At 61.4% G+C, this 57,536-nt stretch carries 51 protein-coding genes (2 of these 51 only partly in view); 34 read left to right on the top strand and 17 right to left on the bottom strand.

Going from position 1 to position 57,536, the window contains the following annotated elements; translation table 11 throughout:
• From ACXAG8_RS06315 to ACXAG8_RS06295, 5 genes are all read left to right on the top strand, one after another.
• Positions 1–1,092, top strand: partial view of a UDP-N-acetylmuramoyl-L-alanyl-D-glutamate--2,6-diaminopimelate ligase gene (locus ACXAG8_RS06315; RefSeq protein ID WP_475222916.1) — the 3' portion only. It extends 390 nt beyond the left edge of the window; the window shows 1,092 of its 1,482 coding nt (coding positions 391–1,482); the start codon falls outside the window, past its left edge; it ends in the stop codon at positions 1,090–1,092.
• Entirely contained in the window at positions 1,089–2,483 is a 1,395-nt protein-coding gene (locus tag ACXAG8_RS06310) for a UDP-N-acetylmuramoyl-tripeptide--D-alanyl-D-alanine ligase (RefSeq protein ID WP_475222915.1), read from the top strand. Before ACXAG8_RS06315 ends, ACXAG8_RS06310 begins: the two co-directional genes overlap by 4 nt.
• Positions 2,484–2,517: 34 nt before the next feature.
• Entirely contained in the window at positions 2,518–3,600 is a 1,083-nt protein-coding gene (mraY, locus tag ACXAG8_RS06305) for a phospho-N-acetylmuramoyl-pentapeptide-transferase (protein WP_475222914.1), read from the top strand.
• Positions 3,601–3,750: 150 nt separating this feature from the next.
• On the top strand, positions 3,751–5,145 hold the full coding sequence (gene murD, locus ACXAG8_RS06300) for a UDP-N-acetylmuramoyl-L-alanine--D-glutamate ligase (protein ID WP_475222913.1): 1,395 nt from the start codon (positions 3,751–3,753) through the stop codon (positions 5,143–5,145).
• A gap of 111 nt (positions 5,146–5,256) precedes the next feature.
• On the top strand, positions 5,257–5,631 hold the full coding sequence (locus ACXAG8_RS06295) for a glycine zipper family protein (RefSeq protein WP_475222912.1): 375 nt from the start codon (positions 5,257–5,259) through the stop codon (positions 5,629–5,631).
• Between the two features lie 23 nt (positions 5,632–5,654).
• On the opposite strand, the gene ACXAG8_RS06290 is transcribed toward ACXAG8_RS06295, so the two are convergent.
• Positions 5,655–6,836, bottom strand: a complete 1,182-nt coding sequence (locus ACXAG8_RS06290; protein ID WP_475222911.1) for a BaiN/RdsA family NAD(P)/FAD-dependent oxidoreductase — start codon at positions 6,834–6,836, stop codon at positions 5,655–5,657.
• 129 nt (positions 6,837–6,965) lie between these two features.
• On the opposite strand from ACXAG8_RS06290, the gene ftsW reads away from it, so the two are divergent.
• From ftsW to ACXAG8_RS06215, 15 genes are all read left to right on the top strand, one after another.
• The gene (gene ftsW / locus ACXAG8_RS06285; RefSeq protein ID WP_475222910.1) at positions 6,966–8,129 is read left to right on the top strand and encodes a putative lipid II flippase FtsW; all 1,164 of its coding nucleotides are present in this window, start codon (positions 6,966–6,968) and stop codon (positions 8,127–8,129) included.
• Entirely contained in the window at positions 8,129–9,226 is a 1,098-nt protein-coding gene (locus ACXAG8_RS06280) for a UDP-N-acetylglucosamine--N-acetylmuramyl-(pentapeptide) pyrophosphoryl-undecaprenol N-acetylglucosamine transferase (RefSeq protein WP_475222909.1), read from the top strand. The genes ftsW and ACXAG8_RS06280 overlap by 1 nt, the downstream gene beginning before the upstream one ends.
• A complete protein-coding gene (gene murC, locus ACXAG8_RS06275) occupies positions 9,223–10,632 on the top strand; it encodes a UDP-N-acetylmuramate--L-alanine ligase (RefSeq protein WP_475222908.1) in 1,410 nt (469 codons plus the stop codon). The genes ACXAG8_RS06280 and murC overlap by 4 nt, the downstream gene beginning before the upstream one ends.
• A gap of 76 nt (positions 10,633–10,708) precedes the next feature.
• A complete protein-coding gene (locus tag ACXAG8_RS06270) occupies positions 10,709–10,957 on the top strand; it encodes a DUF2484 family protein (RefSeq protein WP_475222907.1) in 249 nt (82 codons plus the stop codon).
• A complete protein-coding gene (locus ACXAG8_RS06265; RefSeq protein WP_475222905.1) occupies positions 10,954–11,208 on the top strand; it encodes a DUF2484 family protein in 255 nt (84 codons plus the stop codon). Before ACXAG8_RS06270 ends, ACXAG8_RS06265 begins: the two co-directional genes overlap by 4 nt.
• A 45-nt stretch (positions 11,209–11,253) precedes the next feature.
• The gene (murB, locus tag ACXAG8_RS06260) at positions 11,254–12,180 is read left to right on the top strand and encodes a UDP-N-acetylmuramate dehydrogenase (protein ID WP_475222904.1); all 927 of its coding nucleotides are present in this window, start codon (positions 11,254–11,256) and stop codon (positions 12,178–12,180) included.
• A 106-nt stretch (positions 12,181–12,286) separates the two neighbouring features.
• Positions 12,287–13,207, top strand: coding sequence for a D-alanine--D-alanine ligase (locus tag ACXAG8_RS06255; protein ID WP_475222903.1), 921 nt, complete (start codon positions 12,287–12,289; stop codon positions 13,205–13,207).
• Positions 13,195–14,202 carry a cell division protein FtsQ/DivIB gene (locus ACXAG8_RS06250; protein ID WP_475222902.1) on the top strand — a complete coding sequence of 336 codons (1,008 nt, stop codon included), beginning with the start codon at positions 13,195–13,197 and terminating at the stop codon, positions 14,200–14,202. Before ACXAG8_RS06255 ends, ACXAG8_RS06250 begins: the two co-directional genes overlap by 13 nt.
• Before the next feature lie 7 nt (positions 14,203–14,209).
• Positions 14,210–15,544 carry a cell division protein FtsA gene (gene ftsA / locus ACXAG8_RS06245; protein WP_475223116.1) on the top strand — a complete coding sequence of 445 codons (1,335 nt, stop codon included), beginning with the start codon at positions 14,210–14,212 and terminating at the stop codon, positions 15,542–15,544.
• Positions 15,531–15,956: a hypothetical protein gene (locus ACXAG8_RS06240; protein ID WP_475222901.1), complete on the top strand. Its 426-nt coding sequence runs from the start codon at positions 15,531–15,533 to the stop codon at positions 15,954–15,956. The genes ftsA and ACXAG8_RS06240 overlap by 14 nt, the downstream gene beginning before the upstream one ends.
• A gap of 348 nt (positions 15,957–16,304) precedes the next feature.
• Entirely contained in the window at positions 16,305–17,921 is a 1,617-nt protein-coding gene (gene ftsZ / locus ACXAG8_RS06235) for a cell division protein FtsZ (protein WP_475222900.1), read from the top strand.
• A gap of 214 nt (positions 17,922–18,135) precedes the next feature.
• The gene (gene lpxC / locus ACXAG8_RS06230) at positions 18,136–19,056 is read left to right on the top strand and encodes a UDP-3-O-acyl-N-acetylglucosamine deacetylase (protein WP_475222899.1); all 921 of its coding nucleotides are present in this window, start codon (positions 18,136–18,138) and stop codon (positions 19,054–19,056) included.
• Between the two features lie 126 nt (positions 19,057–19,182).
• On the top strand, positions 19,183–20,046 hold the full coding sequence (locus tag ACXAG8_RS06225; protein ID WP_475222898.1) for an outer membrane protein assembly factor BamD: 864 nt from the start codon (positions 19,183–19,185) through the stop codon (positions 20,044–20,046).
• A gap of 36 nt (positions 20,047–20,082) precedes the next feature.
• Positions 20,083–21,732 carry a DNA repair protein RecN gene (gene recN / locus ACXAG8_RS06220; protein WP_475222897.1) on the top strand — a complete coding sequence of 550 codons (1,650 nt, stop codon included), beginning with the start codon at positions 20,083–20,085 and terminating at the stop codon, positions 21,730–21,732.
• Positions 21,733–21,925: 193 nt separating this feature from the next.
• Positions 21,926–23,611 carry a chloride channel protein gene (locus tag ACXAG8_RS06215; protein WP_475222896.1) on the top strand — a complete coding sequence of 562 codons (1,686 nt, stop codon included), beginning with the start codon at positions 21,926–21,928 and terminating at the stop codon, positions 23,609–23,611.
• A 39-nt stretch (positions 23,612–23,650) separates the two neighbouring features.
• Here the strand turns inward: ACXAG8_RS06215 and ACXAG8_RS06210 are convergent, their stop codons facing one another.
• The 5 genes from ACXAG8_RS06210 to ACXAG8_RS06190 form a co-directional block, all read right to left on the bottom strand.
• Positions 23,651–24,709 (bottom strand): Hint domain-containing protein, encoded by a 1,059-nt coding sequence (locus ACXAG8_RS06210; RefSeq protein ID WP_475222895.1) that lies wholly within the window; start codon positions 24,707–24,709, stop codon positions 23,651–23,653.
• A gap of 226 nt (positions 24,710–24,935) precedes the next feature.
• Positions 24,936–25,280 carry a DUF427 domain-containing protein gene (locus ACXAG8_RS06205; protein ID WP_475222894.1) on the bottom strand — a complete coding sequence of 115 codons (345 nt, stop codon included), beginning with the start codon at positions 25,278–25,280 and terminating at the stop codon, positions 24,936–24,938.
• A 64-nt stretch (positions 25,281–25,344) separates the two neighbouring features.
• Positions 25,345–27,135: an aminopeptidase P family protein gene (locus ACXAG8_RS06200; protein ID WP_475223115.1), complete on the bottom strand. Its 1,791-nt coding sequence runs from the start codon at positions 27,133–27,135 to the stop codon at positions 25,345–25,347.
• Between the two features lie 85 nt (positions 27,136–27,220).
• On the bottom strand, positions 27,221–29,098 hold the full coding sequence (gene cobT, locus ACXAG8_RS06195; RefSeq protein ID WP_475222893.1) for a cobaltochelatase subunit CobT: 1,878 nt from the start codon (positions 29,096–29,098) through the stop codon (positions 27,221–27,223).
• 99 nt (positions 29,099–29,197) lie between these two features.
• Positions 29,198–29,602 carry a hypothetical protein gene (locus tag ACXAG8_RS06190; RefSeq protein ID WP_475222892.1) on the bottom strand — a complete coding sequence of 135 codons (405 nt, stop codon included), beginning with the start codon at positions 29,600–29,602 and terminating at the stop codon, positions 29,198–29,200.
• A gap of 320 nt (positions 29,603–29,922) precedes the next feature.
• Here ACXAG8_RS06190 and ACXAG8_RS06185 point away from each other — a divergent pair, with 320 nt between their 5' ends.
• Entirely contained in the window at positions 29,923–30,951 is a 1,029-nt protein-coding gene (locus ACXAG8_RS06185; protein WP_475222891.1) for a hypothetical protein, read from the top strand.
• A gap of 86 nt (positions 30,952–31,037) precedes the next feature.
• Here the strand turns inward: ACXAG8_RS06185 and ACXAG8_RS06180 are convergent, their stop codons facing one another.
• Together ACXAG8_RS06180 and cobS are read right to left on the bottom strand one after the other, a co-directional pair.
• Positions 31,038–32,528: a glycosyltransferase family 25 protein gene (locus ACXAG8_RS06180; RefSeq protein WP_475222890.1), complete on the bottom strand. Its 1,491-nt coding sequence runs from the start codon at positions 32,526–32,528 to the stop codon at positions 31,038–31,040.
• Between the two features lie 6 nt (positions 32,529–32,534).
• On the bottom strand, positions 32,535–33,521 hold the full coding sequence (cobS, locus tag ACXAG8_RS06175) for a cobaltochelatase subunit CobS (protein ID WP_475222889.1): 987 nt from the start codon (positions 33,519–33,521) through the stop codon (positions 32,535–32,537).
• A 398-nt stretch (positions 33,522–33,919) separates the two neighbouring features.
• Between cobS and ACXAG8_RS06170 the strand changes: the two genes are divergently transcribed.
• Positions 33,920–34,624, top strand: coding sequence for a ceramidase domain-containing protein (locus tag ACXAG8_RS06170; protein WP_475222888.1), 705 nt, complete (start codon positions 33,920–33,922; stop codon positions 34,622–34,624).
• A gap of 179 nt (positions 34,625–34,803) precedes the next feature.
• Here the strand turns inward: ACXAG8_RS06170 and ACXAG8_RS06165 are convergent, their stop codons facing one another.
• Positions 34,804–35,430, bottom strand: coding sequence for a J domain-containing protein (locus tag ACXAG8_RS06165; protein ID WP_475222887.1), 627 nt, complete (start codon positions 35,428–35,430; stop codon positions 34,804–34,806).
• Between the two features lie 107 nt (positions 35,431–35,537).
• On the opposite strand from ACXAG8_RS06165, the gene ACXAG8_RS06160 reads away from it, so the two are divergent.
• Positions 35,538–35,792, top strand: coding sequence for a BolA family protein (locus ACXAG8_RS06160; protein ID WP_475222885.1), 255 nt, complete (start codon positions 35,538–35,540; stop codon positions 35,790–35,792).
• Positions 35,793–35,804: 12 nt separating this feature from the next.
• Here ACXAG8_RS06160 and ACXAG8_RS06155 read toward each other — a convergent pair whose 3' ends face one another.
• Positions 35,805–36,251: a DUF4177 domain-containing protein gene (locus ACXAG8_RS06155; RefSeq protein WP_475222884.1), complete on the bottom strand. Its 447-nt coding sequence runs from the start codon at positions 36,249–36,251 to the stop codon at positions 35,805–35,807.
• 276 nt (positions 36,252–36,527) lie between these two features.
• On the opposite strand from ACXAG8_RS06155, the gene ACXAG8_RS06150 reads away from it, so the two are divergent.
• Entirely contained in the window at positions 36,528–37,355 is an 828-nt protein-coding gene (locus ACXAG8_RS06150) for a sulfotransferase family protein (protein ID WP_475222883.1), read from the top strand.
• 20 nt (positions 37,356–37,375) lie between these two features.
• Here ACXAG8_RS06150 and gatB read toward each other — a convergent pair whose 3' ends face one another.
• The gene (gene gatB, locus ACXAG8_RS06145; RefSeq protein ID WP_475222881.1) at positions 37,376–38,887 is read right to left on the bottom strand and encodes an Asp-tRNA(Asn)/Glu-tRNA(Gln) amidotransferase subunit GatB; all 1,512 of its coding nucleotides are present in this window, start codon (positions 38,885–38,887) and stop codon (positions 37,376–37,378) included.
• 148 nt (positions 38,888–39,035) lie between these two features.
• Between gatB and ACXAG8_RS06140 the strand changes: the two genes are divergently transcribed.
• A complete protein-coding gene (locus tag ACXAG8_RS06140; RefSeq protein ID WP_475222879.1) occupies positions 39,036–39,917 on the top strand; it encodes an NAD-dependent epimerase/dehydratase family protein in 882 nt (293 codons plus the stop codon).
• Here ACXAG8_RS06140 and ACXAG8_RS06135 read toward each other — a convergent pair.
• From ACXAG8_RS06135 to pepN, 3 genes are all read right to left on the bottom strand, one after another.
• Positions 39,904–41,103 carry a hypothetical protein gene (locus ACXAG8_RS06135; RefSeq protein ID WP_475222878.1) on the bottom strand — a complete coding sequence of 400 codons (1,200 nt, stop codon included), beginning with the start codon at positions 41,101–41,103 and terminating at the stop codon, positions 39,904–39,906. The two genes, ACXAG8_RS06140 and ACXAG8_RS06135, sit on opposite strands and share 14 nt — an antisense overlap.
• 177 nt (positions 41,104–41,280) lie before the next feature.
• The gene (locus ACXAG8_RS06130) at positions 41,281–41,724 is read right to left on the bottom strand and encodes a hypothetical protein (protein ID WP_475222877.1); all 444 of its coding nucleotides are present in this window, start codon (positions 41,722–41,724) and stop codon (positions 41,281–41,283) included.
• Between the two features lie 30 nt (positions 41,725–41,754).
• Entirely contained in the window at positions 41,755–44,307 is a 2,553-nt protein-coding gene (pepN, locus tag ACXAG8_RS06125) for an aminopeptidase N (RefSeq protein WP_475222875.1), read from the bottom strand.
• Between the two features lie 207 nt (positions 44,308–44,514).
• Between pepN and ACXAG8_RS06120 the strand changes: the two genes are divergently transcribed.
• The 3 genes from ACXAG8_RS06120 (at position 44,515) to ACXAG8_RS06110 (ending at position 48,099) form a co-directional block, all read left to right on the top strand.
• Complete coding sequence (locus tag ACXAG8_RS06120; protein ID WP_475222874.1) at positions 44,515–46,647, top strand: malate synthase G; 2,133 nt, start codon at positions 44,515–44,517, stop codon at positions 46,645–46,647.
• A gap of 28 nt (positions 46,648–46,675) precedes the next feature.
• Complete coding sequence (locus ACXAG8_RS06115) at positions 46,676–47,101, top strand: GlcG/HbpS family heme-binding protein (protein WP_475222873.1); 426 nt, start codon at positions 46,676–46,678, stop codon at positions 47,099–47,101.
• Positions 47,102–47,316: 215 nt separating this feature from the next.
• Positions 47,317–48,099 (top strand): gamma-glutamyl-gamma-aminobutyrate hydrolase family protein, encoded by a 783-nt coding sequence (locus tag ACXAG8_RS06110; protein ID WP_475222872.1) that lies wholly within the window; start codon positions 47,317–47,319, stop codon positions 48,097–48,099.
• Positions 48,100–48,162: 63 nt separating this feature from the next.
• Here ACXAG8_RS06110 and ACXAG8_RS06105 read toward each other — a convergent pair whose 3' ends face one another.
• Together ACXAG8_RS06105 and ACXAG8_RS06100 are read right to left on the bottom strand one after the other, a co-directional pair.
• Positions 48,163–50,403 (bottom strand): xanthine dehydrogenase family protein molybdopterin-binding subunit, encoded by a 2,241-nt coding sequence (locus tag ACXAG8_RS06105; RefSeq protein WP_475222871.1) that lies wholly within the window; start codon positions 50,401–50,403, stop codon positions 48,163–48,165.
• A 2-nt stretch (positions 50,404–50,405) separates the two neighbouring features.
• A complete protein-coding gene (locus ACXAG8_RS06100) occupies positions 50,406–50,870 on the bottom strand; it encodes a (2Fe-2S)-binding protein (RefSeq protein ID WP_475222870.1) in 465 nt (154 codons plus the stop codon).
• A gap of 98 nt (positions 50,871–50,968) precedes the next feature.
• Here ACXAG8_RS06100 and ACXAG8_RS06095 point away from each other — a divergent pair, with 98 nt between their 5' ends.
• Positions 50,969–51,547 carry a TetR/AcrR family transcriptional regulator gene (locus ACXAG8_RS06095; protein WP_475222868.1) on the top strand — a complete coding sequence of 193 codons (579 nt, stop codon included), beginning with the start codon at positions 50,969–50,971 and terminating at the stop codon, positions 51,545–51,547.
• On the opposite strand, the gene kynU is transcribed toward ACXAG8_RS06095, so the two are convergent.
• Positions 51,540–52,733 carry a kynureninase gene (gene kynU, locus ACXAG8_RS06090; RefSeq protein ID WP_475222866.1) on the bottom strand — a complete coding sequence of 398 codons (1,194 nt, stop codon included), beginning with the start codon at positions 52,731–52,733 and terminating at the stop codon, positions 51,540–51,542. The two genes, ACXAG8_RS06095 and kynU, sit on opposite strands and share 8 nt — an antisense overlap.
• A gap of 259 nt (positions 52,734–52,992) precedes the next feature.
• Here kynU and ACXAG8_RS06085 point away from each other — a divergent pair, with 259 nt between their 5' ends.
• The 5 genes from ACXAG8_RS06085 to ACXAG8_RS06065 all read left to right on the top strand — a co-directional run.
• Positions 52,993–53,442, top strand: a complete 450-nt coding sequence (locus ACXAG8_RS06085) for a methyltransferase family protein (RefSeq protein WP_475222865.1) — start codon at positions 52,993–52,995, stop codon at positions 53,440–53,442.
• A 130-nt stretch (positions 53,443–53,572) separates the two neighbouring features.
• On the top strand, positions 53,573–55,144 hold the full coding sequence (locus ACXAG8_RS06080) for a Re/Si-specific NAD(P)(+) transhydrogenase subunit alpha (protein ID WP_475223114.1): 1,572 nt from the start codon (positions 53,573–53,575) through the stop codon (positions 55,142–55,144).
• A gap of 13 nt (positions 55,145–55,157) precedes the next feature.
• Positions 55,158–56,609 (top strand): NAD(P)(+) transhydrogenase (Re/Si-specific) subunit beta, encoded by a 1,452-nt coding sequence (locus tag ACXAG8_RS06075; protein ID WP_475222864.1) that lies wholly within the window; start codon positions 55,158–55,160, stop codon positions 56,607–56,609.
• A gap of 160 nt (positions 56,610–56,769) precedes the next feature.
• On the top strand, positions 56,770–57,126 hold the full coding sequence (locus ACXAG8_RS06070) for a VOC family protein (protein ID WP_475222863.1): 357 nt from the start codon (positions 56,770–56,772) through the stop codon (positions 57,124–57,126).
• A gap of 108 nt (positions 57,127–57,234) precedes the next feature.
• Positions 57,235–57,536 carry the beginning of a DUF3422 family protein gene (locus ACXAG8_RS06065; protein ID WP_475222862.1) on the top strand. The gene runs 988 nt beyond the window's last position, so only the first 302 of its 1,290 coding nucleotides appear in the window; the start codon lies at positions 57,235–57,237; its stop codon lies off the right edge, out of view.

Raw genomic sequence — 57,536 nt, 5'->3', positions numbered from 1 at the left:
ACAGAGCTGGGTCACGAGGCCGTCAATCTTGGCACCACCGGCGTCGAAGGCGCGTGGACCGCGCCGCTGGCGCACACAACGCCCGAACCCATCACCCTGCACCGGTGCCTGTCTCAGGCCGCTGAGCATGGTATCACCCATGCCGCGATGGAGGCCTCGTCGCACGGGTTGGAGCAGCGCCGCCTTGACGGAGTGCATCTGGCCGCTGCGGGGTTTTCCAATTTCACCCAGGACCACCTGGATTATCACGAAACCTTCGAGGCGTATTTCGCCGCCAAGGCCGGTCTGTTCGACCGCGTTCTGCCGCAGGATGGCACCGCGGTGATCAACCTGAGCGACCCAAAGGGCGCGCGCATCCGTCGGATCGCCGAAGATCGCGGCCAGGCGGTTCTGTCGGTTGGTCTTGGCGGGGCGGATCTGTGCCTGATGAACCAGCGGTTTGATGCGACCGGGCAGGATTTGCGTTTCTCGTGGATGGGCAAGACCCATATGGCCCGCCTGAACCTGATCGGCGGTTTCCAGGCCGAGAATGTTCTGTTGGCCTGCGGGCTGGTCATCGCGGCTGGCGACGACCCGGATCGCGTGTTTGAAACACTGCCGCATCTGACAACCGTGCGGGGCCGGATGCAACTGGCCGCAACCCGCGAGAACGGTGCCGCGGTCTTCGTCGATTACGCTCATACACCGGATGCGGTTGCGACGGCGCTCAAGGCGATGCGTCCGCATGTCATGGGGCGGCTGATTGCCATCGTGGGCGCTGGCGGTGACCGCGACGCGACCAAGCGGCCGCTGATGGGCAAGGCCGCCGCAGATCATGCCGATGTGGTTTTTGTAACCGATGACAACCCCCGCAGCGAAGACCCGGCCACCATCCGATCAGCAGTGCTGCTGGGCGCGCCCGAGGCAACCGAGGTCGGCGACCGGGCCGAGGCGATCCTGCGCGGCATTGACGCGCTGCAACCGGGCGACGCCTTGCTGATCGCCGGGAAAGGGCACGAAACCGGTCAGATCGTAGGTGATCAGGTCCTGCCATTCGACGACGTGGAACAGGCCAGCATCTCGGTCGCCGCGCTGGACGGGAGGGTCGCATGACGCTGTGGACGGCTGCCGACGCCGCCGAGGCGACGGGTGGGCGCGCGACGACCGACTGGGTTGCAAACGGCATTTCGATCGACACCCGCACCTTGCAGCCCGGCGACCTGTTTGTCGCGCTCAAGGCCGCGCGCGACGGCCATGACTTTGTGGCGCAGGCGTTGGCGAACGGCGCGGGCGCGGCGCTGGTTTCGCATATCCCCAATGATGTGCCCGACGGCGCACCACTTTTGCTTGTCGATGACGTGCAGGTCGCGCTTGAGGCGCTGGGGCAGGCGGCGCGCGCCAGAACGGCGGCGCGCGTGGTAGGCGTGACCGGTAGCGTCGGCAAGACCTCGACTAAGGAAATGCTGGTCAGCATTTTGGAAACACAAGGCAAAACGCATGCCAGTGTTGCAAGTTACAACAATCATTGGGGGGTGCCGCTGACATTGGCGCGCATGCCACGCGATACCGAATTTGCGGTGATCGAGATCGGCATGAACCATCCCGGTGAAATTGCTCCGCTGGCCCGGCAGGCGCAACCGCATGTGGCGCTGGTCACAACGGTGGCCGCCGTCCATCTTGAAGCCTTTGATTCGGTGGCGGGTATTGCGCGCGAAAAAGCCGCCATTTTCCAAGGCCTGTCCGAGGGCGGCGTCGCGGTCATCAACGCCGATATCGAACATGCCGATATCCTGCGCGACTGCGCGCGGGCGACGGGCGCAAGGGTGCTGGAGTTCGGCCGCACTGCGCAGGATTATGTACTGAACGACGTCACTCACCAGGGTGACGCGGTGCAGGCGCAGGCCTCGGTCGGGGGAAATGCGCTTGTGTTTTCGGTCGCATCCGCGGGCACCCATTTCGCGATGAACGCGCTGGGCGCGCTGGCAGCCTGTGCCCAGATGGGGGTTAATCTGGACCGGGCCGTGGCGGGCCTGCGCCGCTGGTCTCCGGTCACGGGGCGGGGCGCGCGCGAATTCATCGCCTTGCCGGGTGACGGCCGGATCGAACTGCTGGATGACAGCTATAACGCCAACCCAACCTCGGTCGAGGCCGCGCTGGATGTTCTGGCCAATGCGCAGGGGCAGCGAAAGATCGCCTTTCTGGGCGACATGAAGGAACTGGGCGATCAGGAAACGGAAATGCATGCGGGCATGGCGCTGGTCGCGGCGATGGCCGGTGTGGACCAGGTTCATTGCATCGGCCCGCTGATGCAGGCGTTGCACGAGGCGCTGCCCGATGGCAAGCGCGGGCTATGGGCCGAAAGCAGCGCCCAGATGGCCACGCACCTTCCTGAACTGATCCGCAATGGCGATACTGTTCTGGCCAAAGGGTCGCTGAGCATGGATCTGGCCCGGATTGTTGACGGTCTGCGGAAAATGGGGCAAGGGGGCGCGCTTGAGCCATGAGCACCCCTAACGCCGCTGTGAGAAAGGTTTTGAAATGCTGTATTGGTTGACCGCGCTGTCGGATGGCGGGGATTTCTGGAACCTTTTTCGCTATATCACTTTTCGCGCGGGCGGTGCCTTTCTGACGGCGCTGATATTCGGCTTTCTCTTTGGCAAGCCGCTGATCAACGTTTTGCGCCGGAAACAGGGCAAAGGTCAGCCCATCCGTGATGACGGGCCCGAGGGGCATCTGTCCAAGGCGGGCACACCGACCATGGGCGGGTTGCTTATCGTCGGTGCGCTGGTCACTTCGACGCTGATCTGGGCCCGCTGGGACAATCCGTTTGTCTGGATGGTTCTGTTTGTGACGCTGGGATATGCCGCCATCGGGTTTGCGGATGATTATGCCAAGGTGTCAAAGCAGAATACCAAGGGCGTGTCCGGCAAGATGCGTCTGGCGCTGGGGATCATCATTGCCGTGCTGGCCGCGCTTTGGGCGACACTGCATCATCCCGAAGGGCTGCAAAACCAATTGGCTATGCCTGTCTTCAAGGACACCTTGATCAATCTGGGCCTGTTTTATATTCCGTTTGCCATGGTGGTCATCGTCGGCGCGGCGAATGCGGTAAACCTGACTGATGGCCTGGATGGTCTGGCCATCATGCCGGCAATGATCGCGGCCTCGACCCTTGGTGTGATTGCCTATGCGGTCGGGCGGGTCGACTTTACAGAATACCTCGACGTGCATTACGTGCCCGGAACCGGTGAGATATTCATCTTTACGTCGGCCCTGTTCGGCGCGGGTCTCGGGTTCTTGTGGTACAATGCGCCTCCGGCTGCGGTGTTCATGGGCGATACGGGCTCGCTTGCTTTGGGCGGGGCGTTGGGCGCGATTGCGGTTGCCACCAAGCACGAGCTGGTTCTTGCCATTGTCGGCGGCCTGTTCGTGGTCGAGGCGCTGAGCGTGATCATCCAGGTGCTGTATTTCAAGCGCACCGGCAAAAGGGTGTTCCTGATGGCGCCGATCCACCACCACTATGAGAAAAAGGGCTGGGCGGAACCCACAATTGTTATCCGGTTCTGGATCATTTCGCTGATCCTGGCCATGATCGGCCTGGCGACGCTGAAAGTCCGGTAGTCCGCTTGCCGGGGTCGGCTGACCTGCGGCGCGCCTGCCGCCTGTTCGGTCCGGTCTGCGCTGCGGCGCGGGCCTGATACTGCCCTTGCCATCGGGAAAATCTTCGGTGCAGTGTGGCGGCCAGTTCGAAGTCAAAGGAAGGTGGGCGCGATGATCCCGGTCAAAGGGTTTACGGGTCAGAAGGTTGCGGTTCTGGGGCTGGGCCGGTCCGGGCTGGCGACGGCGCGCGCGCTGCGTGCAGGCGGGGCGCTGCCGGTGTGCTGGGATGACAACCCATCGGCCCGCAAAAAGGCCGAGGCCGAAGGCTTTGCCTGTACCGATCTGGGTCGTCCGGACGCGCTCACCGATATCGCTGTCCTGATCGTGTCGCCGGGTATTCCGCATCTGTATCCCGACCCCAACCCGGTTGTGGCCGCCGCGCTGGATGCGGGCGTGCCGGTGGACAATGATATCGGCCTGTTCTTCCGGTCCTTTGCGGGCGGCGAATGGGAAAAATTCGACATCGCGCCGCGCGTGGTCGCCGTGACTGGATCGAATGGCAAATCGACCACCGCAGCGCTGATCGACCATATCCTGGCCGAAGCGGGGCGCTCGGTTCAACTGGCGGGCAATATCGGGCGCGGCGTGCTGGACATCAACCCGGCCGAGGACGGATCGGTCGTCGTGCTTGAGCTGTCAAGCTATCAGACGGAACTGGCCCGCGCGCTGACGCCGGATGTGGCGGTATTCACCAACCTGTCACCCGATCACCTTGACCGCCACGGCGGGATGGGCGGCTATTTCGCAGCCAAACGCCGGCTGTTTTCCGAAGGCGGCCCGGACCGGGCAATCGTGGGCGTGGACGAGGCCGAGGGCATATTTCTAGCTGGACAGCTGACCGAAGGGCCATCTGATGACCGCGTGATCCGGGTGTCTGTCGGGCGTAAACTGACCGGACCGGGTTGGCAGGTTTTCGCGCGCAAAGGGTTTTTGTCCGAATATCGCAAGGGGCGACAGGCCGCGTCGATCGACCTGCGCGGCATTCGCGGGCTTCCGGGGGCGCATAACCATCAAAACGCCTGCGCGGCCTATGCCGCCTGCCGGTCACTGGGGTTGGCGCCACGGGTGATCGAGGCCGCATTGCACAGCTATCCGGGCTTGCCGCATCGCAGCCAGATCATCGCCGAGGCCGGTGGCGTTACTTATGTCAACGACTCCAAGGCGACCAATGTCGACAGCGCCCTCAAGGCGCTGAGCGCGTTTTCAAATGTGCGCTGGATTTGCGGCGGATTGGAAAAGGAAGGCGGAATTGCCGCCCTGAACGCCGCCGCGGACAAGGTGCGATGCGCCTATGTCATCGGGCGCGAGGCCGCCGGGTTTGCCATGCAGCTCAGTGCGGAAACCCGCGTGTGCACGACGATGGAACAGGCGGTTGAGCAGGCGATGCAGGACGCAGAACCCGGAGATACCGTGTTGCTTGCCCCGGCGGCGGCCAGCTTTGATCAATATGACAATTTCGAACAGCGCGGTGACGATTTCGTGGCCCAGGTCACCAAGCGGCTGTAGTCACCCGCAGTTGCAATAGATTGCCGGTTGCGCCAAGCTGGGGTGCTATCAGCTTGACGCGCCATGTTTTTTGATTTTGCTTCCGATGGAATTCAACACGAGGTTAAGACCATGCCGAACCGCAAACTCTCTTTGATCCTGCCTGCCATTCTGGCGGTCGGGGCCTGTACGAATGTTGGGGCGAATTACCAGCCAATCATTGATGGCCCGATTGGCCCGAACTACCAGTCTGATCTGGCCAATTGCCAGGCATTGGCCCGGTCGCGGCCGACTGTTGATGGCAACACCGCAGGTGCCGCCGCAATCGGTGCCGCCGGGGCTGCGGGCACCAAGGCCATCATCGATGACAGCGCCAGCGACCTGGGTCGCGCGGCCGTTGCCGGTGCGCTGGTCGGAGCGGGTGCAAGTGCCATCCAGAACACCCAGAACCAGGAAGTTATCGTGCGCAACTGCATGCGTGGCCGCGGTTACAACGTCGTCGGCTAAGGCCGCGCCGCTTAAAAGGCGGGTCAGGGTCGCGCCGCGATTGCGGAACCAGCCGCATGGCCCGAGGACCATGCCCACTGGAAATTGTACCCGCCAAGCCAGCCGGTGACATCAACCGCTTCGCCAATGACGTAGAGGCCGGGGACATCCCTGGCCTCCATCGTTTTGGATGACAGGGTATCGGTATCAATCCCGCCCAGGGTCACTTCGGCGGTCCGATACCCTTCGGTGCCCGTGGGGCGCAGGTGCCAATCCGAAAGCGCCGCAACCAGGTTGGAAAGCGCTGTATCCGATTGGTCGGCCAGATTGCCCGCCATCGGGATCGTCCGGTTCAGGAATTCCACCAGCCGCGCGGGCAGGTGCCGTGCCAGTTCGGTGGTCAGCGCCTTGCGCCCGCCAGCTTGCCTTTGGTCGCGCAGCACATCGAACAAGGGCAGGTCGGGGATCAGGTTTACCCGGATCGCCTCGCCTTCGCGCCAATAGGACGACAGTTGCAACACTGACGGGCCGCTCAGGCCGCGATGCGTGAACAGCAACGCCTCGTCAAAGCTGATGCGCGCGTTCGACAGGCGAACGGGCAGGGACACGCCTGACAGGTCCCGGAATTCGCCGTTGGAGAAAGTGAACGGTACCAGCGCCGCCCGCGTTTCCGTCACCCCCAGGCCGAATTGGCGGGCAATGTCATAGGCCAGCCCCGTCGCGCCCATCTTGGGGATCGACTTGCCGCCCGTCGCCAACACCAGGTTGGCGCATGTCAGGCTGAGGCGCTGCCCCTCGCGGTCAACATCCACCGCGAAACCGTCTTCGGTCTTGCGCAGGTCCTTCAGTTCGGTCCGAACCCATAAGTCGGCCCCCGCGCGTTGCATTTCGGCCAGCAACATCTGGATGATCTGTTTCGATGATCCGTCGCAGAACAACTGCCCCAATGTCTTTTCATGCCACGCGATGCCGTGGCGACCGACAAGGTCGATGAAATCCCACTGCGTATAGCGCGCCAACGCCGATTTGCAGAAATGCGGGTTGCCTGACAGAAAGTTCGACGGCCCTGCATCGAGGTTGGTAAAGTTGCAGCGTCCGCCGCCTGAAATACGGATTTTTTCGCCCGGGGCCTTGGCGTGGTCGATCACCAGCACACGCCCGCCGCACTGGGCGGCGCACATCATGCCGGCGGCACCGGCGCCTAGGATGATCGTGTCGAAACGCATGCCTCGCGCATGGCGCGGATTGGGGCCGATGACAAGAGGAAGAGGCTAGCCCAAACTGCAAAATCCCTGTAGAGTCTCAATCAGACCCCGAAAACGGGGCGTTAACGAGGCAGTAAGTGGCGGTATCTCATGACTGAGATGGTGTATGGCGCGGTCCAGGACCAGCGCGGTGAACCGATTCTTCCCAAGTGGTGGCGGACGATTGATCGCTGGACGATGTCCTGCGTTCTGATCCTGTTTGTCATCGGGCTTTTGCTGGGGCTGGCCTCATCGCCGCCGCTGGCGGGGCGCAACGGGTTCGACCCATTTCACTATGTCGAGCGGCAGGCAGTGTTCGGCGGCTTGGCTTTGCTGGCGATGATGCTGACGTCGATGATGTCGCCGACACTGGTTCGGCGATTGGCCGTGCTTGGATTTCTGGCCGCATTCGTGGCGTTGGTCTTTCTTCCCGTTTTCGGGACGGATTTCGGCAAGGGCGCGGTGCGCTGGTATTCGCTGGGCTTTGCCTCGATGCAACCGTCCGAGTTTCTCAAGCCGGGTTTCGTCGTCGTTGCCGCCTGGCTGCTGGCCTCGGCGCAAGAGATCAACGGCCCGCCGGGGCGGCTGTGGTCGTTTGCCCTGTGCATGGCGATTGTCGGTATGCTGGTGATGCAGCCCGATTTCGGGCAGGCCTGCCTGATCCTGTTTGGCTGGGGCGTGATGTATTTCGTGGCGGGCGCGCCGATGCTGCTGCTGGTCGGGATGGCCGGGTTCGTCGTGTTGGGCGGCATGTTGGCCTATTCCAATTCCGAACATTTCGCGCGGCGTATTGACGGGTTCCTGAACCAAGAGGTCGATCCGACCACCCAGCTTGGCTATGCCACCAATGCCATCCGCGAGGGCGGGCTGTTTGGTGTAGGCGTCGGTGAGGGGCAGGTGAAATGGTCGCTGCCCGATGCGCATACGGATTTCATCATCGCGGTCGCGGCCGAGGAATACGGGCTGGTCCTGGTGCTGATCGTCATCGCGCTTTACTCGATCATCGTGGTGCGGTCCTTGCTGCGCTTGATGCGTGAACGGGACATGTTCATCCGGCTGGCAGGAACAGGGCTTGCCTGCATGTTCGGGGTGCAGGCGATGATCAACATGGGCGTGGCCGTGCGTCTGCTGCCCGCCAAGGGGATGACGTTGCCCTTTGTCAGCTATGGCGGCTCGTCGCTGATTGCGGGTGGTATCGCCGTTGGCATGCTGCTGGCCTTTACACGAACCCGCCCACAGGGCGAACTTGGCGATATTTTGCGCGGACGAGGCTAATGGGCGTACCCTATCTGTTGATCGCGGCCGGAGGCACCGGCGGGCATATGTTCCCGGCACAGGCCCTGGCCGAGGCGATGCTGAACAAGGGCTGGCGCGTGCGCCTGTCCACTGACGCCCGCGGTGCGCGCTATACCGGCGGGTTTCCCCATACGACCGAGATCGTACAGGCCTCGTCGGCGACATTTGCGCGTGGCGGGTTGGCGGCCAAGGCAATGGCCGGGCCCAAGATCGCCGGGGGTGTCGCCGGTATGGCCTTTCAGATGCTGCGGGACCGGCCCGATGTCGTCGTGGGTTTTGGCGGTTATCCGTCGATCCCGGCGCTGGGTGCTGCGACCATGCTGGGTTTGCCGCGGATGATCCACGAACAAAACGGCGTGCTGGGCCGCGTGAACCAGGTGTTCGCCACGCGCGTCGCGCGGGTCGCCTGCGGCGTGTGGCCGACGGACCTGCCCGAAGGCGCAAACGGCATCCATACCGGCAATCCTGTGCGGGCCGCGGTGCTGGACCGCGCGGCGGCGGGCTATATCCCGCCCGGCGATTACCCGATGTCGGTTCTTGTCATGGGCGGATCGCAGGGCGCGCGCGTTCTCAGCGATGTCGTGCCCGGTGCAATCGCGGCCCTGCCCGCCGATCTGCGCCGCCATATCCGCGTGGCACACCAGGCGCGCGACGAAGACAATGACCGGGTAACCGCGTTTTACGAACAGCACGGTATCCTGGCGGATGTGCAGCCATTCTTTCAGGACGTCCCGCGCCGCATGTCCGAGGCGCAGCTGGTCATCTCGCGCTCGGGCGCGTCCAGCGTGGCCGACATATCGGTCATAGGCCGGCCTTCGATCCTGGTTCCCTTTGCCGCCGCAGCGGGCGACCACCAGACCGCCAATGCCCGTGGGCTGGTACAGGCGGGGGCCGCGATCATGATCCCTGAAAACGCGCTTGACGTTTCCGCGCTGACCGCGCAAATCACCGCCGTTCTGACCAACCCGGAAGCCGCGCAGAAAATGGCCCATGCCGCCCTTTCGGTCGGGGCCCCCGACGCCACCGAGCGCCTGACGGCCCTGGTCGAAGAACTGGCGCAGAAGGAGACCACATGACCCCAGCAACCAAACTGCCGCAGGACGTGGGCCCGATTCACTTTGTCGGGATCGGCGGGATCGGGATGTCCGGCATTGCCGAGGTGCTGTTGAACCTGGGCTACCGGGTGCAGGGGTCCGACCTGAAATCGTCAAAGATCACCGAGCGCCTGGCGGGGCTGGGGGCCGAGATTTTTGTTGGTCAAAAGGCGGAAAACCTTGAAGGCGCCGCAGTCGTTGTCGTTTCGACCGCGATCAAACCGGGCAACCCGGAACTGGACGAGGCGCGCGCGCGCGGGCTGCCCGTGGTGCGCCGCGCCGACATGCTGGCGGAACTGATGCGCCTGAAATCCAACATCGCCATTGCGGGAACCCACGGCAAGACCACCACGACCACCATGATGGCCGAGCTGATGGTGGCCGGTGATTTCGACCCGACCGTGATCAATGGCGGCATCATTCACGCCTATGGCAGCAACGCGCGGATGGGGCAGGGCGAATGGATGGTGGTCGAAGCGGATGAAAGCGACGGCTCGTTCAACCGTCTGCCCGCGACTATTGCCATCGTCACCAATATCGACCCCGAGCATATGGAACACTGGGGCGATTTCGATACGCTGCGCGATGGGTTCCACGAATTCCTGTCGAACCTTCCCTTTTATGGTCTGGCCGTATGCTGCACTGACCATGCCGAGGTTCAGGCGCTGGTGGGCCGCATCACCGACCGTCGCGTCCGTACCTATGGGTTCAATACACAAGCCGATGTCCGGGCCGTGAACCTGACCTATAAGGCGGGCGTCGCGCATTTCGACATCCATCTGCAATACGAAGACAAGGTCATCGAAGGCTGCACCCTGCCGATGCCGGGCGACCATAACGTGTCAAACGCGCTCAGCGCCGTGGCGGTGGCGCGCCACCTTGGGATGAAGGCTGCGGAAATCCGCGACGCGCTGGCCAATTTCGGCGGCGTCAACCGTCGCTTTACCAAGGTTGGCGAGGTCGATGGCGTCACCATCATCGACGATTACGGCCATCACCCGGTGGAAATTGCCGCCGTTCTGAAAGCGGCCCGGCAGGCAACCGAGGGACGTGTTATCGCCGTCCACCAACCGCACCGGTATTCGCGCCTGTCCAACCTGTTTGATGATTTCTGCACCTGTTTCAACGACGCCGACGTCGTGGCAATTGCCGAGATTTTCGCCGCTGGTGAAGACCCCATTCCGGGTGCCAGCCGGGATGATCTGGTCGAAGGGCTGATCCGCCACGGCCATCGCCACGCGCGTGCCCTGCTGAACGAGGACGACCTGGAGCGTCTGGTGCGCGAACAGGCCGGGCCAGGGGACATGGTCGTTTGCCTTGGGGCGGGTACGATCAGCACCTGGGCCAACGGTCTTCCGCAGAGATTGCAGCAAAAACAGTCTGTTTGACGGCGGTGCTCAATTGGCGCACAACCTGAAAGTGTGATAAACTAAAGGTCAGTACCGCGTTTCCTCGGAGGGGCGAATGGAGTTATCAGTGGTTTTTGCCGCGCTCTGGGTCATCAGCGCCACCATCGTCGCGCTGCTGCCGATGCGAATGCAATTCCCACCGGGTGTGGTGCTGCTGATTTGCGCGCCGGTTCTGGTTATCTGGCTGGGGCAGGATTTCGGATTGATCATTGCGACGCTGGCGATTGCCGCCTTTGTGTCCATGTTCCGAAAGCCGCTGCGCTTTTATTGGTGCAAATGGGTTGCGCGCGAGGTGGGCGAGTGAACTGGTCTATTGCTCTTGCCGGTCTCTGGGGGGTGGCCGCGAATGTGCTGGCGATGATCCCAAGCAAGGACAACCACTGGACCCGAGCCTATGTCCTGATAGCGGTCGGCATACCGATCCTTGGGTTTGTCACCTATCAGAATGGCCCCTGGGTCGGGCTGCTGGTCCTGGCGGCGGGCATGTCGGTCTTGCGCTGGCCGGTGATCTATCTTGGCCGGTGGATGCGCCGGATGTTCCGGTCGGCATCCTGACGGTTCCGGGTTGCTTTGACGGGGCAATTCCGCGATCTAGCATACATGACAACTCTTCCCACTCCTCGCGGCAGGCTTTCTGAAAACCGTGCCCTGAACGACCTGACCTGGCTGCGCGTCGGCGGTCCGGCGGACTATTTGTTTCAACCTGCCGACGTTAAGGATCTTCGGGATTTTCTGCGAGACCTGCCCCCAGAAATACCCGTCTTTCCGATGGGTGTCGGGTCCAACCTGATTGTGCGCGATGGCGGGCTGCGGGCCGTGGTGATCCGGCTTGGGCGCGGTTTCAACACGATTTCAACCGATGGCGGCATCGTGACCGCGGGTGCTGCGGCGCTGGATGCGCATGTTGCACGCCAGGCTGCGGATGCAGGGATCGACCTGACCTTTCTGCGCACCATTCCCGGCTCGGTCGGGGGGGCGGTGCGGATGAATGCGGGTTGCTATGGCAGCTACACCGCTGATGTGCTGCGCAAAGCCACCATTGTCACGCGCGCCGGAGACCTGGTGGAGCTTGCCCCCGATGATCTCAACTTCCGATACCGCCAAACCGACCTGCCCGAAGGCGCGGTCCTGATCTCGGCCACGTTCGATGGGCCGTCGGGCGACCCGGCCGAGCTGCACGCGCGCATGGAGGCCCAGCTGAAAAAGCGTGACGAGACGCAACCGACCAGGGACCGCAGTGCCGGTTCGACCTTTCGCAACCCTGCAGGGTTCTCGTCGACCGGGCGTGCTGATGACGTTCACGACCTGAAGGCGTGGAAGGTGATAGACGATGCAGGTATGCGCGGTGCCCGCCGGGGCGGTGCGCAAATGAGCGAAAAGCACTCGAATTTCCTGATCAATACCGGGGATGCCACCGCCGAAGACCTCGAATCGCTGGGCGAGCAGGTGCGAAAAAAGGTTTACGAAACAAGCGGTATCACGCTAGAGTGGGAAATCATGCGGGTCGGTGACCCGGTGAAAGATTAAAGCCCCATCCGTCAGACCAAAAACAGGCAAATTCAGGCGGCGGATCAAAGGCATAAACGCAGTACGGACCACGACATAAGGTCCGGGGACATTGAGGCGCACGAACGTGGGTAGGTCGAGCAGGACAAACCCCAAAGTGGCGGTATTGATGGGCGGCCCCTCGGCGGAACGCGAGGTGTCTCTCAGCTCTGGGCGCGAATGCGCAGCCGCCCTACGGGGAGAAGGCTTTGAAGTGGTCGAACTGGACGCAGGTCCCGACCTTTATGCACGCCTGCAGGACATCAAGCCCGATGTGATCTTTAACGCCCTGCACGGCCGCTGGGGCGAGGATGGCTGTGTGCAGGGCATTCTGGAATGGATGCGCATTCCCTACACCCATTCCGGTGTTCTGGCCTCGGCCCTGGCCATGGACAAACAGCGCAGCAAACAGGCGTTCCGCGTTGCCGGGTTGCCCGTCGCAGACAGCGTGATCGTGCCCAAGGCCGATGTCATGGCCAAACACGTCATGGAACCGCCTTACGTGGTCAAGCCAAACAATGAAGGGTCCAGCGTCGGTATCTATCTGGTCCACGAGGCGGCCAACGGCCCACCGCAGCTGTCCGACGACATGCCCGCGCAGGTCATGGTCGAACAATACGTGGCGGGGCGCGAACTGACCGTGACCGTAATGGGCGACCGCGCCCTGACCGTCACCGAGATCATGACGGACGGGTGGTATGACTATGACGCCAAGTACAAGCCGGGCGGGTCCTGGCATGTTCTTCCGGCGGAAATCCCGTCGGATATCGCCAAACTCTGCCTGGATCATGCGTTGCGCGCGCATCAGGTTCTGGGATGCCGGGGCGTCAGCCGGACGGATTTTCGCTGGGACGAAGCCCAGGGGGCGGATGGCCTGTTTCTGCTGGAAACCAATACCCAGCCCGGAATGACGCCGACATCGCTTGTTCCCGAACAGGCCGAGTATCGGGGGCAGACCTTTGGTCAGTTATGCGCCTGGATGGTGGAGGATGCCTCATGCGATCGATAGGTGCAGCCCGGGCTTTGGTCATTCATCGCAGCAAACTGCCTGGCGGCCCGGATGCCGGTTTTGAAGATGTGCAGCCAGAGGGTCTGGAGGTTCAGCCAAAAATGCGGCTGAGGGGCGCGCGGTTGTTTGGCCGGTCAGCGCGACCGTCGGACCCGGCACCGTCGCGGCTGAGCTATCGGTATCAGCGGTGGATGCTGACGCCGGGTATTCGGCTGGGTGTGCGGCTTGGCTTGCCTTTGGTTGTCCTGGCCGGTGTGCTGGGGATGTATTTTGCCGCCGAAGACCGCCGCGAGGCGGTTTCGGCCTATGTCGCGGATCTGCGCAGGTCTATTCAGGAACGCCCCGAATTCATGGTCAACCTCATGGCCATTGACGGCGCGGGAACCGGGCTGGCCCAGGATATCCGCGAGGTCGTGCCGCTGGATTTCCCGCTTAGTTCCTGGGACCTGGATGTCGAGCAGATCCGGGATCTGATCGCGGGGCTTGATCCGGTGAAATCGGCCACGGTGCGCATTCGTCCGGGCGGGATCTTGCAGGTCGACGTGGTCGAGCGTCAGCCGATCATCGTCTGGCGAACCCGAAATGGCATTGAACTGCTGGACGAAACGGGCGCGCATGTGGACACGATTGCCGCCCGGTCGGACCATGCGGACCTGCCCCTGATTGCAGGCGCAGGCGCCGACGCTCATGTCGGTGAGGCGCTTGAAATTCTGAAAACCTCTCGCAGCCTTGGCGAACGCGTGCGCGGTTTGGTCCGCATTGGCGAGCGGCGCTGGGACCTGGTCCTGGACCGGGGTCAGCGCATCATGCTGCCGGTGGACCGGCCAGTGCGCGCGCTGGAACGGGTGTTGGCCGTCAACGAGGTGCAGGACCTGTTGGAACGCGATGTCTCGGTCGTGGACATGCGCCTGGGCCAGCGTCCGACAATCAGGATGACCAAAGCCGCCAGCGAAGACTGGTGGAATACAAAAGTGACAGTGGGTAACGGGCAATAGTACAATGATGACCGATCTTTATCAGTCCCAGCGGGCGATGCGGCAAATGCGCAGGCAGGCGATGCAACGCGGTGTTGTTGCCATTCTTGACGTGGGCAGTTCCAAGATTGCCTGCCTTGTTTTGCGTTTTGATGGCACTGGGCGGCTTAGCGAAGATAACTCGATTGGGTCCATGGCCGGGCAGACCGGTTTCCGCGTCATTGGCGCGGCCACGACGCGGTCGCGCGGAGTTCAGTTCGGCGAGGTCACCGCCATGCAGGAAACCGAGCGGGCCATCCGCACGGCACTGCAGGCGGCGCAAAAGATGGCCGATATCCGTGTCGATCATGTCATCGCGTGTTTTTCCGGGGCGAACCCGCGGTCCTATGGTCTGGATGCGCAGGTGGACCTGGAGGGGCAACTGGTGACCGAGGCCGAAGTCGGCCGGGTCCTGAGCGCCTGCGATGTGCCCGACTACGGGGCAGGGCGCGAGGTCCTGCACGCACAGCCCGTGAACTTTGCCCTGGACAACCGGTCCGGCCTGATCGACCCGCGTGGGCAATTGGGTCAGTCTCTGGCGGTCGATATGCACATGCTGACCGTTGACGCCGTGGCGATCCAGAACATCGTGCGCTGTATCAAGCGCTGTGACCTGGAACTGGCCGGGATTGCGAACTCGGCCTATGTCTCCGGCGTGTCTGCCCTGGTCGAGGATGAACAGGAACTGGGTGCGGCCTGTATCGACATGGGCGGTGGAACGACCAGCGTGTCCATCTTTATGAAAAAGCACATGATCTATGCCGATTGCGTGCGCATGGGCGGCGATCATGTGACCAGCGACATTTCCATGGGGCTGGGGGTTCCGGCCTCGGTCGCGGAACGCATCAAGACATTCAACGGCGGCGTGCATGCCACCGGTGCCGATGATCGCGACATGATCGATATCGGTGGCGATACCGGCGATTGGGAACATGACCGGCGCACCGTCAGCAGGGCCGAGCTGATTGGCATCATGCGTCCGCGCGTCGAAGAAATCCTTGAAGAGGTCCGGTCGCGGCTGGATGCGGCCGGGTTCGAACATATGCCCAGCCAGCAGATTGTCCTGACCGGCGGAGGCAGCCAGATCATGGGGTTGGACGGTCTCGCCAGCCGTATCCTCGGACAAAGGGTCCGTCTTGGCCGCCCGCTTCGCGTGCACGGCCTGCCGCAATCGGCGACCGGACCGGGGTTTTCCTCGGCCGTTGGTCTCAGCTTGTTTGCCGCCCATCCGCAGGATGAGTGGTGGGATTTCGAAATTCCGGTCGACACCTACGCCGCGCGCCCCTTCAAGCGGGCGGTCCGGTGGTTCCGTGACAATTGGTAGGCCGTCCAGCCTTGCGCTTGCCGGTCTTGCCGCGCTCGGTTGGGGCGGTGGGGCCAGGGCGCAGACTGCCATAACGCCCGACGCCTTTCTGGATGCGGCAGCCGGAAATACGTTGACCTTTTATGAAATCCGAACCGGCGCCCTGGTCGGAACCGAGCAATTCCTCAGCCGAACGGTCTCGGTTTGGAAGGAAGAAGGCGAGGGGTGCGTATATGGCCAGATAACTACGCCCAACGGGCAGGTGTGTTTCCTGTATGACAACGATCCGGACGGCGTCCCGGTCTGTTGGTGGCCCTTCGAACACCAAGGCCGTCTGATGGTGCGTCTGGCCACAATTTTTGACGGCGAGATACAAGAGGTGCGCAGCATCACGGACAGGGATCTGAACTGCCCCGGCGCTCCGATCAGCTGAAGAAACCGGTTGCGGCGCGGCGATTTATCCCTAAAGATATCCACAAGGGCCACCAAGGCCCAGCGGCAGGACCTGAGCAGTTTTCCGCAAGTGAGTTAATGGTTGCACGGTTTGGTGCGCGCTGCAGGAACAGCCGCGTCGGCTTGGTGTGCCTAGTGGCCACATCGCACGGTTCCGCAATATCTGGCGGGGTGTGCGAAATGCCGCTGATATTCGCCATATTTCCTCCATATTTTGTGGTTTTCCGCGATTTTTGACGTGACGTTTGACGTCGAGAGCGGTAGAATCACAGGCGGATAGGTAAGAAAAACACCGCTTTGCGGGAACATAAATACAGGCGGACAGAGCATGACATTGAATCTTTCGATGCCCGGGCACGACGAACTTAAGCCTCGGATTACGGTATTTGGCGTTGGCGGCGCTGGCGGCAATGCCGTGAACAACATGATTGAAAAGCAGTTGGACGGTGTGGACTTCGTCGTGGCCAACACCGATGCGCAGGCGCTGCAGCAAAGCCATTCCTCGGCGCGGGTGCAACTGGGCGTCAAGGTCACCGAAGGGCTGGGCGCGGGCGCGCGTCCGTCGGTTGGGGCCTCTGCCGCCGAAGAAAGCATCGAACAGATCGTTGACCACCTTGCTGGTGCGCATATGTGCTTTATCACTGCAGGCATGGGCGGCGGCACCGGTACGGGCGCGGCTCCGATCATTGCGCAGGCGGCGCGTGAACTTGGCGTTTTGACCGTTGGTGTCGTGACCAAGCCGTTCCAGTTCGAAGGTGCCAAGCGCATGCGGCAGGCCGAAGACGGCGTTGAGGCGCTGCAAAAGGTTGTCGATACGCTGATCATCATCCCCAACCAGAACCTGTTCCGGCTGGCCAACGAAAAGACCACCTTTACCGAAGCGTTTTCGATGGCGGATGACGTTCTGCACCAGGGCGTCAAAGGCGTGACCGACCTGATGGTGCGTCCGGGTCTGATCAACCTCGATTTTGCCGACGTTCGCGCCGTGATGGACGAGATGGGTAAGGCGATGATGGGCACCGGCGAAGCGACTGGCGAAGATCGCGCCATTCAGGCCGCCGAAAAGGCGATTGCCAATCCCCTGCTGGACGAAATCAGCCTCAAGGGCGCCAAGGGCGTTCTGATCAACATCACCGGGTCGCATGACCTGACCCTGTTCGAACTGGACGAGGCGGCCAACCGCATCCGCGAGGAGGTCGACCCCGAGGCGAACATCATCGTGGGGTCTACGCTTGATACCGAAATGGAAGGCGCCATGCGCGTTTCCGTTGTCGCAACGGGTATCGATGCCAGCGACGTTCAGGCCGACGCGCCGATCGCTCGCCGCCCGATGGCGGCACCGCTGTCCCGCCCGGTCCCGACCGAAGAGCCGGTCCAGGAAGAGATGATCGCCGCTGACGAGGCTCCGGCCCCGAGCGAGCCGGTTCGCGAACCTTCGCTGTTCGAAGCGGCCGAAGAACAGGTGGCAGAGCCTGCGCCGCGGTATGAGCCGCATCAGGCACAGGTTCAGGATGACGACGGCCTGCCGCCGCCAGCCTATCAGCCGCGCGTGGCCGAGTTCGAGCCGCAGCCCGATCTGACAGAGGTTGCACCCGAGCAATATGCCGCCCCCGCAGAAGCAACGCCTGGAACCCCGTCGCCCGAAGCCCTGCAGCGCTTGCAGGCGGCCGTTCAGAACGTTCCGTCATCCAAGCAGCGGCTGACCGCATCACGCCCGCAAGAGCCGGTCGCCCAACCGCAGCCAGAAGCGGAAGACCGGCCACGTTTTGGCTTCAACCGCCTGATCGACCGGATGACCGGCCACGCGGCGGATACACCGGCTCAGCCGGTGCGACAGCAGCCGGAAATGCGCCAAACTGACGTTACGGCACCTGCCCATGAAGAGGCAGACCCGGACCACGACCGGATTGAAATCCCCGCCTTCCTGCGGCGCCAGGCCAACTGATCGCGGTAACAAAATCATCACAAAGAGCCGCCGTCTGGCGGCTCTTTTTTGTTTTTTTTCAATTATGTAAGCTTAGGTAAGCAGGGTTTTGCCGATCTGTCGCAGAACTGTTTCATTCAGTTACAAAGAGTGAGTTGAGCCTTTGCCTCGCCTCGCTTACCTCAGGGTGCAACACAGCCCGGAACAGGCTGGACACCACTCACTGAGGTTCGTTTTGCAACATACGCTCAATTCTCCGGTCACGTTCACAGGGTTCGGCCTGCACAGCGGCAAGCCTGCGAAAATGGTCCTGAGACCGGCGGCGGCTGGCCATGGTATCTGGTTCAAACGTACAGATATCGAGGTTGGCGACACGATGGTGCCTGCGGCCTATGACATGACCGAGCATGTTCCTTTGTGCACGCGTCTGGTCAACACCAGCGGCGTGTCGGTTTCGACCGTCGAACATATCATGGCGGCTTTGGCTGGCTGTGGCGTCCACAACGTTCTGATTGAAATCGACGGCCCCGAAGTGCCGGTGATGGATGGCTCGTCCGTATCGTTCGTCCGTACCATCATGGCAGCCGGTCTGCGTCGGCAGGCGGCCCCGGTTCTGGCCTTTGAGATACTCAAGCCGGTCAGCATCAGCCACAATGGCGGCACGGCCAGCCTGATCCCGTCGGAAAATTTCGAAATCGAATTCACGATTGATTTCGAGGACAAGATCATCGGCCGCCAGACCTATTGCCTGAATATGTCGAACGGGTCTTTTGCGCGCGAACTGAGTGATAGCCGCACTTTCTGCCGCAAGGCCGATGTGGATGCGATGCGCGAAAACGGTCTTGCCCAGGGCGGCACGCTGGACAACGCGGTGGTTGTCGACGGTGAAACTGTTTTGACACCGGGCGGTCTGCGCCACCAGAACGAGGCGGTCCGCCACAAGATGCTGGACGCGTTTGGCGATCTTTACCTGGCCGGTGGCCCGATTCTGGGCCGGTATGTGGGCGAACGTTCGGGGCACACCGCAACCAACAAGCTGCTGCGCAAGCTGTTTGAAACACCGGGGGCCGTGCGCCCGATCCTGTGTACGCCCGAACAGGCTGCCCGCTTGCCGGGGCAGGGGCTTGTCATGGATGAAATCCCGCAAGTCGCCTGATCGGAACACCGTTGGCAGACAATCGCATCTGCGCGCGGATAAGACGTTTTGCACCGGAATTTTATGTGCTAGACCAAAGCCCAATCCGGGGTTACCCCAAGAGACAATACGACTAGGATGGGCGGTATGGTTGGCAGCAAAGCGGCAGTCAGGCTTGCGGGTGCATTTCTTCTGGCAGCCACTCTGACGGCATGCGGTAACGCGGGTGGGCTGTTCGGCAACAAGGGTGCTGACCGCAGCCAGAACCTTGAAGGCTATACTCCGGAACAGATCTATACGCGCGGCGAATATGAGCTGGCGCAGAACCGGTCCGACGATGCCGCATGGTATTTTTCCGAGGTCGAACGGCTGTACCCTTATTCCGACTGGGCGAAACGGTCGCTGATCATGCAGGCGTTTTCCTTTCATGCCGACAAGAATTACGAGGAAAGCCGCGCCGCCGCGCAGCGTTATATCGATTTCTACCCAACCGACGAAGATGCGGCATATGCCCAGTATCTTTTGGCGCTCAGCTATTATGACCAAATCGACGAAGTTGGTCGCGACCAGGGCCTGACATTCCAGGCGCTGCAATCCCTGCGCACGGTGATCGAAGTCTATCCTGACAGCGAATATGCCACCTCGGCTGTGCTGAAGTTTGACCTGGCCTTTGATCACCTGGCAGGCAAAGAGATGGAAATCGGGCGCTATTACCTGCGTCAGGATCACTATACCGCTGCGATCAACCGGTTCCGCGTTGTTGTCGAAGATTTCCAGACCACATCCCATACAGCCGAGGCGCTGTATCGTCTGGTCGAAGCATATCTGTCGCTGGGTCTGGTGAACGAGGCACAGTCCGCCGGTGCGATTCTGGGTTACAACTATCAATCCTCGGAATGGTATGACAGCGCCTACAAGCTGTTGACCTCGCGTGGTCTGGACCTCAAGAGCCGGGGCGACAACTGGCTCAGCACGATCTACCGGCAGACCATCAAGGGTGAGTGGTTGTAATCGTCATGGCTGTTGGCTTGGGACGCTGGTAACCCGATGCTGCGCGCCCTCGATATCCGCGACATGCTGATCATCGACCGGCTGGACCTTGTGTTCCAGCCGGGCCTGAACGCTTTGACCGGCGAAACCGGGGCAGGCAAGTCGATCTTGCTGGATTCCCTTGGCTTTGTGCTGGGTTGGCGCGGGCGTGCGGAATTGGTGCGCCAGGGGGCCGCGCAGGGCGAGGTCGTGGCCGAGTTCGAGTTGGCCGACGACCACCCGGCCCATGCGGTTCTGGCCGAGGCGGGGCTGCCGGGTGGATCGGAACTGATCCTGCGCAGGATCAACACGGCCGAGGGGCGCAAGACCGCCTGGGTCAATGACCGCAGATGCTCGGGCGAGGTATTGCGCGCCTTGTCTGATACCCTGATCGAACTGCACGGCCAGCATGACGACCGCGGTCTTCTGAACCCGCGGGGGCATCGTGCGATGCTTGATGCCTATGCCGGAACAGCAGAGCAGATTGCAGCCGTGCGCGCCGCATGGGCCGAAATGGCCCGCGCGCGCAAGGCGCTTGAGGCAACCGAGGCCGCGTTGCAGGCGATGCAGGCCGAGGAAGAGTTCCTGCGCCATTCGGTTGCCGAACTCGACCAGCTTGACCCGCAACCCGGCGAGGATGCGGAACTTGATGCGCGCCGCCGCATGATGCAGGGCGCCGAACGTATTCGCGACGATGTCGCCCGCGCCTTTGCCCTGTTGGGCGGTGACGGTGCCGAAGGCGCGATGGCCGATGCGCTGCGATGGCTGGAAGGGGTGTCCGACAATGCCGGGGGCCAGTTGGAAGAGCCCATCACCGCCCTGGGCCGCGCGCTGATCGAGTTGGGCGAAGCGCAGGATGGCGTCAACGCCTGCCTGCAGGCGCTGGACGTCAACCCGGCAGAATTGGAGCAGGCCGAGGAGCGCCTTTTTGCAATTCGGGCCCTGGCCCGCAAGCACGACGTGACGCCTGATGAACTGGGCACGTTCGCCGAAACTCTGCGGGAACGGTTGCACCGCCTGGATGCGGGCGATGCCGATCTTTCCGACCGCCGCGCGGCCTTGTCCTCGGCACAGGGCGCATATGATAAGGCCGCCGAGGCCCTGAGCGTCATGCGCCACAAGGCGGCCGGACAGCTGGATGCCGCCGTCATGACCGAACTTGCGCCGCTCAAGATGGAGCGCGCTGTGTTTTGCACAGAAATCACCCCGGCCGAGGCTGGCCCCGAAGGGACCGACGCGGTTGCATTCACGGTTGCAACAAACCCCGGCGCACCGTCCGGGCCTTTGAACAAGATCGCCTCCGGCGGTGAACTGAGCCGGTTTCTTCTGGCTCTCAAGGTTTGTCTGACGGGCGAACGCAGCGCCCGCACGATGATCTTCGACGAAATCGACCGCGGTGTCGGCGGGGCCACGGCCGATGCGGTCGGACGGCGCCTGTCTGCGCTTGCGCAGGGCGGGCAGGTACTGGTTGTCACGCATTCTCCGCAGGTGGCGGCGCGTGCACAGCATCACTGGCGGGTGCAGAAACAGGTGGCGGATGGGCAGACCTTGTCATCGGTCGTCCCGCTGTCCGCAGATGACCGGGTTGACGAGATTGCCCGGATGGTCGCGGGAGACACCATAACCGACGAGGCACGCGCGGCCGCACGGGCGCTGTTGCATCCGTGATGCAATCTTGCCGCGCCTGGCCCCTTGCTGGGGTGCCATGCGGCTTTTCTATGGATCGAAGGTCATTTAGTAAGAACATTAAGACGTTCATGAACGCTGGATTCTCCGGTTCCGCGCAGTGGCTCGCCGCTGGCTGTGTGTTTTGTTCGGGGGCAGGCCGATCTGAACGGTAAAGGATGACCCGAGGGGGCAAATGACCCAGTCGACAGGCACCGTTCTTCGGAACCAGCTGAATCAGGCCATATCTGCCATCAAGGATGCCTGGCGTGTCATGCGCCGCAGGGGCCCCAGCCAGATCCAGTTTTGGTTCATCGCGCTGGCGATCGGTATTGCCGCGGGGTTCATGGCGCTTGGCTTTCGCAAGGCCATTCAGGCGTTGCAAGCCTATATCTACGATACCGAAGACATCCTGATGCTGCACAGCCATGTCGAGAAATTGCCGTGGCTGCTGATCCTGATCACGCCCATCATCGGCGGCCTGATCGTGGGGGTGATCCTGCACAGGTTCACAGATGACGGCCGGGTGCGGTCGGTTGCGGATGTGATCGAAGGGGCGGCCGTGACGGACGGTCGGGTGGAAACCAAGGCGGGGTTCGCGTCGCTTCTGGCATCCTTGATCACGCTCAGTTCTGGCGGGTCGACAGGCCGCGAAGGGCCGGTCGTCCATATGGCAGGGGTCATTTCAACCTGGGTCAGTGACCGGATACATGCAGATGGGATCACGGGCCGGGATCTTTTGGGATGTGCCGTTGCCGCCGCAGTCTCGGCCAGCTTCAATGCCCCGATTGCCGGGGCCTTGTTCGCGCTCGAGGTCGTCCTGCGCCACTTTGCCGTGCACGCCTTTGCGCCGATTGTCATTGCCTCGGTCGCGGGAACCGTCATCAACCGCCTGGCATATGGCGACGTTACCGAGTTTGCGCTGAACACGCCCGGGTCCTTGCAGTTCTACGTGGAACTTCCCGCATTCCTGATGCTGGGGCTGATCTGCGGGCTGGTATCCCTGTTGTTGATGCGGTCGATCTTTTTTGCCGAAGATATCGGAAACCATATCCAAAGCCGCCTGTCTTTGCCGGGGTGGTTGCGACCGGGTATTTCGGGGGCCATGCTGGGGCTTCTGGCGATTTGGTTCCCCCATATCATCGGGGTCGGCTATGAGACCACGATGCGCGCCCTGAGCGGGGACCTGGTCCTGACCACCGCCATCCTGTTCGCGGTGATCAAGACGATCGCGGTGGCCATTACCATGGGTGGCCGCATGGGCGGGGGGGTGTTTTCCCCATCCCTGATGATTGGCGCATTGACCGGGCTGGCATTCGGGCTGATCGCCACAGGCTTGTTGCCGCATGTGTCGGGCACGCATACCCTTTACGCCTTTGCCGGGATGGGGGCCGTTGCCGCGGCGGTGCTGGGTGCGCCAATTTCAACCACGCTGATCGTGTTCGAACTGACCGGAGACTGGCAAATCGGCCTGGCGGTGATGGTGTCGGTTTCCATGTCCACGGCGCTGGCGTCGCGGCTGGTGGACCGGTCCTTTTTCCTGACACAGCTGGAACGCCGGAACGTGCACCTGGCCGCAGGGCCGCAGGCCTATTTGCTGGCCATGTTGCGGGCGGGTTCGGTCATGCGCCCCCTTGAGGCCGACGGATCGCTTACCGCAGCCGAGGCACAGGCGCTGGTGGAACAGGGACTGTGTGTCCGGGCAAGCGACACCCTCGAAGCGGCCATGCCGTATTTTGACCGGGGCGACATTGCCAGCATTCCTGTTGTCGTTACGGACGACGATGGGCGTGAATGCCCCGTCGGGGCGTTGCTGCATGTCGATGCGCTAAAAGCTTATAACCGGGCGCTGGCAGCGACCGCCGCAGAAGAACATTCCTGATCCGGGACCGGGATTGCTCAAACCTTCTGTCGGCCAGTGCTATGGCTGGATATCACTAAGCAATGGTTTGCGATTCTTGACATGCCGGGCCACCAGGGCGCGCATTTGCTTGCCCGTGGGGGGCGTGGCACGGGCCAATGGCGGCGCATAGGATTGCGACTGGATTTCAGGGAACAACTCGGCAATTTCCGCCCGCGCCTCGGCGCCGACGCCTGCAAGGGCACCGGGTCCGGTAAACAGGCTTTCGCTGGGGGCGCTTTCTGCAAACACGACCTCATGCTGATCGAACAGCAAATGAAAATACGTAACAGAATGGACGTTTTCTTCGACTGTGATACCTGGAATCCCGACCAGTTTGTTGGCCGGCACCAGAACCTCTTCCGAAGAGAACATCCGTGCCGCGATCGGTGATCGAACCAGCATTCGGTGCTGCGGCGAAACGACAAGATCGCTTTCGGGCAGCCCATCCCCAAGCGCGCCCCTGGATATTCTGATCGGGCGCAGCTTTGGCTTTCTCGCCAGGTCGATCCGATCCAATGCGCGCGACCCGATCCAACGCACGGTTTGCGGTCCATGATCCAGCGTCATCACCGCATCACCGACCTGCAACATTTCAATCGGCCGCGGACCTTCAGGGGTGGCGATGCGGGTGCCAGCGGCAAAGCACGGGACCGTCGTGTCAATGTCGATGCTCGGGCCGTTGTCGACAATTCCATTGATCGTCAATGGTGTGTTCAATGGCGGCACGGCCCCGCCGAGAAAGGCCATGAAATAGCCATCCTCGCTGTCGATCCCGATCGAGTGGCCGTTGCCGTTTATGTCATAGTCAAACAGACCGATCTGATAGACGTTTGTGCCGTCTGTTACTTCGATCGTATAATCCCAGTAGATTATCTCGCCATTATAGGTCTGGGTCGGGTCGTTTGCGGTCTCGTTCGAGGCGCTGTCACCACTGAATACGGTACCGTCGGCGCCCTCTTCGATGGTGATCTGACTATAGGCGGAGATCTGAAACGTCGTTCCGGTCGCGTCGGTCGCGGCGCCTGTGTCGGACAACGTGGAATCGGTGCGAAATGCACCATAGATGGTAGTCGGCATGAAACCCGGCCCTTACTGGTAAACTATGCGTAACAAGACGCGTATAACGCCTGTTCCTGCGGCTCTACCAGTGAAATTCGACATTTATTGGGCGTGGTCAGGGTATCTTGCCCCACGCCCCGGCACATTGCCCCAAAGAGTGACCGAGCAAGCCGCCGGGTCAACAACCCGGCCCGCGCGGGGCGGGCGCCATACATCGCCCGTGACCGAACCGGCCCAACAAGGGTCAGATCTGTTCAACCTTGACGCTGTCGCTTGGGTAAAACGCCAGGTAGCCCTTGATCTCGGCAACCCCTGCAATCGGGTCCTCATAGCTCCAGGCGGCGTTTTCCGTGGTCGACGACTTGTTGACGATCGAAAAATGCATCGCATCCCCTTTGTGAGGGCAATGGGTCACCTTGTCCGTCCGGTCCAGAAACGCCATCGCGATATCTGAGCGGGGGAAATAGATCACAGGCGCCAGGTCGCCTTCGGCAAGCTCCAGCGCATTTGTCGTTTCGCCCAGAATTGCGCCACCTGACCGCACGCTCCATTTGCCGCTTGCTTTGCGGATCGTGATGAGTTCTGTCATCCCCGTTTCCTTCCCATTCTCATTCAGGGCCTCTCCTGTGCCCGGTCATTGTAACACTCCGGTGTCACACCGGAGCAGTTGCGGCATCCAGCCACAGTTGGGCATCTGCGCCCAGCCGGTGCCGCGTTTTCTCGGACACGGCGCGGTGATAAGCGTTCAGCCAGTCCCGCTCGGCCTGGCCAAGCAGGTTCACATCAATCAACCGCCGGTCGATCGGCACATAGGTCAGCGTGCGCCAATGCAGCATCGCGCGTTCGGCATCGCCGCCTGGCAGGGCCGGGGCCTCTTCGACGACCAACAGGTTTTCCAGCCGTATACCAAAGGCACCCTCGCGGTAATAGCCCGGCTCGTTCGAAAGGATCATACCCGGTTCCAGCGGCACATGGCTGACGCGCGACAGACGTTGCGGGCCTTCATGCACGCTCAGATACGCACCGACGCCGTGCCCAACCCCATGGTTGAAATCCAGCCCCGCCTGCCACAGGGGCACACGCGCCACGCATTCGATATCGCGCCCCGCCAGCCCGACAGGCCACCGCAGCATGGACATGACGATCATCCCCTTCAACACCCTGGTAAAACACGCCTTTTCGTCTGCCTGGGGGGTGCCAATCGCAATTGTACGCGTGATGTCCGTCGTGCCGTCCAGATATTGCCCGCCGCTGTCCAGAACCAGCAAGTGCCCGTCTTCCAACCTGCTGTCGGTCTCTTCGGTCACCCGGTAATGCATGATGGCCCCGTTGGGGCCGGTCCCTGCAATGGTATCGAACGAGATATCCTGCAGCGCGTTGTCCCTGCGCCGGGATATTTCAAGCTGGCTGACGACCTGCGTTTCGGTCACGCTGCCCGGCGGTTGCGCATCCAGCCAGCACAACAGCTCGATCACAGCCGCGGCATCGCGCAAATGCGCCTCGGCGCTGCCTTCGATCTCGGCCGCATTCTTCCTGGCCTTCGGCAGGGCGCAAGGATCCCCGCCATCCACGGCCCTGTCGCCCAGCACATCCACAACCGCCTGAGGAACCGTGCCCATGTCCACCTGAACCGCGCCGTCCAGCGCATCCAGGGCCTGCTCAAACTCTTGCGGCGCCCGCACAGCGACCTGCGGACCGATTGGTTCGTCCAAACCCTCAAGCTTTCGCGCGTCGATGAACAGATCGACACGTGCATCCGCATGCAAAACGGCAAATCCGTGGGCCACCGGGTTATAGGCGATATCCGATCCACGAATATTCAGCAGCCACATGATCGAATCCGGCAGGGTAATCACCGCCGCTGAACGTCCGGCCTTTCCCAGCGCTGCCGACAAACGCTCGATCTTGCTCTGCGCCGTTTCACCGGCAAACCTGATCGGGTGACGCTTGACCGGGCTTTTCGGCGGCTCTGGCTGATCCGGCCAGATCCGGTCCACCAGGTTTGCGCAGCGGACCAATTCAACCCCGCTGCCCTCCAGGTCCTGCGCGGCCTTGGCGATCTGGCCTGCCGCGTGCAACCACGGATCAAACCCCACCTTTCCGCCCTCTGGCAGGTTTTCCCTAAGCCATGCGCTCAGGCTGACCTCGGGCCAGGGAACCGGCGTGAAATCCGCCGCCACCTGGGCCTTGACCTGAGTGCGATACCGACCGTCGATGAAGACGCCCGCGATATCTTGCAACGCAACACAAAAACCCGCCGACCCGGTGAACCCGGTCAGCCAAGATAACCGTTCGTCCCTTGGTGCAACGTATTCGCCCTGATGCGCATCAGCCCGCGGAACCAGGAACCCATCCAGCCCGTCACGTTTCAATTCCTCGCGCAACGCGGCCAGCCTTGGCGGGCCCTGCTCGGGACGCGCGGTTACGTCAAAGGATTGAAACATCTCATACCTCATGCGCTCGGGCCTCTTGCAAGGGCAGTTCCCTTCACCTTTTGAAAAAATACTCCCGCCGGAGGCAAGGCCGGCTTCAGCTGGCCTTTTTCATCCCCATCACCCGGGCGCGCGCACGCGGATCACTATCGAACAGCGCAGCCAGTTGCTCGGTCATCGCACCGGCCAGCTGTTCCACATCCGTAATCGTCACGGCGCGGTCGTAATACCGCGTCACGTCATGCCCGATGCCGATCGCCAACAGCTCTACCATCTTGCGTTTTTCCACCATCGCGATCACGTCACGTAGGTGTTTTTCAAGATAATTCGCCGGGTTCACACTCAGCGTGGAATCGTCGACCGGCGCGCCATCAGAGATCACCATCAGGATCTTGCGTGCCTCGCGCCGGGCCAGCATCCGGCGATGCGCCCATTCCAGCGCCTCGCCGTCAATGTTTTCTTTCAGCAGGCCCTCTTTCATCATCAGACCCAGATTGGGCCGCGCGCGCCGCCACGGCGCATCCGCCCCCTTGTAGATGATGTGGCGCAGATCGTTCAGACGCCCCGGCTGTTGCGGGCGGCCGTCATTCAGCCACGCCTCACGCGCCAGGCCGCCTTTCCATGCCCGCGTGGTAAAGCCCAGAATCTCGACCTTCACATTGCAGCGTTCCAACGTACGCGCCAGAACATCGGCACAGATGGCAGCAATCGAGATCGGACGCCCCCGCATTGAACCCGAATTGTCCAAAAGCAGCGTCACCACCGTATCGCGGAACTCGGTATCCTTCTCGACCTTAAAGCTCAGCGGAGTGGTCGGGTTGGCCACAACCCGCGCAAGGCGGCCCGCGTCCAGAATGCCTTCCTCGCGGTCGAACTCCCAACTGCGGTTCTGCTGCGCCTGCAGGCGCCGCTGCAGCTTGTTGGCCAAACGGCTGACCGCGCCTTTCAGGGGCTCAAGTTGCTGATCCAGATAAGCGCGCAGGCGTTCCAATTCGGCCGGTTCCGCCAGATCTTCGGCGGCAATCTCTTCATCATGGGCGCTCAGATAGACCTTGTAATCCGGGTCGGCTTCGGATGCGGGCGGCGGGGCGGGCGGCTCCAGCGGGGCTTCGCCTTCGGGCATCTCGGCCTCATCGCCCATCTCATCCTCGGCCATCTCGTCCATCGAGACCTGGGCCTGAGACTGATCCTGCTGTTCTTCCTGGCTTTGCTCAGGCGTCGCGTCGGCATCCTGCTCGTCCTGATCATCCTGACCGGTGCTGTCCGGGTCGGGTTGTTCTTCGGCGCTTTCCTCGGCCTGTTCTTCCTGGTTCTCGTCGATCTCGTCAGGGTCATCCCCCAGCTGATCGCCATAACCAAGGTCCTTGATCATCTGCCGTGCGAACCTGGCAAAGGCGGCCTGGTCGGACAGAACCTCATCAAGGTTTTCAAGGACACCACCGGCCTGTTCTTCGATGAAACCGCGCCACAGCGACATGACGTTATCGGCGGCCGGCGGCAGGTCACGCCCGGTCGCAAGATGCCGGATCAGATATCCCGCGGCCACGGAAAGCGGCGCTTCGGCGGGTTGGCGGCATTGGTCATAGCCGCGCCGGATCGCCTCATGCCCGATCTTCACGTCGATATTTGATGCGGTTCCGGGCATGTCCCGTGCGCCCATCGCCTCGCATCGGGCGGTTTCCATCGCCTCATAGAGATCGCGCGCCATGTCACCGGGTGGTGCATAACGCGCGTGGGTCGCATCGTCATGATACTTGCGCTGCAGCGCCAATGCATCCGCCGTGCCACGGGCCAGCAGGACCTCTTCGCGGGTCATCCGGCGCGACACCTGCGGCAAACGCATCGACTCGCCGGACATGCCTGACGGATCGACCGTGTAAGTTACCGACAATTCGGGGTCATCGGCCATGACCTTGGTGGCCTCGGCAAGGGCCTTCTTGAACGGGTCGGCGGGGTTGTCGTTGGATTTGTTCATCGGCGGCGGGTCCGGGCTTGTTCTGTCCGGGCAACCTAGAACCATTCACTGGCCTTGGCCATAGGGCCAGGGGCGAATTCGCATCACACCAGCGCTGGCTTAAAGAAGGATGTCGCGGCAGACCGAGATTTTGCGGTTGAGCAGCCCCCGCAGGTGGTCAACCGTGGTTTGGTCCAGCCCATAGTCGATATTGGCCAAAAGATACGCGACCTCGGTCCATCCCCGATTCTGCCAGCGCCGGGCCTGAACCGCATCCACACCCTGGGATACGGCGTCAGGCAGAACCGCCTCAAGCAGGGCATCAAACTGGGTGTGAAGATGCGTCAGAGCTTCGGCGTTTTCTTCCTGAAACGAGCGTCGGCGCACGGCCAGCGCCTCTAGCCGCCCGGAACATACGGCAAAAAGCTCAGCACGTTCGGTAACCTTGACCGGCAAAGCGCCGGTTTGGGTGGCGGCAAAGGCGCAGGCGGCGAACAGGCAGGCTTTCAGCTGTGGGTATGTCATGCACATAGATATACCATGAATATGAAAAGTATAAAAACAGTATATACAAGTGATGCATGTTATCCTGCTGCACGTTGCTTTGATGCCCAAACGCTGCGCATCTGGTTCATATCGCGTTGGCGGCCCGCTTTCAGATTTCTGACGACGCCATCAATTGCCGGATGTTCAGATACGGCGGCGCAGTTAGAACACAGTCGGCACAGCAATTTACGCAGATGCCGGGAAACAGGGCCTTTGGGCGTGACATCCCGGTGTCGCGGCGCATAACAGGTAGGAAACCTGTACTGTGGTTCAGGGAAAAGCAAAGCGGGACTGTCGCCATGGGACTCAGAAGATCAATTCGCAAACTGCTGGGTATTGAAAAGCCCCGGTACCAGGAACCCAATGGCTGGTTGTCCGAGAATGTGTTTTGCCAGTCATCCAAAACTCAGCTAAGCGACATTCTGCATCTGTTTGACCCCAAATACACCGACCCGGACCCGGTTAACCTGGTGCATATCGTGAATATGTATCCGGTTGGCGGGCAGTTGGACAATGTCCAACACGCCACGCTGGACAGTATGCAAGCCGCGCGGTCAAATCCGCTGGCAGGCGAGGGCGACACGACCTTTGTTCAGGTGCCGCTGCGCGGGGATGAAGGGCTGTTGGATGGTCGCGACGGCGTAGAGCTCGCCCCGAGCCTCGAGCGGACGGTGTTGGATATTGCCGATTTCCAGGACCCCCGCCCGCTGCCATTGCTGTTTGATATTCTTGAAAACGGTGCCAGCCTTGCCGGGGCCGATGACTATCTGATCTACACCAATTCGGATATCTGCGTTCAGCCCTATTTCTATGGGGCGGTGCGACAACTAATTGCTGCGGGGTTCGATGCGATTTCCATCAACCGCAGAACCTTTGGCGATGAACGCATCACGGCACCCGATCCACTTGCGTTGGGTGAAACCGGACTTTGGCATCCTGGCCATGACTGTTTCATCTTCTCAAAGGCGGTTTTCCAGCGGTTTCTGCGGACCGATTCCTGCCTGGGCAAGGCGGGTGTCATGCAGCCGCTGCTGTTCAACATGGTCGCGCATTCCGATCGTATGCTGATGCTTAAAAACTGTCATTTTACCTTCCATTTTGGCAATGACGTTCCCTGGCGGTCCAAGGGAAATGCGGATTACGCGACGTTCAACTACAACGCGGCAGGTCAAAACCTGCAGGACCTGGTGCGCGACAAGAAAATAGAAAACCGGCTGCGCGATTACTGCGTGAACCACAATGGTATCTGGCGCGTGGCTGAAGACGGCAGCGTGGATATCGGAGCGTGGAAATTGCTGGAAGGCGACCATATCCAGCGCGACGCCTAGTCGCGAAACGATTGCCGGGCAGGCGCCAAGCGTCAGCCGCAATCAGCGATCCGAGCCCGAGCGCACCCCATCCGTTCTGAACCAGTTCAGGTCGCGGTCTGTGCGGCGGGGTTGTCGTATCCGTAGTCCCGGCAATATTCCGCAAGCATGTCCGATACCTGGGGGCTTAGATTGCCCCATACCGCGTGGTCAACCTTGGGCTTTTCATAGTGAACGCCCTTGTACAGCTTTTCGGCGTTTACCGGGCCCAAATCGGTTTCAGGTGCGGTCACGTCAAACCCCTTGGCGGCAAGAAACGCGATCAGCGCGTCGGCATCATGTTCGATCCGAAACACAAAGTCGGGGTTTTGCGCGCGTATGATGCGCGCCCACAGGCACAGCGAGGCGATGGCCCGCTCGATCTCGGTGCTGAAACCGTCCAGGTCAAAACCGGTTTCCTTTTGGATATGTTCACGGCGAAACGCGTAGGACGCCGGCGCGTGCTGGTTTTCGCGCATGATCGAGGGCACCGCCGTTGCCGGGTCGCGGACGGTTTGAACCATGACCTGCCAGTGCAGCGCGCGGCGCGTCTTGGCAACAGGGTCCAGCGCCCACGGGTTTTCAGGGGCATCAACGGCAAACATCCAGGAACTGATCCCGTCGGCGCCGCCCGCTTCATGGCCCACGTCCAACCCGGCCTCGGTGCACAGCTCGGCCACAAAACCCGTGCCGGTCCTTGGGTGGCCAACGCACAGGATGGGGCGATTAAAGACGCGCTGAACATGCTGCCGCATGCGCTGTTCATGTTCTTCGCGTTCAGAATCCATCTTGTGTTTCTTCAGGAATTCCAGCCGGTTTTCCTTGGGGTGGATATGCGAATCCACCGATCCTTCGGACCAGGACAACTCGGATGCCATGGGCGGATAGATCGACACTGAATCCGATTTGTCCGCAACCTGGTGATGCAGAAAAATGTCAGACGTCGTGTCGATCCGTGAAAACCGGTCCAGCAGCTTTTGCGCAAAGGCGGGGGTGATCGCATAGCACGGGTTGGCCTCGTGCACCTTTCGGACGGCACGGAACCTGCGGTACGGGCGGTGCCCGCGGGACTTTGCCCAGCCAAGGCGCAGCAGCATCGGTGTTTCCGGCTGAAAGGCAATCTTGCCCGCGTCAATTCTGGTGCGCAATTTGCGCGCCACCCGTGTTGCCCAGGGGTGCAGAACGATGTCGTCTTCCATGACCAGAACCCGTTCATCGGACTGGCTGGTGCGCCGCCAGATATCCAGATGGCTGGCAAAATTCGCCACCTGGGCCGGGATCAGAACATTGTTGGGGCAGTCGCAAGTTTCCTGACCACAGCGGAAACAGGGGGGGAAACTGGCCACCAGCCCCTGTTGATAGAGGTCCTGAACCTCGGGGTGATCTGGTCGGAACGCGTCATGCCATTCAAACCGGGTGATCCCGAAATCGGCCAGATGCGCGGGCAGGCGGCTGCGCCGCTCTTGCGCGTCATCAAGGCTGAGCACCAGTATCCTGTCGACGACACCTTCGAAAATTCCCAGTCCGGTTGCGGATCGTGTTGGGTCGACGGTCGGCATGCGGGCTTAGCCCAGGCTTGCGCTGGCCGCGCTTTCGGGCAGTTCTTCGTCAAAGCAACGCTGATAGAACTCGGCGACGGTCTGGCGCTCCAGCTCATCGCATTTGTTCAGGAAGGACAGGCGGAAGGCATAGCCCACGTCGCGGAAAATCTCGGCGTTTTGGGCCCAGTTGATCACGGTCCGCGGGCTCATGACGGTGGACAGGTCGCCATTCATGAAGGCGGTCCGGGTCAGGTCGGCGACGGTGACCATCTGGCTGACGGTTTTGCGGCCTTTTTCGGTGTTGTAATGTGGGGCCTTGGACAGCACGATCATCGTTTCGGCATCATGGCTGAGATAGTTCAGCGTCGAGACCAGCGACCAGCGGTCCATCTGCGCCTGGTTGATTTGCTGCGTGCCGTGATAGAGGCCGGTCGTGTCACCCAGACCCACGGTATTGGCGGTGGCGAACAGGCGGAAGTTCGGGTTCGGCGTGATGATCTCGTTCTGGTCCAGCAGGGTCAGCTTGCCGTCATGCTCCAGCACGCGCTGGATCACGAACATCACGTCAGCACGGCCCGCGTCATATTCGTCAAACACGATGGCAACGGGGTTGCGCAGGGCCCAGGGCAGGATGCCTTCGTGGAACTCGGTCACCTGCTTGCCGTCGCGCAGCTTGATCGCGTCCTTGCCGATCAGGTCGATCCGGCTGATATGGCTGTCGAGGTTCACGCGGACGGCGGGCCAGTTCAGACGCGCGGCGACCTGTTCGATATGGGTCGATTTACCCGTGCCGTGATAGCCCTGGATCATCACCCGGCGGTTATGTGCAAATCCGGCCAGAATCGCCAGCGTGGTTTCGGGATCGAACTTGTACGTATGGTCGATGGCCGGAACCCGGTCGCTGTGTTCGGCAAAACCTTTGACGGCCATGTCGGTATCAATTCCAAACACGTCCCGGACCGAGATTTCTTCGGTGGGTTTTGCGTTGATGTCGATCGCTCCGTCAGCCATGCGCCTGGTCCTTATCCTTTGCCCCGTTCGCCGGGTTTGAACCCGTGTGTGGTGCAACATATTGCAGGCAAGGGCAAGGGAAAGCCGCGCGCAGCTCGGCATGACCGGATGTTTCTTTTCATTTGCCCTTCGAGGCAGACAACCAAATCGACCGGGCGAACTGGGAAAATCCATTTGCCGGGACAACAGGCCCCTCGCCCTGCGCGCCCGATCGCGGGCCGACGCTGTGATCCACTCGATCCGCTGCAACACAGGTTTCCCTATGGTTGTGCGACAAACAGTCTTCTTCGAACGGTTTGGGATTGGGCACAGAATGGCAGGCCCGAGCCCGTATTTGCTTGCATGCGGGCTGTCAACGGACGCAAAAATTGCGCGACTTCAGAAAGCAGCACTACAGAATGACGTTTCTTGATTACATTGATCTTTACTGTGAACGAACAGCACCTGGGTTTTGGAACGAACCAATCAATGCGCTTAGCAATGTCGCTTTTTTGATCGCGGCCTGGGTTGCCTGGCGTGCGCTGAAGGCGTCTGATCAGCGTGGCATCATGGATTGCGTTCTCATCGGTCTGGCGGCCTGCATCGGATTGGGATCATTCCTGTTTCACACCCATGCCAATGGCGAGGCCGAGCTTGCCGACATAGTGCCAATCTGGACGTTTGTCGCATTATACGTTGCCACAACAATATTCCGCCTGAGTGACGGCAATCATATGAAAACCCTGCGGATAATGAGCATTGTTGTCGTTTGTGTCGGCGTCAGCCTCTGGGCAACGAGCGGAGATATCTCGACGCAGGACACCGAAAAGACTGCGGTCTTGAATGGGTCTTTGCAGTACCTTCCGGCGTTGGTGGCGCTTTGGGCTTTCTCAATCGTGACGGTCGTGCGTCGTCATCCAGCCAGGAAACTGGTGATTGTGGCGGCGGTCTGCTTTACCGTTTCCTTGGTCTTTCGCACAATCGACCTTCAGACATGCGGCGTGACGGGTGTGGGTACCCATTTCATGTGGCATGTTCTGAACGGTTCAATGGTCCTTGCACTTTTGTTGGCGCTGATCTGGTACGTCCCTCCGGTTGCAACGTCCAGGCGTGACGGAATTTAGGCCGGATCGGCCTTTGGCGTGGCGGCAGGTCTGATCGGCGGTTCACCAAAGGCAACAGACGGGGCAATTGGCCGCCGGGTGGGACCTTTGCGGCGCAATTTGCCCATCACCGATTGCCAATGGCCCGAAGTGCCCCGGTAATGCCGGAATTCTGCCGAAGCTGCGCTTGGACGCCTGCCTTACTTGAAGTTCCGGCTGTCCTTGATCTGATCCCAGGCCCAGACGACCTCTTGCAGCTGTTCTTCCTGGGACCGGTCACCGCCATTCATGTCGGGGTGCAGCACCTTGATCAGCTTCTTGTAGGCCTTGCGTACCTCGGCCTTTGACCAGCTGTCCTTTGCCTCAAGGATCTCGATCGCGCGGCGTTCGGTTGGCGGCAGGCGGCGTCCGCCGCCCCCTGACGTCCGACCCGGATTCTTGGTGGCGTTTTCGCCAAGGACCTGATGCGGGTCTTCAATGCCCAGACGGGCCCAGGCGCGCGCCTCGGGGTCGCCCATCGGTTTGGTCTCACGCTCCCAGACCTTGTCCTTGGACCGTTGCGCGTTCAACTCGGCCTCGGTCGTGCCGTCGAAGAAGTTCCATTTCTGGTTATATTCGCGCACATGCTGCTGACAGAACCAGAAAAAGTCATCCAACACGTCCGGTGCCTTGGGTGCGCGGAACTTGCCGGGTTCTTCACACCCAGGGTGGTCACAGATTCGCACCGAGGTCTCAGACGCCCCCGACATCCCCCGACGCCCGCGCGGGTTCTTTTTCTTTGCGCTGGAAACGGACATGTCAAATCCGAAAGGGTCTGATTTCGTCATGCTCTAATCCTCAGGAACACGTCTTTTCGACTCGGAGGCAGCAGTTTAGTCTAAGCAGCCGAAAGTAGAAGAGGGGGGCGGCAATTTATTTGCCGCAGAGCAAAAAAATGACCGTCACCGAAGAAATCCGCGCATGCCTTCAATCAGCCTTTGATCCGCATGAGCTTGACGTCGTGGATGACAGCGAAAGCCACCGTGGCCATGCAGGTTACCAGGAGGGTGGCCAAAGCCATTTCAACGTCCGTATCCGCGCCCGCGCCTTTGAAGGCCAGTCGCGGGTTGCCCGCCACCGAGCGGTTCACGCGGCGCTGGGCGACATTGTTTCGCGCATCCATGCATTGGCTTTGGATATCGGAACCTGACGGTTCGGACGGTCAGGTCTTGTCAGCGGTTTCCGGGGTGTCGTCCGCGTCCGTTGCATCATCGGGCGTGGCGGCATCCGCGGGTCTGAGCGACAGCGGAGGGTCCTGAGGTGCCTCGGCGATGGCGGCAGGGGCGGCAACCCCGGCGGGGCCGGGGATCGGTTGCGCCAGGGGGACGTCCTGCGGCGTATCATCCTGTTCTGCGGTGGCGGGGTCCGCGTCCGCTTGCAGCAGGCGACGGAAAACCAACACGTTCCGCCAGTTCACGGTCGAGCCTGTCAGCCCGGTCCGTTCCTCGCTGGGCAGAAGCTCGGCGCGCTGGTATTCCCAACCCTCTTGCCCCAGCTGATTCAGCAATTGTTCGATCGACACGGCAAAACGACCCTCGGGCGTTTTGACCCCCTTGGCCTTTGTGCCTTTCTGCGGGGCAGGGACAATTTTGTATTCGTAACGGGTCATGCGTCGCCTCGGTCAATTGTCTGCCCGTTATAGCAACGTCCAAAGCGTTGGCCAGTCAGCAGAGCGGCAGAGCGGGCCGCAAGGGACCCCATTCAGCCAGATTTGGCCGGGCAGGGGCACGAAAGACACAGCCGCGCCCGGAAATCGCGGCGACCAGGGGCCGCTGATTTGGCCCATCGGGGCCGTTTTTTTGATGTTGCGGGGAATCGATCTCGGCTACACAGGACGCGCAGCGCAGGACCGCACAGGAGATGTCCGATTTTCAAGAAGCTGGGGGTGTTCAATCGCCTTGGCCCCAAGGCACAGCGGACGGTAAAGACCCCGCAATCGGCGCAGGGTGACGGCGAAGGCTCTGCCGTGGCCAGGTTGGATGGCTGTGTCTATAACGACGACCCCAAGTTAAGCAGGGTCGTATTCATCTGTGGGCTTCACCGCAGCGGGACGACCTTGCTGGAACGGCTGATGGCAACCCGGTACGACGTGTCCTATCTGCGGGCGAACACACCCGAAAGCGAAGGCCAGCACATGCAGACCGTGTTTCCGATTGCCGCCAAATATGGCGGGCCGGGGCGGTTTGCGTTTTCCGACGCGATGGTCGCGGACCTGGAGACCCTGTCGGATCATGCGGCCTGCCACCAGGCCATCATGGAAAGCTGGTCGCGTTTCGTGGTCGGAACATCGGGTGTTTTGCTTGAAAAGTCGCCACCGAACCTGACCAAGATCGCCTGGTTGCGTGCGGTGTTCCCCGGCAGCAGGTTCGTGGTGCTGACCCGCGACCCCCGCGCCGTTGCAGGGGCAACCCAGAAATGGAGCAATACCTCGCTGGCCGAACTGGTGCTGCATTGGAACATCGCCCACGCCCGGGCATCAGCTGATCTGCGCGATGAAGATTGTATTACCTTGCGTTACGAGGATCTGACCCAGGACCCCAACGCCGCGCTTTCCCGCATCGCCCGCTTTTGCGCGCTTGAGGAGAAACCCGGCGCGCAGGATGTCGAAGACCGGTTTTCAGACATCCGAAACTCGAACGACAAATACCTGCCGGCCCATTCCGGGGTGTCCTATGGCCCCGGAATATGGTCGAAATTCGGATATGACCTTTGATGTAAGCCGGTCAGCGCCGGTCAGACCGCCAGTTTCTTGCTGACCAGCTCGTTCACGGCTTTGGGATTGGCCTTGCCGCCGGTGGCTTTCATCACCTGACCGACGAACCAACCTGCAAGTTTCGGGTTCACCTTGGCCTTTTCCACCTGCGCGGGGTTTGCAGCAATGATCTCATCCAGCGCGGCCTCGATCGCGCCGGTATCGGTGACCTGCTTCATCCCGCGTTCTTCGACGATCTGCGCCGGATCACCGCCATCGGTATAGACGATCTCGAACAGGTCCTTGGCGATCTTGCCCGAAATGGCGTCCGAGGAAATCAGATCGATGATTCCACCCAACTGCGCCGGAGAGACCGGGCTGTCGGTGATGTCGTGATCTTCTTTCTTCAGCCGGCCAAACAGCTCGTTGATGACCCAGTTGGCGGCCAGCTTGCCGTTGCGGCCTTGCGCGACCTCTTCGAAATAGGCGGCGCTTTCGACCTCGGCGGTCAGGACCGAGGCATCATAGTCGGTCAGGCCAAAGGCGCTGATGAACCGTGCCTTTTTGTCGTCGGGCAGTTCGGGCAGGCTGGCGGCGATGTCGTCGACCCATGCCTGCTCGATCTCAAGCGGCAGCAAGTCGGGGTCGGGGAAGTAGCGGTAATCATGCGCTTCTTCCTTGGACCGCATCGAGCGGGTCTCGCCCTTGTCCGGGTCGTACAGGCGGGTTTCCTGTTCGACCTTGCCACCGGCCTCGACAATGGCGATCTGACGGCGGGCTTCGACCTCAATCGCTTGCTGGATAAAGCGCATCGAGTTCATGTTCTTGATCTCGCAACGCGTGCCCAGATGCGAGAAATCCTGCGTTTCCTGATACTTTTCATACGCGCCCGGCAAACAGATTGAGACGTTCACGTCCGCCCGCAGATTTCCGTTCTGCATGTTGCCGTCGCAAGTGCCCAGATACCGCATGATCTGGCGCAGCTTGGCGATATAGGCGGCGGCCTCTTCGGGGCCACGGATGTCGGGGCGGCTGACGATCTCCATCAGGCAGACGCCGGTCCGGTTCAGATCGACAAAGGACATGTTCGGGTCCATGTCATGGATCGACTTGCCTGCGTCCTGCTCCATGTGGATGCGTTCGATGCGAACCATGCGCGCGGTGCCGTCGCCCAGTTCGACCAGCACTTCGCCTTCGCCCACGATGGGGTGATACAGCTGCGAGATCTGATAGCCCTGCGGCAGGTCGGGATAGAAATAGTTCTTGCGGTCAAAGGCCGACTTCAGGTTGATGCCCGCCTTCAGGCCCAGCCCGGTGCGCACCGCCTGTTCAACGCAATACTCGTTGATCACCGGCAGCATCCCCGGCATCGCTGCATCCACGAAGGCCACGTTTGCGTTGGGTTCGGCCCCAAAGCGGGTCGATGCACCCGAAAACAGCTTGGCATTCGATGAGACCTGCGCGTGCACCTCCATCCCGATTACCAGTTCCCAGTCGTGCTTGGCCCCGGCAATGGTTTTGGGTTTGGGCATTTCATAGGTCAGGTCGAGCATGGCGCGCCTCATATCCACAAGAAGTCTGAGCCAGCGTATTAGGCGCGCTGGGTCGAGGGGGCAAGGGGCAATGAAAAGTAACCCTTGATCTCAACCATGGTTTAGCTGGCACAAGCAATGTCGTGGACGGTCTGGTTCGGAGGATGACGTGAAGATATTTGTGCTGGGTGTCACGGGCCTGATCGGTTCGCATGTTGCGGCGGCGCTGGTGGCGCGCGGGCATGATGTCAGCGGCCTGTGCCGCTCGGATGCGGCCCAGGCGGCGGCAGAGCGAATCGGAGCGCAGGTCATCCGTGGCGACTTGCGAGCCCCTCTGGGCTGGGCAGATCACGCGGCCGCGTCTGATGTGGTCGTCCAGGTGGCCGCGACGTTTGACGCCGATATGGGGCAGGTCGACCGCATCGCCATGCACGCCCTGCAATCGGCCGCCCGGGTCAGGGCGACCAGGTTGCGCTGCGTCTATACCGGGGGCGTTTGGCTTTATGGCGACACCAGGGGGCAAATGGTTGACGAGCAGTCGCCGTTCGACCCTCTGCCTGCGTTTGCATGGATGGCCGCCAATGCAGATATGCTGGCACGGGGCGGGGGGCTGGACCTTGCGGTTCTTCACCCCGGGCTTGTTTATGACAGCCAGGCGGGCGGAATGTTCCGCTGCTTTGACGATGATATTCGGGCTGGACGACCGGTTTGCATTCCGGGGCACCCGGATGTGACCTGGCCGTTGGTTCATGTTCAAGACCTAGCCCGCGCCTATGTTTTGGCATGCGAAGACAACAGGTTGCGAGGGCATTTTAATGCGGTGGCCGAGGCGGGCGTCCCGGTTGGCGCGATTGTTCGCACGCTCAGCGCGCGGCGGAATGCCCCGTTTCGCCTGCACATGGCTTTGCCTGACGAAATGTCCTTGGGCGACGGGTTGTCCCGCGGTGTCGCATTTGGTCAGATTGTATCGGGCCAGAGGCTCTGTGCAGCCGGGTGGCAGCCGAGGTTTCCCGATTTCAGGGCGGCGCTTGATCCGGTCAATGCGCCCTGAGCTTGAGCCCGCTGGACGTGAAGGTGACGCTTTGGCCCTTGCCCAGCTCGTCACGGAACAGCCCCGAGATCGTGCGCAGCGCATCCCGGTGACCGCGCGCGGCAAAACGCTCGGGCGAGCTGATGCGGATGCTGTTGTTGAACCCGTCTGCTGCATGGGCCCAGATCATCGGGTGAAGTTCGGTCATGTGATCGCGGATCAGCCAATTGGCGGCATCGCAAATCTGGACACGCGCCAGGTCGGCCCTTTCGTCCAGGCCAAGCCCGTTTTGCAGGGTGATCGCGCAATACGCAGCCAACAGGTTGACCGTCTGCTGGTCGGGCCTGCGGCGCACGATGTCGCGCAATCCTTCCAGGAAGTATTCGACGTCGACACGGGCACAGGCCTCTTCGTCCAGGGCAATTGCATCGAACTGAACCCAAGTGTACCCGCCTGCGCCCCAGGTGTCCTGGGTCCGGGCGGCATTGCGCAGGGCCTGGACCTCTAGTTCGGCATAGCTTCCGAACCAGCGTGGCAGAAGGTGGCTGCCCATGGCCCGCATGTGGCGATGGTTGCGCGGATCAAGCGAGATCAACCGCTCGTACCGGTCGGCAACCCGCGCGCGGCTTTTGGTCTGGGCGGATAGCAGGGCGCAATCGGCGGCGGCGATTGCCGGGCTGTCCGGCGCCGCCTGGCGACAGGCTGGCAGGATGCTGGCCGCCCGGTCGAAATGCGCGGCACAGCGCGACCTGTTCAATGCGGGCAGGGTGGCGTCCCACCCGGTGCCGCGCCAGGCCCAGGCCAGATCGATATGGGTCAGCGCGACGATCAATGCGATCATCGCGTCACCGTCCTTGTCGCGCATTTCACCTTCCAGGTCGGCGACCCCGCCAAGCAGGTCCGTGTCGCCGGGCAATGATCCGTCGGACAGGGCGTGTTCGGCGGCAAGCACGACATCGGACCGGGCACCAAAGGCCAGAAGGTCGGCGATTGGCAGACCACCCGGCGCCATATCCCGCGCGGTATCGGCTGTGTGCATTTCGGCCGACAGCGTGTCCCATTGGTCTTGCCGGGCCAGAAACCGGCCACGCTCAATCGTTTTGCGACCGAGATAATCGCCCGCATCCATCCGAGCGACCGGAATATTGAGCCGCCCGGTTTCGGCATTCCGAAAGGCACTGTCAGGCGCGACGGAAGGGCGGGACATGGTCCCAGAGGGATTGGCAGGGGTGGAAAAACGGGCAGCAAATGCCCTGAAAGACCGGAACATGGTGAAACTCGAAACTGAACAAACGCGTAAACTGGCCTCGTATACTGTCGGCGATTTACGTCCAATTCAAGGCAACAGCAGGGAAACTTGATTAATTCAGATCAATGTAAAGCCCTAGTTCCGATCGTTTCGAAAACCGGTGAAATGGTGCCGCTCGACTTTGAAGCCACGGGACTGAAGCACCGCTTCGAACGCCCTGTGTGGGGGCGTGGCCTCGTCCGGAAGTCGAATCGTCTTGCCCGAAACCAGAATGACCCTGACATGGACGGCCATGTCCCACCCGGTATCAAATCTGAAAAACCGTATCTCTTTCAACAAAATGGCACCGCTGCGGCGCCCCGAATGCCATTGCAGGTCATCAGGGCCCAGGGACAGGCCGGCGGTCGTGTCACGCAGGATGTCCCAAAGCGCGGGGAGCGTGCACAGCGCCAACGGCGTGACAACCCACCAAACCGCGTCAAAGACCATGACCAGGGCGGCCAAGGCGGCGTACACGCAGGTCAGGGTCAGGATGGCGCGGAAAGACCGATTTCGCCGGGTAAACCTGTAAGCTGTCATTCTGGTCGGAATTGCACGGATACCAAACGCCTATCCCTTCAGGATTCGCGACACCATTTCGGTTGTGTCGCGTGACAGGTCCGGGGTTTCGGCGATGCGTGTCAATTGCGCTGCAATCTTGGCCTGACGGTCCTGATCATACCGTTTCCAGGTCTGGAAAGCGGTACACATCCGGGCGGTTGTCTGCGGATTGACGGGGTCCAGCCGGATGAGCCAGTCGGTCAACAGGGCATAGCCGCTGCCGTCGGCCCGGTGGAACCCGGCATGGTTTGCCGCCAAAGCGCCCAGCAAAGCGCGGAAACGGTTGGGGTTTTTCCAGTTGAACGCGGGGTTTTCCGTCAGGGACCGCGCGATTTCCGCTGCCGTTTCGGGTGCGGACATCGATACTTGCAGGCCGAACCATTTGTCCATGACTAACCGGTCATGCTGCCATTGATCGTGGAACGCGGTCAGCTCGGCCTCACCTTTGCGCGCGCGCAACAGGCAGCCCAACGCGGTCAGTTGCAGGGTCATGTTGTCGGCGCGGGCGTACACTCTGGCGGCCTCATCGCCGCCATCCAGACGTGATATCAAGGCCAGGGCCGCACCGCCAAGGGCGCGTTTTCCGGATTGTGCGGCGTCGGGGCGATAGGGCGCGTCGACCATGGATTCGCTCTGCAGGCGGGGCAGAAGGTCCTGCATGTGCTGGGCCGTTGCCTGGCGCAATGTTTCAACGGCGCTCCAGATGACTTGCGGGTCCGGCGTCTGACCGCGCTCATGCAGCGCGGCGGCCAGTTCCGACTGGGTTGGCAGCCCCAGCATCAACGCGCGATAAGCCGGGTCCAGTGAGCCATCGCGCAGGACCGCCGTCAGGCCATCCAGGTAATTCGCATCCGGCGTCGCATTGTCCGAAACCATGCGCAGCAAACAATCCTGCGCCAGAGACCGCCCGGCCTGCCAGCGGTTGAACGGGTCCGTGTCATGGGCCAGTAAAAAGGCGCGTTCGGCGTTCGACGGATCATGTTCAAGGACAACCGGGGCCGAGAATTCGCGCAGGATCGACGGCACTGGCTTGGCCGCCAGCCCCGAAAACGCAAAGCTTTGTTCGGCCTCGGTCAGTTCCAGAACCTCGGTGGCGCTGACTTCATCCCCATTCGGGCCAATCAGACCGACCGCGACGGGTATCACCTGCGGTTGTTTGTCGGGCTGTCCGGGTGTCGCCTCGGTGCGCTGAGCCAAGGTCAGTGTATATGTGCCGTCGGCCCAATCCTCGGAAACGGTCACACGCGGCGTACCTGACTGGCTGTACCAGCGCTTGAACTGGGTCAGATCGCGGCCCGTCGTATCCTCGAACACCTTGATCCAGTCTTCGATCGTGCAGGCCTGCCCGTCATGGCGGTCGAAATAAAGGTCCAGCGCCTTCGCATAGGCCTCATCCCCCACCAGCCGTTTCAGCATGCCGATCACCTCGGCGCCTTTCTCGTAAACCGTTGCGGTGTAGAAGTTGTTGATTTCCTGAAAGCTCTCGGGTCGAACTGGGTGCGAGAGCGGGCCGTTATCCTCGGGGAACTGGCGCGCGCGCAGGTCGATGGCGTCTTCGATCCGCTTGACCGGGGCCGAGCGCATGTCAGATGTGAACTGCGCGTCGCGGAATACGGTCAGGCCCTCTTTCAGGCACAATTGGAACCAGTCGCGGCAGGTGATGCGGTTACCGGTCCAATTGTGGAAATACTCATGCGCGATGATCGCCTCGATCCGTTCGAAATTGGCATCGGTTGAGGTTTCGGGGCTGGCCAGCACGGCCGAGGAGTTGAAGATGTTCAGCCCCTTGTTCTCCATCGCGCCCATGTTGAAATCGTCCACGGCGACGATGTTGAACACGTCCAGATCGTATTCGCGGCCATAGACGTCCTCGTCCCATTTCATCGACTTTTTCAGGGCCTCCATGCCAAAGGCGCATTTGCCCTCGTCACCGGGGCGGACCCAGAGGTTCAGGTCGACGTCGCGGCCGGACATGGTGGTGAACCGGTCGGGGTGCGCGATCAGGTCGCCCGCGACCAGCGCGAACAGATAGGCGGGCTTGGGCCAGGGATCGGTCCATTCGGCCCAGCCTTCGCCTTTGCCCGTGGGGTTGCCATTTGACAGCAGCACCGGCAGATCGCCATTGATGCGCACGGTAAAGGTGGACATCACGTCGGGGCGGTCGGGATAATAGGTGATCTTGCGAAACCCCTCGGCCTCGCATTGGGTGCAGTACATGCCGTTGGACATATACAGCCCTTCCAGCGCGGTATTGTTGCCCGGATCAATCTCGACCTCGGCTTGCCAGAGGAAAGGTGCATCAGGCGCGTCGACCGTCAGGCCCTTGTCGGTCACGTCGGGGGTGACTGGGGCCCCGTCGATGGTGGCGCCTATCAGCTTCAGGTCTTCGCCGTGCAGAAAGAACGTGCGGTCGCCGGCGTCGGGGTTGGGGCGAAACGCAATGCGCGAGGTGACGCGGGTTGCATGGGCCGCCAGATCAAAGGTCAGGTGCACGCTGTCCACCAGGTAGCCGAACGGGGTGTAATCCTTCAGGTGGATCGTGGTGGGGGCAGCGTCGCGCATCTGGGGCCTCGTTTCGGTTGCGTCCTGGCGCGACGTTAGGGGCTTCACCCGATGGCTGCAACCAACCCGCCATTACCTTGGGGTTTTTGAAGCAGCTTCGCCAATTTCCGAACGGCGTATACCCCGCCTTGGAAGTTGCCTATCGGAAACTTTGGGCCTAATTGATTGAAGGCATACAGTTGCACACAATCAAGGGAGCGCGTGAAGATGAGTAGCAGACAGACCCTGGGCGGGTTGCAGGTCGATCCGGTATTGGCAACGTTCATCGAAACACAGGCGCTGCCGGGGACAGGGGTGTCCGCACAGGATTTCTGGGCCGGTCTTGCCCGTCTGGTAAATGAGCTTGGGCCGAAGAACCGCGCCCTTTTGAACAAACGTGCTGAGATTCAAGCCCGCATTGACGGCTGGCATCTGGACCGCAAGGGGCAGGATTTCGACGCTGCCGACTATCAGGCCTTTCTGAAAGAGATCGGCTATCTGGTAGATGAAGGTGATGATTTCGTGATCGAGACGACGCAGGTCGATCCCGAGATCGCGCTGACACCCGGTCCGCAACTGGTTGTGCCGATCACCAATGCCCGTTTTGCCCTGAACGCCGCCAATGCCCGTTGGGGCAGCTTTTACGATGCGCTTTACGGGACGGATGCGATTGGCGATTTGCCAAAGGCAGGCGGGTATGACGCCGCCCGTGGCGCCCGCGTCGTGGCGCATGCCAAGGCGTTTCTGGACAAGGCCGTGCCGCTTGCATCGGGGTCCTGGGCCGATGTCTCGGGGCTGGGCGTGGCGGACGGCGCGCTGACCCCGGCGCTGGCCGATCCGGCGCAGTTTGCTGGTTTCGGTGGTGCCGCCGACAACCCGGAGTTTTTCCTGCTCAAAAACAACGGGCTGCATATCCAGATCATGATCGACCCGACCAGCAGTATCGGGTCGTCCGACCCGGCAGGTATCGCGGATGTCCGGCTTGAATCCGCCTTGTCGACGATCATGGATTGCGAAGATTCGGTTGCCTGCGTCGATGCCGAAGACAAGGTGGTGGCCTATGGCAATTGGCTGGGCCTGATGAAAGGCGACCTGACCGAACAGGTGACCAAGGGCGACAAGACCTTTACCCGAAAGCTGGCCGATGACGTTGCCTTTACCACTCCGGCGGGTGGGCGGGGCACGCTCAAGGGGCGGTCCCTGATGCTGGTGCGCAATGTGGGGCACCTGATGACCAACCCGGCCGTTCTGGATGCCGAAGGGCGCGAGATCGGCGAGGGGCTGATGGATGCGCTCTGCACCACGCTGATTGCCATGCATGACTTGGGCCGCGATGGCGGCAATTCGGTCGCGGGGTCGGTCTATGTGGTCAAACCCAAGATGCACGGCCCGCAAGAGGTGGCCTTTGCCGTCGAGATTTTCGATATGGTCGAAGACATCCTTGGCCTGCCGCGCAACACCGTGAAACTGGGTATCATGGATGAGGAACGCCGCACTTCGGCCAATCTCAGGGAATGTATCCGCGCCGCGAAATCGCGTGTGGCCTTCATCAACACAGGTTTCCTGGATCGGACCGGCGATGAAATCCATACCTCGATGGAAGCAGGCCCGATGTTGCCCAAGGGGGACATCAAGAACACGCCTTGGATCGCCTCGTACGAGGATCGCAATGTTGATATCGGCCTGGCTTGCGGCCTGAAGGGCAAGGCCCAGATCGGCAAGGGCATGTGGGCGATGCCCGACCGGATGGGCGAAATGCTTGAGGCCAAGATCGGTCACCCGATGGCGGGGGCGACTTGCGCCTGGGTTCCGTCGCCGACCGCCGCGACATTGCATGCAACGCATTATCACGCGGTCGATGTCTTGGCTCGCCAAGATGAAATCGCCGCTGGCGGCGCGCGCGGAACCCTTGCCGACCTGCTGACGATCCCGCTGTTGGGTGGGCGCAACCTTGGCGGCCAAGAAATCACCCGCGAAATCGAAAACAACGCGCAGGGCATCCTGGGCTATGTCGTGCGCTGGGTCGATCAGGGCGTGGGGTGTTCCAAGGTGCCCGACATCAACGATGTCGGCCTGATGGAAGATCGCGCAACCTGCCGGATTTCATCGCAGGCGCTGGCCAACTGGCTGCATCACGACGTGGTCAGCCCGGAACAGGTCATGGCCGCGCTCAGGAAGATGGCCGCCGTCGTCGATGGCCAGAACGCGGGCGATCCCTCCTATCGCGCGATGGCGCCCGGTTTCGACGGCATCGCCTTTCAGGCGGCGTGTGACCTTGTGTTCAAAGGGCGGGTGCAGCCGTCCGGCTATACCGAACCGGTTCTGCATGCCCGTCGCCTGGAACTGAAGGCCGGCGTTTGACGCCCCAAGACAACGAAAGGGACATGATATGGCAATTTCTCTCCGCAAGGCCCGCACGATCATCCGCAAGGCTCTGGAAAAAGGGCGCGCGCTTGAACTGAAACCGCTGTCAGTCGTTGTGCTGGATGCGGGCGGGCACGTAATCGCGTTCGAACGCGAAGATGGTGCCGCGCCGGGCCGTTTCGCGATCGCGCAGGGCAAGGCCTATGGCGCGGTCATGCTTGGGATGGCTGGCACCGCACAGATGCAGCGCGCCGAGGCGCAGGCCTATTTCATGGCTGCCGTGAACGGTGTCTATGGCGGCCAGGTCGTGCCGGTGCCGGGTGGCGTTCTGCTGCGTGACCGCAAGGGTGCGGTGATTGGTGCTGTCGGCGTCACCGGCGATACGTCGGACAATGATGCTGTGGCGGCGATGGCAGGCATTGAAGCAGCCGGGCTGACCGGAGAAATCTGACACCGCCGTTTTTGACAGCGGCGCCGTTTGGGGGGGGATTTCCCGAAATCCCCTTTTGTCGCGGGACCCTTTCCCGTCAAACGGGCCTTGCATGGAACAATGCGTGCGCTTGTGAACACGTCCTTGCGCTAAGGCGCAGGGCGTGTGCAGTTGCACCAAGGGCCGGGCGCGGATATCTAACTTGGCAACCAATTGAAAGTTGCAGGATAAACGCAATGTCTCGACCTGTTGTTGGCATCATCGGAAATTCCTACCTGATGAACGATCAATACCCCACCCATGCGGGCGGGACGATGAATTCGGACGCGGTAGCAAATGTGTCTGATTGCCTGCCGATGCTGATCCCGGCCGACCCGCGGTTTGTGTCAGTGGACGAGTTGCTGCATGTCTGTGACGGGTTCCTGCTGACGGGGGGGCGGCCCAATGTCCACCCCGAGGAATATGGCGAAGCGGCAACCGACGCTCATGGTGAGTTCGACAGGTCGCGCGACGCCATTACCCTGCCATTGGTGCGCGCCTGCGTCGAGCGCGGTCAGCCTTTCCTGGGGATCTGCCGGGGGTTCCAAGAGGTCAACGTGGCCATGGGCGGCACGCTTTACCCCGAGATACGTGATCTGCCGGGCCGGATGAACCATCGCATGCCGCCGGATGGCACGCTGCAAGAGAAATTCGCCCTGCGCCATGTCGTTACCCTGAACAAGGGCGGTGTTTTCGACCACCTGTTCGGCGCGTCCGAGGTCATGACCAACACCCTGCACGGACAGGGTATCAAATCCGTTGGGCAGCGCGTCGTCATTGACGGGCATGCGCCGGACGGAACGCCCGAGGCGATTTACATCAAGGACGCCCCCGGATTTACCCTGTCGGTCCAGTGGCACCCCGAATGGGACGCCGCCAACGATCCGGTATCCCGGCCCCTGTTCCAGGCGTTTGGCGCCGCGGCACGGGCCTGGGCCGAAAATGCACGGGCGACCCCGACGCAGATTCGGACCGCCTGATAGGCGCACTTGCGGCATCTGCGCATTCCCCGCGACCATTCGATGGCCGCAGAGTGCGGGTTTTCAGACCAGCAGGTTGAATTCGCTGTTCAGGGGCAGATTGCGGGCTCGGCGACCGGTCAGGTCGAACAGGGCATTTCCCAACGCGGGCATTGACGGGGGCGTTCCGGGCTCTCCTGCGCCACCCATGTGACGGTTGGTCTCAAGAACGCGCACCTCGACCTGGGGGGTCGTGTGCATGCGCAGCGCGTCATAATCCGGGAAATTGAATTGTTCCACTTCGCCGTCGGCAAAGGTGATCTGGCCATAGCAGGCCGCTGACAGGCCATAGATCATACCGCCAAACATCTGCGCCTTGACGTTTTCCGGGTCCAGCGCCAGCCCCATGTCGCAGGCGATCCAGGCCTTGTTGATGCGGATGGTTCCGTTTTCGTCGACGACCTCGATGACCTGTGCAACCGGGGTGCCAAAGCTGTAGGTGAACGCCACGCCCCGGCCTATGCCGTCTGGCGTCGTGCCGGTCCATCCGGACATCTCGCGCACCGCCTCAAGACAGCCCGCGCTGGGCACATGTTCGTTTTTCATCAGCTCCAGCCGGAAATCCAGCGGATCGCGCCCTGCCGCATGGGCCATTTCGTCCATGAAGGTTTCGTGGAAAAAGCCGTTATGGCTGTTCCCGACCGAACGCCAGAAGCCCACGGGAACCGACAGGTCCGCGATATGACCGCGCATCCGGTAATTTGGCACCGCATATGGCTGGTTAAAGAACCCTTCGACAAGAACCTTGTCGGGGCCGCCCGCAGGCAGGCCGGTATACCGCCCGACCGCCTGCTGCGTGCAGGATTGCGCGGCGACCTGTCCATCGATCAGCACGGCCGTGCCGTCCTTGATTGCGCCGCGCATCCGCGCCATCGCACCGGGGCGGTAATAGTCGTGCCGCATGTCTTCTTCGCGGCTCCAGGCGGTCTGGATGGGGGTTCCGGGCATGGCCATGGCGACACGGGTGGCGATGTCACCGAAATCCAGCTCGCCGCGCCGTCCGAACCCGCCGCCCAGGTAGGATGTGTGAATCTGCACCGCCTCGGTGTTCAGGCCAGCGGTCTTGGCAACCCGCATCCGGATCAGCGTCGGTGCCTGGTTGCCGCACCACAGTTCCAGCGCGTCACCGGAGTACAGCGCGGTTGCGTTCATCGGCTCCATCGTCGCATGGGCAAGATAGGGCACCTGGTATTCGGCGGTGATTTCGGTTGCGCCATCGGGCAGGGTGCCCACATCACCGTCGTCGCGCATTGTCGAGTTCGGCGCGTCGTCAAAAGCCGCCGCGATTGTTTCAAAAATACCGTCGGTATCGGTTGGATAGGGCGCTTGGCCCCAGTCGATCTCAATGGCTTCGACGGCCTGGTTGGCAAGCCAGGTGTTGCTGGCGATGACGGCGACACCGGTGCCCAGATCAACGATCTTTTCGACGCCGGGCATGGATTTCGCGACGCTGTCGTCAAAGCCGTTCATAGCGCCGCCCAGCCTGGGCGACATGCGAACACTGGCGAATTTCATTCCCGGCAGGCGCACGTCCAGGCCGAATTCGGCGGTGCCTGTGGCCTTGTCCACCATGTCGAGACGGGGCATGGACTTGCCGAGATACCGCCATTGCGACGGATCGCGCAGCGGCACGTCGACCGGCTCTAGCTTGGCGGCGTCTTGGGCCAGGTCCTGATACGTGATCTGGTCGCCATTGGGGGCAATCACTGTGCCCGACGCGGTCTGCAACTCGGTCGGGTCAAGGTTCAAGCGGTTTGCCGCCGCCCGTTTGAGCGTTTCCCGCGCCGAGGCGCCAGCCTGGCGCATCCGTTCAAACCCGTCTTTCATCGAGGTCGACCCGCCAGTGACCTGCAGGCTGAGCGTCCTGCCGATAACCCCAAGCGCTTCGCCCAGGTTGTGCTGAAAGTTCGTGATATCGTAGCCCTTGTTGGGCAGACCCTCACCAATAAGGGCCGAGTTGTAATAGGCCGCCGCCGCCGGGCCGTGCAGAACCGTGACCTGGTCCAGATCGACATCCAGTTCTTCGGCGATCAGCGCCGCCCAGGTTGTCCGCACGCCCTGTCCCATTTCGGCCCGTGGTGCGATCAGGGTCACGCCGTTCTGGTCGATCAGGACAAACGGGTTCAGGGCGGCCTCGCCAGCCTTGGGTTTCAGGGGGTTCGCCGCCGGGCGGCTGACGTAATAGGCGCCAAAAGCAACGCCGCCGACAATGGCCGCAGATCCGATCAGGAACGTTCTGCGCAGGATTTTTCCAACTCGGGCCATGATTACGCCTCCTGCAATCTTGCCGCGGCATCATGGATGGCGGCCCGGATGCGCGGATAGGTTCCGCATCGGCAGAGGTTGCCAAACATGGCCTCATCGATATCCGCATCGGATGGGGCCGGGTTTTCGGCCAGCAGGGCTGCGGCCTGCATGATCTGGCCCGACTGGCAATAGCCGCATTGCGCCACCTGGTGATCGACCCAGGCCTGCTGGATGGTTGCCATTGCCTGGGGTGTCCCCAGCCCTTCGATAGTGGTCACCTCGCCCCAGACATCGGAAAGCGGGACCTGACAGGATCGGACCGCCTCGCCGTCGATATGGACAGTGCAGGCCCCGCAGGCCGCGACGCCGCAGCCGAACTTGGTTCCGGTCAGCCCGATGTCATCCCGCAGGACCCACAAAAGGGGTACGTCGTCCGGAAGATCGACCTGATGTGTCTGTCCGTTGATCCTGAGTGTCGTGGCCATGGCGTACCTCGCTTGGCTGGGTTGCGTTCTGACATAATTATCGAAAAGTGTCAGCGCGTCAATTGACAAAATGAACAAAAACTGTCAGTGGTTCCCGCATGACCGATACACCCGAAGATCCACGGCACCAGGCGATCCTGAATTCGGCCTTTCAGGCGTTTTCGACCTATGGGTTTCGCAAGACCTCGATGGATGACATAGCGCGCGGGGCCGGAATGTCCCGGCCGGCGGTCTACCTGCATTACAAGAACAAGGATGCGATCGTGCGCAGCCTGACGCGGGCCTATTACCAGGACAAGACAGCCGCCGTGGCCGCGGCGCTGCGCCAGGGCGGGACCATCCGCGACCTGGTTTCAGGTGCGATCACGGCGCAAGCTGTGGGTATGGCCGCGATTCTGGCATCGCCTCACGGGGTGGAAATGCTGGATACCAGCAAATCCACCGCCGCCGACATCGTCGCCGAAGGCGAAGAGGCGTTGGCCCAGGTTTATGCCGAATGGCTGCGCCGCGAAGATGCGGGCGGCCGCGTGAACCTGCCCGACGGGGCCGAGGAAACGGCCCGGACGATCACGGCCTCGCTCAAGGGGATCAAGCTGACGTCCTCTGGCGCGGATGAGTTCGAAAAGCGCACCGCCCAACTGGCGGCGCTGATCGGCGCCGGGCTTGAGGTCAGGTAACCTTTTGCCGGATCTTGAATTCGGGCCGGTCCCATGCCCGGGTCTGCATGATTTCCGACACGATCGCCGCGGCCTGTCTTACGTCGTCTGCGTCGATATATAGCGGTGTAAACCCGAACCGCATGATGTCGGGGGCGCGGAAATCGCCGATCACGCCGCGCGCAATAAGGGCTTGCATGGCCGCGTAACCGTCTTCGAACCGAAAGGACACCTGGCTGCCGCGCCTGTAAGGGTCGCGTGGGCTGGCCAGTGTCAACTGCGGGCAGGTCTCTTCGATCAGCGCCACGAACATCTCGGTCAGTTCGATCGAACGGGCGCGGATATCCGCCATGGTCGTCATGTCCCAGATGTCGAGCGCGGCGGCAAGTGAAGCCATCTGAATTACCGGTGGCGTCCCGACCCGCATCCGTTCGATCCCCGCGCCGGGGCGATAGTTCAGATCAAAGGCAAACGGCGTTTCATGCCCAAGCCACCCCGACAGCGCCGGGCGCACCGAACTCGCCAGCCGTGGCGCGACATAGATAAAGGCCGGGGCACCAGGGCCTCCGTTCAGGTATTTGTAGGTGCAGCCAACGGCAAAATCCGCGTTGCATCCGGCCAGATCGACGGGAATGGCACCCGCCGAATGGGCCAGGTCCCACACGGTGATGACGCCATGCGCGCGGGCCTGCTGGCTCAGTTTTTTCATGTCGTGCATGCGCCCGGTCCGGTAATCAACCTCGGTCAGCATCAAGACGGCGATTTCGTCCGTTATGCTGTCGGCGACTGCTTCCGGTTCGACCACGCGCAGCTCGTAACCTGCGTTCAGCGACCGCAGCAAACCTTCGACCATATACAGGTCGGACGGAAAATTCCCTGTGTCGGACAACACGACCCGGCGCCCCTGTGACAAATCAAGGGCGGATGCCACCGCCTGGTAGACCTTGATCGAAAGGGTGTCGCCCACTACGACGCTGCCCGGTTCCGCCCCGATCAGCCCGCCGATACGGTCGCCCAGATTCGTGGGCATTCCCATCCAGCCCGCCTTGTTCCAGCCTGTGATCAACATCTCACCCCATTCCTGCCGCATCATGTCACCCACGCGGGCGACGGCGGCCTTGGGCAGGGGGCCCAGCGAGTTTCCGTCCAGGTAAAGAACCCCTGCGGGCAGGTCGAACATGGCCTTGGTGGCCGCGAAATCGGTCATGGTTTTGTCCGCTGATGGTGAACTTTGCTGTCCCTCTCGGCCTAGCGGATCGGGGCGAACCTGTCCATCGCGGGGCCACGCGTTTTCCTTGCGGCGGTCTGCCGCCAGGGGACTGTTGCGCCCAAGCCGCCGAATGCGCCGATTTCGGGCCGTAGGTCGATGCGACATCCTTAGGTTTTGCCATCCGTGCCGGAAAACGGTAGGACGTCACTCAGAAACGACACCTGCCGCCTTTTGGCGGCCTCTACCGGGAAGGTTCATGCGCCGGATAGATCTGCCACCCATCTGGCTTGCGGCCTTTGCGTGCCTTGCTTGGGTGCAGGCAAAATTCGCACCCTTTGGCCTGTCCCTCAAAAGCGGGTTTACCGATTTCCTGGCCGGAGTTCTGGTGGGTGGCGGCGTGCTGGCGGCCGTGCTTGCGATTGTCGAGTTCCGGCGCCACCGGACAACCGTTATTCCGCATGAAACCCCGTCGGCGCTGGTGCAATCGGGGATCTACAAACGCAGCCGCAACCCGATCTATGTTGGGGACGTGATGATCCTGGCCGGGCTTGTCCTGTGGTTTGACGCGGTTTTGTCCCTGGTCCTGATCCCGGTCTTCGTCTGGGTGCTGGAGCGGCGGTTTATCCTGCCCGAAGAGGACCGGATGCGGCGGAAATTCCGTGCGGATTTCGCACGGTATGAGCGGAAGACAAGGCGCTGGGTATGAGGTAGACCAATTCATGACACAGCGGAACGCATGCTGCACTTGCGAAATAATGTTGCGCAGGATACATCAATCTTAAACAAACAATACCGACCACCCGCTCGGACTGAGTGAAAATTAGGGGGACATGCCGGTGAAGATAGGCACGCCAAAGGAAATACTGGACGGTGAGAACCGGGTCGCGATGACACCGGATTCTGCCGTGCAATTGCAGAAACTGGGCTATGAATGCGCCATCGAAAAGGGGGCCGGTCAGGCCGCCGGGTTTTCGGATGCCGCATACGAAGCCGTAGGGGTCGAGATCATCAAGACCGCCGCGTCGCTGTGGAAGACATCGGATGTCGTGGCCAAGGTCCGCATCCCCACAGATACCGAGATGAAGCGGCTGACCAAGGGCAAGACGCTGATTTCCTTCTTCAATCCCGCCGGGAACGAAGAAGGGATGGAGATGGCCAAGTCCAAGGGTGCCAACGTTATCGCCATGGAAATGGTGCCTCGGATTTCGCGCGCCCAGAAGATGGATGCGCTGTCGTCTATGGCCAATATCGCCGGGTATCGCGCGGTGATCGAAGCGGGCAACAACTTTGGCCGGTTCTTCACCGGTCAGGTGACGGCGGCCGGCAAGGTGCCGCCTGCCAAGGTGCTGATCGTCGGCGCCGGTGTGGCCGGTCTGGCCGCGATCGGGACCTCGACTTCGCTGGGTGCGATCACCTATGCGTTCGACGTGCGCCCCGAAGTGGCCGAGCAGGTCGAATCGATGGGGGCCGAGTTCGTCTATCTGGATTTTGAAGAAGACCAGCAGGATGGCGCGGCCACCGGAGGATACGCCAGCGTGCAATCCGACGAGTTCCGCGAGGCGCAGCTGGCCAAGTTCCGCGAACTTGCTCCGGAAATGGATATCGTCATCACCACGGCCTTGATCCCGAACCGCGAAGCGCCCGAGCTTTGGACCAAGGACATGGTCGAGGCGATGAAGCCGGGCTCGGTGATCGTCGACCTTGCGGCTGAAAAGGGCGGCAACTGCAAACTGACCGTCCCGGATGAGAAGATCGTGACCGACAATGGCGTGACCATCATCGGCTATACCGACTTCCCCAGTCGGATGGCGGCGCAGTCCTCGTCTCTGTACGCGACCAACATTCGTCACATGATGACTGACCTGACGCCCGAGAAGGATGGTCAGATCAATCACGACATGGAAGATGACGTGATCCGCGGTGCAACCGTGACCCATGAGGGTGAGATCACCTTCCCGCCGCCACCGCCCAAGGTGCAAGCCATCGCGGCGCAGAAGAAACCCGAGGTCAAGGAACTGACCCCGGAAGAAAAGAAGGCGCAGGAAATCGCCGCCTTCAAGGCGCAGACCAAGCAGCAGTTCACCCTGCTGGGGATCGGCGGCGCGCTGATGCTGTTGGTGGGGCTTGTCGCCCCGGCCAGCTTTATGCAGCATTTCATCGTCTTTGTGCTGGCCATCTTCGTGGGCTTCCAGGTGATCTGGGGCGTGGCGCACAGCCTGCACACGCCGCTGATGGCGATCACCAATGCGATCTCGTCGATCATCATCGTCGGGGCCTTGATGCAGATCGGATCGGGGTCGTTCCTGGTCATCCTGCTGGCGGCGCTCAGCGTCTTCATGGCCGGGATCAACATCTTCGGTGGCTTCCTCGTAACCCGGCGCATGCTCGCCATGTTCCAGAAATCTTAAGGAGGCCGGGTAGATGATTGGCTTCACTACTGCCGCTTATGTCGTTGCGGCTGTTCTGTTCATACTTTCGCTCGGCGGCCTGTCGAACCAGGAAAGCGCCAAGCGCGCGGTCTGGTATGGCATCGTCGGTATGGCGCTGGCGGTTTTTGCCACGCTGGTCGGCCCCGGTTCGGGCCTGTGGCTGCTGTCGCTGCTGCTGATTGCGGGCGGCGGTCTGATCGGTCAATACGTGGCGCAGCGCGTCCAGATGACCGAGATGCCGCAGCTTGTGGCCGCGATGCACTCGCTGGTAGGTTTGGCGGCCGTCTTCGTCGGCTTCAACGCGCATTTCGAGATCGGCAACGTGGCTCAGGTCATGGCGATCAAGGATAGCGCGGGTCAGGCGGACCTGTCCGACCTTGGCGCCTTTGCCAAGCTGATCGCCAAGAAGACGCCTGCGGAACTGGCGATCCTGCATGTGGAACTGTTCCTGGGCATCTTTATCGGGGCGATTACGTTTACCGGCTCGGTCGTGGCTTACGGCAAGCTGGCGGGCAAAGTGACGTCTGCGGCAACCAAACTGCCCGGTGGTCATATGCTGAACGCGGCGGCAGCCGGTCTGTCGCTGATCTGCCTGATCTGGTACACCAGCTCGGGCGGTTTCTTCCCGCTGATCCTGATGACGCTGGCGGCGCTGTTCATCGGTTATCACCTGATCATGGGCATCGGCGGCGCCGATATGCCGGTGGTTGTGTCGATGCTGAACAGCTATTCGGGCTGGGCCGCCGCGGCGATTGGCTTTAGCCTTGGCAACGACCTGCTGATCGTGGTCGGTGCGCTGGTCGGCTCGTCAGGTGCGATCCTGTCTTACATCATGTGTAAGGCGATGAACCGGCACTTTGTCAGCGTAATCCTGGGCGGCTTTGGCGGCACATCGGGGCCGCAGATGGAAGTCGAGGGTGAACAGGTGGCCATCGAAGCCGATGGTGTAGCTGCCGCCCTGAACGACGCCGACAGTGTCATAATCATCCCCGGCTATGGTATGGCCGTGGCGCAGGCGCAGCAGTCGGTCAGCGAACTGGTCCGCAAGCTGCGTGCCAAGGGCAAAGAGGTGCGCTTTGCGATCCACCCTGTTGCGGGTCGTCTGCCGGGGCACATGAACGTGCTGCTGGCCGAAGCCAAGGTGCCGTATGACATCGTCCTGGAAATGGACGAGATCAACGACGACTTCCCCGAAACGGACGTGGCCATCGTCATCGGTTCGAACGACATCGTGAACCCTGCAGCGCAGGAAGATCCGAACAGCCCCATTGCCGGGATGCCGGTTCTGGAATGCTGGAAGGCCAAGCAGGTGTTCGTGTCCAAGCGCGGTCAGGGCACTGGCTATTCGGGCATCGAAAACCCGCTGTTCTTCAAGGAAAACACGCGCATGTTTTACGGCGACGCAAAACAGTCGCTGGACAAGCTGCTGCCCATGATCGAATGATCCAAGGGTCGAACGCAATTGCAAAGGGCGCCAATTGGCGCCCTTTTCTTTTTTGTCTTGCAGGAGGCTTTGCCTCCTGACCTCCAGGATATTTTTGGCCAGATGAAGCAGGCGGTCGGTGATAGGCTGATCAGAACCGAGAGATGAAAGGAGGGTGCGGATGGAAAAGGTAAATGGCATCGGCGGGGTATTCTTTCGTGCGCAGGACCCCGAGGCGCTGAGCAGGTGGTATGAGAGGCATCTGGGCGTCAGCCCCCATACCCGCGCGCCTTGGAAACAGCGTGAAGGCGACACGGTATTTGCCCCTTTTACGCAAGGGACGGGTTATTTCGGGCGGCCCGAGCAACAGTGGATGATCAATTTTCGCGTCGACGATTTGCAGGCCATGATCGCGCAGCTTCAGGCCGCCGGTATCACGGTGGAAACCAACCCCGAATGGGACAGCGCAATCGGAAAATTCGCCAGAATACACGACCCCGAAGGCAACCCGGTCGAGCTGTGGCAACCAAATCAATGAGATAGTGGTGTTGTATACCGTGGTATCCGTGTAAGTGTATGAAATAAAAAAGAGAATTGATGAATTTGCGAAGGCGGGTATAGTTTCCCGGATGAAACGGAGCCGAAAATGACACCGATCCAGGACCACCCCTTGCGTTACACGCTGGCAAATGAGTTGCATGCGCGCCCTTTTCCCGTGGCCAGCACCCCCTGCACGGTGATCTTTCTGGCGATCAAGAAATCAGAAACGGCGGTTGCCAGAAACCGAAGCGACGATATCGCTCATCTGACGGATCTTCTTGACCGGCATGGGGCACAGCATCCCCAACCGGATGCCACGCATTATGCAGGGCAGATCGGGCGTCACTGGTTGAAATGGGAACAACATACCGAATTCGTGACCTATACCGCCATTACCCAGAATGTCAG

This window comes from Ruegeria sp. ABD4_443 (assembly GCF_056160865.1).
The sequence above is the reverse complement of the archived record's forward strand: the minus strand, read 5'-3'. Positions and strand labels throughout refer to the sequence as shown.

Excerpts from the sequence above, each read along its gene's own strand:
- recN (WP_475222897.1), top strand. The coding sequence starts at position 20,083 with ATGCTGCGCGCCCTCGATATCCGCGACATGCTGATCATCGACCGGCTG.
- ACXAG8_RS06205 (WP_475222894.1), bottom strand. The coding sequence starts at position 25,280 with ATGACAGAACTCATCACGATCCGCAAAGCAAGCGGCAAATGGAGCGTG.
- ftsW (WP_475222910.1), top strand. The coding sequence starts at position 6,966 with ATGACTGAGATGGTGTATGGCGCGGTCCAGGACCAGCGCGGTGAACCG.
- ACXAG8_RS06100 (WP_475222870.1), bottom strand. The coding sequence starts at position 50,870 with ATGGCCACGACACTCAGGATCAACGGACAGACACATCAGGTCGATCTT.
- ACXAG8_RS06075 (WP_475222864.1), top strand. The coding sequence starts at position 55,158 with ATGATTGGCTTCACTACTGCCGCTTATGTCGTTGCGGCTGTTCTGTTC.
- cobT (WP_475222893.1), bottom strand. The coding sequence starts at position 29,098 with ATGAACAAATCCAACGACAACCCCGCCGACCCGTTCAAGAAGGCCCTT.
- ACXAG8_RS06190 (WP_475222892.1), bottom strand. The coding sequence starts at position 29,602 with ATGACATACCCACAGCTGAAAGCCTGCCTGTTCGCCGCCTGCGCCTTT.
- pepN (WP_475222875.1), bottom strand. The coding sequence starts at position 44,307 with ATGCGCGACGCTGCCCCCACCACGATCCACCTGAAGGATTACACCCCG.
- ACXAG8_RS06280 (WP_475222909.1), top strand. The coding sequence starts at position 8,129 with ATGGGCGTACCCTATCTGTTGATCGCGGCCGGAGGCACCGGCGGGCAT.
- ACXAG8_RS06200 (WP_475223115.1), bottom strand. The coding sequence starts at position 27,135 with ATGTTTCAATCCTTTGACGTAACCGCGCGTCCCGAGCAGGGCCCGCCA.
- ACXAG8_RS06165 (WP_475222887.1), bottom strand. The coding sequence starts at position 35,430 with ATGACGAAATCAGACCCTTTCGGATTTGACATGTCCGTTTCCAGCGCA.
- ACXAG8_RS06130 (WP_475222877.1), bottom strand. The coding sequence starts at position 41,724 with ATGACAGCTTACAGGTTTACCCGGCGAAATCGGTCTTTCCGCGCCATC.
- ACXAG8_RS06170 (WP_475222888.1), top strand. The coding sequence starts at position 33,920 with ATGACGTTTCTTGATTACATTGATCTTTACTGTGAACGAACAGCACCT.
- ACXAG8_RS06095 (WP_475222868.1), top strand. The coding sequence starts at position 50,969 with ATGACCGATACACCCGAAGATCCACGGCACCAGGCGATCCTGAATTCG.
- ACXAG8_RS06225 (WP_475222898.1), top strand. The coding sequence starts at position 19,183 with ATGGTTGGCAGCAAAGCGGCAGTCAGGCTTGCGGGTGCATTTCTTCTG.
- ACXAG8_RS06290 (WP_475222911.1), bottom strand. The coding sequence starts at position 6,836 with ATGCGTTTCGACACGATCATCCTAGGCGCCGGTGCCGCCGGCATGATG.
- ACXAG8_RS06155 (WP_475222884.1), bottom strand. The coding sequence starts at position 36,251 with ATGACCCGTTACGAATACAAAATTGTCCCTGCCCCGCAGAAAGGCACA.
- ACXAG8_RS06085 (WP_475222865.1), top strand. The coding sequence starts at position 52,993 with ATGCGCCGGATAGATCTGCCACCCATCTGGCTTGCGGCCTTTGCGTGC.
- ACXAG8_RS06135 (WP_475222878.1), bottom strand. The coding sequence starts at position 41,103 with ATGTCCCGCCCTTCCGTCGCGCCTGACAGTGCCTTTCGGAATGCCGAA.
- ACXAG8_RS06215 (WP_475222896.1), top strand. The coding sequence starts at position 21,926 with ATGACCCAGTCGACAGGCACCGTTCTTCGGAACCAGCTGAATCAGGCC.
- ACXAG8_RS06070 (WP_475222863.1), top strand. The coding sequence starts at position 56,770 with ATGGAAAAGGTAAATGGCATCGGCGGGGTATTCTTTCGTGCGCAGGAC.
- ACXAG8_RS06295 (WP_475222912.1), top strand. The coding sequence starts at position 5,257 with ATGCCGAACCGCAAACTCTCTTTGATCCTGCCTGCCATTCTGGCGGTC.
- mraY (WP_475222914.1), top strand. The coding sequence starts at position 2,518 with ATGCTGTATTGGTTGACCGCGCTGTCGGATGGCGGGGATTTCTGGAAC.
- murC (WP_475222908.1), top strand. The coding sequence starts at position 9,223 with ATGACCCCAGCAACCAAACTGCCGCAGGACGTGGGCCCGATTCACTTT.
- gatB (WP_475222881.1), bottom strand. The coding sequence starts at position 38,887 with ATGCTCGACCTGACCTATGAAATGCCCAAACCCAAAACCATTGCCGGG.
- ACXAG8_RS06185 (WP_475222891.1), top strand. The coding sequence starts at position 29,923 with ATGGGACTCAGAAGATCAATTCGCAAACTGCTGGGTATTGAAAAGCCC.
- murB (WP_475222904.1), top strand. The coding sequence starts at position 11,254 with ATGACAACTCTTCCCACTCCTCGCGGCAGGCTTTCTGAAAACCGTGCC.
- ACXAG8_RS06115 (WP_475222873.1), top strand. The coding sequence starts at position 46,676 with ATGGCAATTTCTCTCCGCAAGGCCCGCACGATCATCCGCAAGGCTCTG.
- ACXAG8_RS06110 (WP_475222872.1), top strand. The coding sequence starts at position 47,317 with ATGTCTCGACCTGTTGTTGGCATCATCGGAAATTCCTACCTGATGAAC.
- ACXAG8_RS06250 (WP_475222902.1), top strand. The coding sequence starts at position 13,195 with ATGCGATCGATAGGTGCAGCCCGGGCTTTGGTCATTCATCGCAGCAAA.
- murD (WP_475222913.1), top strand. The coding sequence starts at position 3,751 with ATGATCCCGGTCAAAGGGTTTACGGGTCAGAAGGTTGCGGTTCTGGGG.
- cobS (WP_475222889.1), bottom strand. The coding sequence starts at position 33,521 with ATGGCTGACGGAGCGATCGACATCAACGCAAAACCCACCGAAGAAATC.
- ACXAG8_RS06210 (WP_475222895.1), bottom strand. The coding sequence starts at position 24,709 with ATGCCGACTACCATCTATGGTGCATTTCGCACCGATTCCACGTTGTCC.
- kynU (WP_475222866.1), bottom strand. The coding sequence starts at position 52,733 with ATGACCGATTTCGCGGCCACCAAGGCCATGTTCGACCTGCCCGCAGGG.
- ftsA (WP_475223116.1), top strand. The coding sequence starts at position 14,210 with ATGACCGATCTTTATCAGTCCCAGCGGGCGATGCGGCAAATGCGCAGG.
- ACXAG8_RS06120 (WP_475222874.1), top strand. The coding sequence starts at position 44,515 with ATGAGTAGCAGACAGACCCTGGGCGGGTTGCAGGTCGATCCGGTATTG.
- ACXAG8_RS06310 (WP_475222915.1), top strand. The coding sequence starts at position 1,089 with ATGACGCTGTGGACGGCTGCCGACGCCGCCGAGGCGACGGGTGGGCGC.
- ftsZ (WP_475222900.1), top strand. The coding sequence starts at position 16,305 with ATGACATTGAATCTTTCGATGCCCGGGCACGACGAACTTAAGCCTCGG.
- ACXAG8_RS06270 (WP_475222907.1), top strand. The coding sequence starts at position 10,709 with ATGGAGTTATCAGTGGTTTTTGCCGCGCTCTGGGTCATCAGCGCCACC.
- ACXAG8_RS06160 (WP_475222885.1), top strand. The coding sequence starts at position 35,538 with ATGACCGTCACCGAAGAAATCCGCGCATGCCTTCAATCAGCCTTTGAT.
- ACXAG8_RS06180 (WP_475222890.1), bottom strand. The coding sequence starts at position 32,528 with ATGCCGACCGTCGACCCAACACGATCCGCAACCGGACTGGGAATTTTC.
- ACXAG8_RS06105 (WP_475222871.1), bottom strand. The coding sequence starts at position 50,403 with ATGGCCCGAGTTGGAAAAATCCTGCGCAGAACGTTCCTGATCGGATCT.